63 protein-coding genes, 2 tRNA genes and 2 pseudogenes (1 of these 67 only partly in view) are annotated in these 54,048 nt (G+C 62.7%); 33 read left to right on the top strand and 34 right to left on the bottom strand.

Annotation, left to right across the window (positions count from 1 at the left end):
- The 5 genes from IVA96_RS12855 to IVA96_RS12835 all read left to right on the top strand — a co-directional run.
- Positions 1–65: the 3' portion of a tripartite tricarboxylate transporter TctB family protein gene (locus IVA96_RS12855; RefSeq protein WP_247417561.1), read on the top strand. It extends 418 nt beyond the left edge of the window; only the last 65 of its 483 coding nucleotides appear in the window; the start codon falls outside the window, past its left edge; the stop codon is at positions 63–65.
- Positions 66–77: 12 nt separating this feature from the next.
- Complete coding sequence (locus IVA96_RS12850; protein WP_247417559.1) at positions 78–1,616, top strand: tripartite tricarboxylate transporter permease; 1,539 nt, start codon at positions 78–80, stop codon at positions 1,614–1,616.
- Positions 1,613–2,617, top strand: coding sequence for a 4-hydroxythreonine-4-phosphate dehydrogenase PdxA (locus IVA96_RS12845; protein ID WP_247417557.1), 1,005 nt, complete (start codon positions 1,613–1,615; stop codon positions 2,615–2,617). The genes IVA96_RS12850 and IVA96_RS12845 overlap by 4 nt, the downstream gene beginning before the upstream one ends.
- A gap of 129 nt (positions 2,618–2,746) precedes the next feature.
- On the top strand, positions 2,747–2,962 hold the full coding sequence (locus IVA96_RS12840; protein WP_247280976.1) for a hypothetical protein: 216 nt from the start codon (positions 2,747–2,749) through the stop codon (positions 2,960–2,962).
- 125 nt (positions 2,963–3,087) lie between these two features.
- Complete coding sequence (locus tag IVA96_RS12835) at positions 3,088–4,119, top strand: glycosyltransferase family 4 protein (RefSeq protein WP_247417555.1); 1,032 nt, start codon at positions 3,088–3,090, stop codon at positions 4,117–4,119.
- Positions 4,120–4,178: 59 nt separating this feature from the next.
- Here IVA96_RS12835 and IVA96_RS12830 read toward each other — a convergent pair whose 3' ends face one another.
- The 5 genes from IVA96_RS12830 to IVA96_RS12810 form a co-directional block, all read right to left on the bottom strand.
- Entirely contained in the window at positions 4,179–4,595 is a 417-nt protein-coding gene (locus tag IVA96_RS12830; protein ID WP_247417552.1) for a cupin domain-containing protein, read from the bottom strand.
- A 48-nt stretch (positions 4,596–4,643) separates the two neighbouring features.
- Positions 4,644–5,387: an SDR family oxidoreductase gene (locus tag IVA96_RS12825; RefSeq protein WP_247280979.1), complete on the bottom strand. Its 744-nt coding sequence runs from the start codon at positions 5,385–5,387 to the stop codon at positions 4,644–4,646.
- A gap of 204 nt (positions 5,388–5,591) precedes the next feature.
- Positions 5,592–6,824, bottom strand: a complete 1,233-nt coding sequence (locus IVA96_RS12820; RefSeq protein ID WP_247280980.1) for a biotin/lipoyl-binding protein — start codon at positions 6,822–6,824, stop codon at positions 5,592–5,594.
- A complete protein-coding gene (locus IVA96_RS12815; RefSeq protein ID WP_247417550.1) occupies positions 6,817–7,254 on the bottom strand; it encodes a hypothetical protein in 438 nt (145 codons plus the stop codon). The genes IVA96_RS12820 and IVA96_RS12815 overlap by 8 nt, the downstream gene beginning before the upstream one ends.
- A 359-nt stretch (positions 7,255–7,613) precedes the next feature.
- Positions 7,614–8,693 (bottom strand): methyl-accepting chemotaxis protein, encoded by a 1,080-nt coding sequence (locus tag IVA96_RS12810; protein ID WP_247417547.1) that lies wholly within the window; start codon positions 8,691–8,693, stop codon positions 7,614–7,616.
- A 272-nt stretch (positions 8,694–8,965) separates the two neighbouring features.
- Here IVA96_RS12810 and recJ point away from each other — a divergent pair, with 272 nt between their 5' ends.
- From recJ to IVA96_RS12795, 3 genes and pseudogenes are all read left to right on the top strand, one after another.
- Positions 8,966–10,807: a single-stranded-DNA-specific exonuclease RecJ gene (gene recJ, locus IVA96_RS12805; protein ID WP_247417546.1), complete on the top strand. Its 1,842-nt coding sequence runs from the start codon at positions 8,966–8,968 to the stop codon at positions 10,805–10,807.
- 106 nt (positions 10,808–10,913) lie between these two features.
- The gene (locus tag IVA96_RS12800; protein ID WP_247417543.1) at positions 10,914–11,723 is read left to right on the top strand and encodes a glucose 1-dehydrogenase; all 810 of its coding nucleotides are present in this window, start codon (positions 10,914–10,916) and stop codon (positions 11,721–11,723) included.
- Positions 11,724–11,815: 92 nt separating this feature from the next.
- Positions 11,816–12,606: pseudogene (locus IVA96_RS12795) on the top strand (aldolase).
- Between the two features lie 5 nt (positions 12,607–12,611).
- On the opposite strand, the gene IVA96_RS12790 reads toward IVA96_RS12795, so the two are convergent.
- On the bottom strand, positions 12,612–13,841 hold the full coding sequence (locus IVA96_RS12790; RefSeq protein ID WP_247417541.1) for a lytic murein transglycosylase: 1,230 nt from the start codon (positions 13,839–13,841) through the stop codon (positions 12,612–12,614).
- 145 nt (positions 13,842–13,986) lie between these two features.
- Between IVA96_RS12790 and IVA96_RS12785 the strand changes: the two genes are divergently transcribed.
- Complete coding sequence (locus IVA96_RS12785; RefSeq protein WP_247417539.1) at positions 13,987–14,247, top strand: hypothetical protein; 261 nt, start codon at positions 13,987–13,989, stop codon at positions 14,245–14,247.
- 60 nt (positions 14,248–14,307) lie between these two features.
- Positions 14,308–14,559: a hypothetical protein gene (locus IVA96_RS12780; RefSeq protein ID WP_247280988.1), complete on the top strand. Its 252-nt coding sequence runs from the start codon at positions 14,308–14,310 to the stop codon at positions 14,557–14,559.
- On the opposite strand, the gene IVA96_RS12775 is transcribed toward IVA96_RS12780, so the two are convergent.
- Positions 14,556–15,080, bottom strand: coding sequence for a MarR family transcriptional regulator (locus tag IVA96_RS12775; protein WP_247280989.1), 525 nt, complete (start codon positions 15,078–15,080; stop codon positions 14,556–14,558). The two genes, IVA96_RS12780 and IVA96_RS12775, sit on opposite strands and share 4 nt — an antisense overlap.
- Before the next feature lie 54 nt (positions 15,081–15,134).
- On the opposite strand from IVA96_RS12775, the gene IVA96_RS12770 reads away from it, so the two are divergent.
- Positions 15,135–15,614, top strand: coding sequence for a carboxymuconolactone decarboxylase family protein (locus IVA96_RS12770; protein ID WP_247280990.1), 480 nt, complete (start codon positions 15,135–15,137; stop codon positions 15,612–15,614).
- 21 nt (positions 15,615–15,635) lie between these two features.
- Positions 15,636–16,139: a cupin domain-containing protein gene (locus tag IVA96_RS12765; protein ID WP_247417535.1), complete on the top strand. Its 504-nt coding sequence runs from the start codon at positions 15,636–15,638 to the stop codon at positions 16,137–16,139.
- A 30-nt stretch (positions 16,140–16,169) separates the two neighbouring features.
- On the opposite strand, the gene IVA96_RS12760 is transcribed toward IVA96_RS12765, so the two are convergent.
- From IVA96_RS12760 to efp, 3 genes are all read right to left on the bottom strand, one after another.
- On the bottom strand, positions 16,170–17,156 hold the full coding sequence (locus IVA96_RS12760) for a DUF808 domain-containing protein (protein ID WP_247417533.1): 987 nt from the start codon (positions 17,154–17,156) through the stop codon (positions 16,170–16,172).
- A gap of 83 nt (positions 17,157–17,239) precedes the next feature.
- Positions 17,240–18,862 carry a M23 family peptidase gene (locus IVA96_RS12755; RefSeq protein ID WP_247417531.1) on the bottom strand — a complete coding sequence of 541 codons (1,623 nt, stop codon included), beginning with the start codon at positions 18,860–18,862 and terminating at the stop codon, positions 17,240–17,242.
- A 24-nt stretch (positions 18,863–18,886) separates the two neighbouring features.
- A complete protein-coding gene (gene efp / locus IVA96_RS12750) occupies positions 18,887–19,453 on the bottom strand; it encodes an elongation factor P (protein ID WP_027572324.1) in 567 nt (188 codons plus the stop codon).
- 162 nt (positions 19,454–19,615) lie between these two features.
- Here efp and epmA point away from each other — a divergent pair, with 162 nt between their 5' ends.
- Genes epmA through IVA96_RS12735 form a run of 3 tightly spaced genes read left to right on the top strand, consistent with a single transcriptional unit; the run spans position 19,616 to position 22,057 of the window.
- Complete coding sequence (gene epmA / locus IVA96_RS12745; protein ID WP_247417529.1) at positions 19,616–20,668, top strand: EF-P lysine aminoacylase EpmA; 1,053 nt, start codon at positions 19,616–19,618, stop codon at positions 20,666–20,668.
- Complete coding sequence (locus tag IVA96_RS12740) at positions 20,665–21,759, top strand: lysine-2,3-aminomutase-like protein (RefSeq protein WP_247417527.1); 1,095 nt, start codon at positions 20,665–20,667, stop codon at positions 21,757–21,759. The genes epmA and IVA96_RS12740 overlap by 4 nt, the downstream gene beginning before the upstream one ends.
- 43 nt (positions 21,760–21,802) lie before the next feature.
- Positions 21,803–22,057 carry a hypothetical protein gene (locus tag IVA96_RS12735; protein WP_247280996.1) on the top strand — a complete coding sequence of 85 codons (255 nt, stop codon included), beginning with the start codon at positions 21,803–21,805 and terminating at the stop codon, positions 22,055–22,057.
- 71 nt (positions 22,058–22,128) lie between these two features.
- Here the strand turns inward: IVA96_RS12735 and IVA96_RS12730 are convergent, their stop codons facing one another.
- From IVA96_RS12730 to IVA96_RS12705, 6 genes are all read right to left on the bottom strand, one after another.
- Entirely contained in the window at positions 22,129–23,214 is a 1,086-nt protein-coding gene (locus IVA96_RS12730; RefSeq protein ID WP_346015470.1) for a 3-deoxy-7-phosphoheptulonate synthase, read from the bottom strand.
- Between the two features lie 233 nt (positions 23,215–23,447).
- A complete protein-coding gene (locus IVA96_RS12725; protein ID WP_247417525.1) occupies positions 23,448–24,026 on the bottom strand; it encodes an HdeD family acid-resistance protein in 579 nt (192 codons plus the stop codon).
- 71 nt (positions 24,027–24,097) lie between these two features.
- Positions 24,098–25,138 carry a PrsW family glutamic-type intramembrane protease gene (locus IVA96_RS12720; protein ID WP_247280998.1) on the bottom strand — a complete coding sequence of 347 codons (1,041 nt, stop codon included), beginning with the start codon at positions 25,136–25,138 and terminating at the stop codon, positions 24,098–24,100.
- Positions 25,139–25,376: 238 nt separating this feature from the next.
- The gene (locus IVA96_RS12715; protein ID WP_247280999.1) at positions 25,377–25,649 is read right to left on the bottom strand and encodes a hypothetical protein; all 273 of its coding nucleotides are present in this window, start codon (positions 25,647–25,649) and stop codon (positions 25,377–25,379) included.
- Positions 25,650–25,746: 97 nt separating this feature from the next.
- Positions 25,747–26,373, bottom strand: a complete 627-nt coding sequence (locus IVA96_RS12710; RefSeq protein WP_247281000.1) for a PilZ domain-containing protein — start codon at positions 26,371–26,373, stop codon at positions 25,747–25,749.
- A gap of 210 nt (positions 26,374–26,583) precedes the next feature.
- Positions 26,584–26,658, bottom strand: a tRNA-Glu gene (locus IVA96_RS12705).
- Between the two features lie 223 nt (positions 26,659–26,881).
- Here IVA96_RS12705 and IVA96_RS12700 point away from each other — a divergent pair.
- Genes IVA96_RS12700 through IVA96_RS12690 form a run of 3 tightly spaced genes read left to right on the top strand, consistent with a single transcriptional unit; the run spans position 26,882 to position 27,624 of the window.
- Positions 26,882–27,136, top strand: coding sequence for a PilZ domain-containing protein (locus IVA96_RS12700; RefSeq protein WP_247417522.1), 255 nt, complete (start codon positions 26,882–26,884; stop codon positions 27,134–27,136).
- Positions 27,137–27,192: 56 nt separating this feature from the next.
- Positions 27,193–27,450 (top strand): hypothetical protein, encoded by a 258-nt coding sequence (locus IVA96_RS12695; RefSeq protein WP_247281002.1) that lies wholly within the window; start codon positions 27,193–27,195, stop codon positions 27,448–27,450.
- A 6-nt stretch (positions 27,451–27,456) separates the two neighbouring features.
- Positions 27,457–27,624, top strand: a complete 168-nt coding sequence (locus IVA96_RS12690; RefSeq protein WP_247281003.1) for a hypothetical protein — start codon at positions 27,457–27,459, stop codon at positions 27,622–27,624.
- 125 nt (positions 27,625–27,749) lie between these two features.
- On the opposite strand, the gene IVA96_RS12685 is transcribed toward IVA96_RS12690, so the two are convergent.
- Positions 27,750–28,388 carry a glutathione S-transferase gene (locus tag IVA96_RS12685; protein ID WP_247417520.1) on the bottom strand — a complete coding sequence of 213 codons (639 nt, stop codon included), beginning with the start codon at positions 28,386–28,388 and terminating at the stop codon, positions 27,750–27,752.
- A gap of 287 nt (positions 28,389–28,675) precedes the next feature.
- Positions 28,676–29,128, bottom strand: a complete 453-nt coding sequence (locus IVA96_RS12680; RefSeq protein WP_247281005.1) for a VOC family protein — start codon at positions 29,126–29,128, stop codon at positions 28,676–28,678.
- 538 nt (positions 29,129–29,666) lie between these two features.
- Here IVA96_RS12680 and IVA96_RS35595 point away from each other — a divergent pair.
- Entirely contained in the window at positions 29,667–29,798 is a 132-nt protein-coding gene (locus IVA96_RS35595; protein ID WP_256464567.1) for a hypothetical protein, read from the top strand.
- Between the two features lie 51 nt (positions 29,799–29,849).
- On the opposite strand, the gene IVA96_RS12675 is transcribed toward IVA96_RS35595, so the two are convergent.
- The 3 genes from IVA96_RS12675 to IVA96_RS12665 all read right to left on the bottom strand — a co-directional run bounded on the left by IVA96_RS12675 (position 29,850) and on the right by IVA96_RS12665 (position 30,642).
- Positions 29,850–30,059 (bottom strand): hypothetical protein, encoded by a 210-nt coding sequence (locus tag IVA96_RS12675; RefSeq protein ID WP_247281007.1) that lies wholly within the window; start codon positions 30,057–30,059, stop codon positions 29,850–29,852.
- Positions 30,060–30,240: 181 nt separating this feature from the next.
- Positions 30,241–30,393 carry a hypothetical protein gene (locus tag IVA96_RS12670; protein ID WP_247417516.1) on the bottom strand — a complete coding sequence of 51 codons (153 nt, stop codon included), beginning with the start codon at positions 30,391–30,393 and terminating at the stop codon, positions 30,241–30,243.
- A gap of 57 nt (positions 30,394–30,450) precedes the next feature.
- A complete protein-coding gene (locus IVA96_RS12665; RefSeq protein WP_247417513.1) occupies positions 30,451–30,642 on the bottom strand; it encodes a DUF3072 domain-containing protein in 192 nt (63 codons plus the stop codon).
- A 317-nt stretch (positions 30,643–30,959) separates the two neighbouring features.
- Between IVA96_RS12665 and IVA96_RS12660 the strand changes: the two genes are divergently transcribed.
- Both IVA96_RS12660 and IVA96_RS12655 read left to right on the top strand, forming a co-directional pair.
- Positions 30,960–31,184: a hypothetical protein gene (locus tag IVA96_RS12660; protein ID WP_247281011.1), complete on the top strand. Its 225-nt coding sequence runs from the start codon at positions 30,960–30,962 to the stop codon at positions 31,182–31,184.
- Between the two features lie 250 nt (positions 31,185–31,434).
- Positions 31,435–31,704, top strand: coding sequence for a cupin domain-containing protein (locus tag IVA96_RS12655; RefSeq protein ID WP_247417510.1), 270 nt, complete (start codon positions 31,435–31,437; stop codon positions 31,702–31,704).
- 105 nt (positions 31,705–31,809) lie between these two features.
- On the opposite strand, the gene IVA96_RS12650 is transcribed toward IVA96_RS12655, so the two are convergent.
- The 3 genes from IVA96_RS12650 to IVA96_RS12640 form a co-directional block, all read right to left on the bottom strand.
- A complete protein-coding gene (locus tag IVA96_RS12650) occupies positions 31,810–31,995 on the bottom strand; it encodes a hypothetical protein (protein ID WP_247281013.1) in 186 nt (61 codons plus the stop codon).
- A 430-nt stretch (positions 31,996–32,425) separates the two neighbouring features.
- A complete protein-coding gene (locus tag IVA96_RS12645; RefSeq protein WP_247417507.1) occupies positions 32,426–32,728 on the bottom strand; it encodes a hypothetical protein in 303 nt (100 codons plus the stop codon).
- A gap of 210 nt (positions 32,729–32,938) precedes the next feature.
- A complete protein-coding gene (locus tag IVA96_RS12640; protein WP_247417505.1) occupies positions 32,939–33,430 on the bottom strand; it encodes a hypothetical protein in 492 nt (163 codons plus the stop codon).
- Between the two features lie 352 nt (positions 33,431–33,782).
- Here IVA96_RS12640 and IVA96_RS12635 point away from each other — a divergent pair, with 352 nt between their 5' ends.
- From IVA96_RS12635 to IVA96_RS12625, 3 genes are all read left to right on the top strand, one after another.
- The gene (locus tag IVA96_RS12635; protein ID WP_008558895.1) at positions 33,783–34,079 is read left to right on the top strand and encodes an HU family DNA-binding protein; all 297 of its coding nucleotides are present in this window, start codon (positions 33,783–33,785) and stop codon (positions 34,077–34,079) included.
- Between the two features lie 658 nt (positions 34,080–34,737).
- A complete protein-coding gene (locus IVA96_RS12630) occupies positions 34,738–34,875 on the top strand; it encodes a hypothetical protein (protein WP_247281017.1) in 138 nt (45 codons plus the stop codon).
- An 814-nt stretch (positions 34,876–35,689) separates the two neighbouring features.
- On the top strand, positions 35,690–35,887 hold the full coding sequence (locus IVA96_RS12625; RefSeq protein WP_247417501.1) for a hypothetical protein: 198 nt from the start codon (positions 35,690–35,692) through the stop codon (positions 35,885–35,887).
- On the opposite strand, the gene IVA96_RS35590 is transcribed toward IVA96_RS12625, so the two are convergent.
- Together IVA96_RS35590 and IVA96_RS12620 are read right to left on the bottom strand one after the other, a co-directional pair.
- Positions 35,884–36,009 (bottom strand): hypothetical protein, encoded by a 126-nt coding sequence (locus IVA96_RS35590; RefSeq protein WP_256465478.1) that lies wholly within the window; start codon positions 36,007–36,009, stop codon positions 35,884–35,886. The genes IVA96_RS12625 and IVA96_RS35590 overlap by 4 nt on opposite strands.
- Positions 36,010–36,086: 77 nt before the next feature.
- Positions 36,087–36,317 carry a hypothetical protein gene (locus tag IVA96_RS12620; RefSeq protein WP_247281019.1) on the bottom strand — a complete coding sequence of 77 codons (231 nt, stop codon included), beginning with the start codon at positions 36,315–36,317 and terminating at the stop codon, positions 36,087–36,089.
- A gap of 281 nt (positions 36,318–36,598) precedes the next feature.
- On the opposite strand from IVA96_RS12620, the pseudogene IVA96_RS12615 reads away from it, so the two are divergent.
- Positions 36,599–36,885, top strand: a pseudogene (locus IVA96_RS12615) (hypothetical protein).
- 65 nt (positions 36,886–36,950) lie between these two features.
- On the opposite strand, the gene IVA96_RS12610 reads toward IVA96_RS12615, so the two are convergent.
- Positions 36,951–37,115 (bottom strand): hypothetical protein, encoded by a 165-nt coding sequence (locus IVA96_RS12610; protein WP_247281021.1) that lies wholly within the window; start codon positions 37,113–37,115, stop codon positions 36,951–36,953.
- Positions 37,116–37,388: 273 nt separating this feature from the next.
- Between IVA96_RS12610 and IVA96_RS12605 the strand changes: the two genes are divergently transcribed.
- The 4 genes from IVA96_RS12605 (at position 37,389) to IVA96_RS12590 (ending at position 39,729) form a co-directional block, all read left to right on the top strand.
- A complete protein-coding gene (locus tag IVA96_RS12605; RefSeq protein ID WP_247417497.1) occupies positions 37,389–38,150 on the top strand; it encodes an NAD-dependent protein deacetylase in 762 nt (253 codons plus the stop codon).
- Positions 38,151–38,348: 198 nt separating this feature from the next.
- Positions 38,349–38,978, top strand: coding sequence for a cold-shock protein (locus IVA96_RS12600; protein WP_247281023.1), 630 nt, complete (start codon positions 38,349–38,351; stop codon positions 38,976–38,978).
- A gap of 114 nt (positions 38,979–39,092) precedes the next feature.
- Positions 39,093–39,578, top strand: a complete 486-nt coding sequence (locus tag IVA96_RS12595) for a DUF192 domain-containing protein (protein ID WP_247281024.1) — start codon at positions 39,093–39,095, stop codon at positions 39,576–39,578.
- Between the two features lie 74 nt (positions 39,579–39,652).
- Positions 39,653–39,729: transfer RNA gene (locus IVA96_RS12590), tRNA-Pro, on the top strand.
- A gap of 144 nt (positions 39,730–39,873) precedes the next feature.
- Here IVA96_RS12590 and IVA96_RS12585 read toward each other — a convergent pair.
- Both IVA96_RS12585 and IVA96_RS12580 read right to left on the bottom strand, forming a co-directional pair.
- Positions 39,874–40,164: a hypothetical protein gene (locus IVA96_RS12585; protein ID WP_247417494.1), complete on the bottom strand. Its 291-nt coding sequence runs from the start codon at positions 40,162–40,164 to the stop codon at positions 39,874–39,876.
- Positions 40,165–41,014: 850 nt separating this feature from the next.
- A complete protein-coding gene (locus IVA96_RS12580) occupies positions 41,015–42,304 on the bottom strand; it encodes an ATP-binding protein (protein ID WP_247417493.1) in 1,290 nt (429 codons plus the stop codon).
- Between the two features lie 196 nt (positions 42,305–42,500).
- Here IVA96_RS12580 and IVA96_RS35710 point away from each other — a divergent pair, with 196 nt between their 5' ends.
- A complete protein-coding gene (locus tag IVA96_RS35710; protein WP_275975207.1) occupies positions 42,501–44,063 on the top strand; it encodes a hypothetical protein in 1,563 nt (520 codons plus the stop codon).
- On the opposite strand, the gene IVA96_RS12570 is transcribed toward IVA96_RS35710, so the two are convergent.
- Positions 44,060–44,680 (bottom strand): hypothetical protein, encoded by a 621-nt coding sequence (locus IVA96_RS12570; RefSeq protein WP_247417491.1) that lies wholly within the window; start codon positions 44,678–44,680, stop codon positions 44,060–44,062. The two genes, IVA96_RS35710 and IVA96_RS12570, sit on opposite strands and share 4 nt — an antisense overlap.
- 78 nt (positions 44,681–44,758) lie before the next feature.
- On the opposite strand from IVA96_RS12570, the gene IVA96_RS12565 reads away from it, so the two are divergent.
- A complete protein-coding gene (locus tag IVA96_RS12565; protein WP_247417489.1) occupies positions 44,759–46,984 on the top strand; it encodes a hypothetical protein in 2,226 nt (741 codons plus the stop codon).
- Positions 46,985–46,993: 9 nt separating this feature from the next.
- Positions 46,994–47,455 (top strand): DUF1192 family protein, encoded by a 462-nt coding sequence (locus tag IVA96_RS35585; RefSeq protein ID WP_247417486.1) that lies wholly within the window; start codon positions 46,994–46,996, stop codon positions 47,453–47,455.
- Between the two features lie 2,197 nt (positions 47,456–49,652).
- Here IVA96_RS35585 and IVA96_RS12555 read toward each other — a convergent pair.
- Complete coding sequence (locus tag IVA96_RS12555; protein WP_247417485.1) at positions 49,653–49,919, bottom strand: hypothetical protein; 267 nt, start codon at positions 49,917–49,919, stop codon at positions 49,653–49,655.
- An 807-nt stretch (positions 49,920–50,726) separates the two neighbouring features.
- Here IVA96_RS12555 and IVA96_RS12550 point away from each other — a divergent pair.
- Positions 50,727–51,077 (top strand): hypothetical protein, encoded by a 351-nt coding sequence (locus IVA96_RS12550; RefSeq protein WP_247417484.1) that lies wholly within the window; start codon positions 50,727–50,729, stop codon positions 51,075–51,077.
- 60 nt (positions 51,078–51,137) lie between these two features.
- Here IVA96_RS12550 and IVA96_RS12545 read toward each other — a convergent pair whose 3' ends face one another.
- From IVA96_RS12545 to IVA96_RS12535, 3 genes are all read right to left on the bottom strand, one after another.
- On the bottom strand, positions 51,138–51,476 hold the full coding sequence (locus IVA96_RS12545) for a hypothetical protein (RefSeq protein WP_247417482.1): 339 nt from the start codon (positions 51,474–51,476) through the stop codon (positions 51,138–51,140).
- A gap of 1,150 nt (positions 51,477–52,626) precedes the next feature.
- Positions 52,627–52,854, bottom strand: a complete 228-nt coding sequence (locus IVA96_RS12540; protein WP_249816505.1) for a hypothetical protein — start codon at positions 52,852–52,854, stop codon at positions 52,627–52,629.
- 49 nt (positions 52,855–52,903) lie between these two features.
- Complete coding sequence (locus IVA96_RS12535) at positions 52,904–53,569, bottom strand: SOS response-associated peptidase family protein (protein ID WP_247417776.1); 666 nt, start codon at positions 53,567–53,569, stop codon at positions 52,904–52,906.
- Between the last annotated feature and the right edge of the window lie 479 nt (positions 53,570–54,048).

Here is a 54,048-nt window from a genome sequence, read left to right as displayed (position 1 = left end):
TGTTCGAGCGCATGTTCCAGGTCAGCCTGCCGCATGGCGCGCTCGCCGCCGCGTTCGGGTTCTGATGGAGAGGTCCGATGGATAATCTCGCAGAGCTCCTGCACGGCTTCACCATCGCGGTCACCGCGCCACATCTGCTGCTCATGGTAATCGGCGTGCTGCTCGGCATTCTCGTCGGCGTGCTGCCGGGGCTGGGCGCGCCAAACGGAGTATCGCTGCTTTTGCCGCTGACCTTCGGTATGCAGCCGGTCTCGGCCATCATCCTGCTCTCCAGCATGTATTGGGGGGCGCTGTTCGGCGGCTCCGTGACCTCGATCCTGTTCAACATTCCCGGCGAGCCGTCCTCGGTCGCGACCACGTTCGACGGCTACCCGATGGCGCGCGACGGCCGGCCAACGACGGCGCTCGCCACCGCCTTCGGTTCGGCGGCGTTCGGCGCGCTGATCGGCGTCATCCTGATCACCTTCCTTGCATCCTGGGTGGCCCAGGTTGCGCTCGCGTTCGGGCCGGCCGAGTATTTTGCGGTCTATTTCCTGGCCTTTGCCAGCTTCGTCGGCATGGGCGGTGCGGCGCCGATCAAGACCGTCGTGGCGCTGGCGATCGGCTTTGCGATCGCTGCCATCGGCATCGACACGGTGTCCGGCAGCGTGCGCCTCACCATGGGGGTCGATGAACTCGTCAAGGGCGTGAGCTTCGTCGTCGCCGTGATGGGTCTGTTCGGCATCGGCGAGCTCTTGGTTGCAGTCGAAGAGGAGTTTCACGCGCGCGCGGTCTCCTCGAAGATCGACTGGCGTGAGGTGTTCCGCGCGGTCGGCCGCCTGCCGCGGCATGGTATTGCCCTGTTGCGCAGCGCCGCGATCGGATGCTGGATGGGGATTACGCCGGGCGGCCCGACCGCGGCCTCCTTCATGAGCTACGGCATCGCGCGCCGCTTCTCGCGCCGCGGCCGATATTTCGGCACCGGCGAGGTCGAAGGCATCATCTCGCCGGAGACGGCCGACCATGCCGCCGGCACCAGCGCGCTGCTGCCGATGCTCTCGCTAGGCATTCCCGGCTCGGCGACCGCGGCGGTCATGATGGGCGGGCTGATGATCTGGGGCCTCAATCCCGGGCCGATGCTGTTCGTCGACAGTAAGGATTTCGTCTGGGGCCTGATCGCCTCGATGTATGTCGGCAACATCGTCGCCGTCGCGCTGGTGCTGCTCACCGTTCCGGTCTTCGCGGCCTTGATGCGGATTCCGTTTGTGGTGATCGCGCCCCTGATCGTGATCATCTGCGTCGTCGGCGCCTATTCGGTGTCGAACTCCTATCTCGACGTCGTCATGATGCTTGGCTTCGGGATCGTCGGCTATCTCTTCAAGAAGCTGTTCTATCCGCTGGCGCCGCTCGTGCTCGCGATCGTCATCGGCGACAAGGCGGAGGACGCGTTCCGGCAGTCGATGTTGATCTCCAAGGGATCGCTCGGGATATTCTTTGCAAACAAGCTGGTGACATGCCTGATCGTTGCCGGCATCGCATTGTTGCTGCTTCCGCTCGTGCTGCAGCTCACGCGGCTCTGGCGCAAACCCGCGCCGTCTACCGATCGGACGACAGCTGAGGAAAAGGTGATCATATGACCGCAAAGCCGCTCATTGCATTGGCAATGGGAGATCCCGCCGGCATCAGCCCGGAGCTGACGGCGAAGCTCGCGGTGCAGGATGACGTCCGCGCCCGCAGCCGGATCGTCGTCATCGGTGACCGCCGCATCTTCGACGAAGGCGCGCGCGTCGCCGGCGTCAAGCCGGAGCTGACCATGGTAGAGCAGGGCGCCGACCTTGGCGCGGCGCAGGGCGAGACGCTGTTTGTCGATCTCCGCCACCTCGACCCCAGGGAGGTCGAGCCGAAGACCGCGACGCTTGCCGGCGGAAAATTCGCGCTGACCAATTATCGGCACGCGCTCGAGCTCGGCCGTGACCACCGCGTCGATGCCGTCTGCTTTACCCCCTTCAACAAGCAGGCGATGCGCCTTGCCCGTACCGAATACGACGACGAGATCGCGTTCTCCGCCGAGGTGGTCGGGCTCAAGACCGCGGCAAGCGAGTTCAACGTGCTGGACCGGCTCTGGAATGCGCGGGTCACCTCCCATATCCCTCTCAAGGACGTCGCTGCAAAGCTGTCCAGCGAGCGCATCCATCGCGCGCTCAAGCTGACCGATTCCTGTATGCGCAATGCCGGTTTCGCGCGCCCCCGCATCGCAGTCGCAGGTCTCAATCCGCATGCCGGCGACGGCGGCAATTTTGGTCGCGAGGAGATCGATATCATCTCGCCGGTGGTCACGGCCGCCCAGCGCGAGGGTATCGCCGCGGAGGGACCGTTCCCCGCCGACACGGTGTTCCTGCGCGCCAAGGGCGGTGCTTTCGATGCGGTGCTGACGATGTATCACGACCAGGGTCAGATCGCGATGAAGCTGATGGGTTTTGATCGCGGTGTCACCTTGCTCGGTGGTTTCCCTTTCCCGATCTGCACGCCCGCGCACGGCACCGCCTATGATATCGCCGGGCAGGGCATCGCATCGGTTGGCGCTAGCCGCGCCGCTGTGCTGCTCGCAGCGGAGATGGCCGCGCGTCGCGCCGCCTGATGGCGCGCACCAGGGGAGCCCGCTCATGAAGTTCGTACGCGCAAAGCCTGCGAGTTTCGGGAAAAAGTGGAAACTTCCGGCGTGGTAACGAGTTGCGTCCCATGAACGTCTCCATCTGGGAGCTGGAACATGGTCGACTACGACCCGCTACGAACGGCCGTGGATACTGCTTGGTCCGTCTACCGCGCCCGGCATCGTCACGTCGATGCCGCGGATGGTCGTCGCTGTCTGCTCGAGCGTCATCTACAAGGGAGGCGGGAAGCGCGCGAGAGTGGCGGTGATGCCCAGGACCTTACGGCATCTGGCCTTGCCTATCTCGAGCGGCTTCACGATGACGAATGCTAGGGCTGGTGGAGGAACTGGCCTGCTGCCTGGCGGCCGCGACCGCAAGGCCGAATTGGACCTTGCTCGCGATTTCGAACCTTCTGGCGGCATTGATCGTGCTGATCGTGCGCTTGGCAGTTTAGCACATGCGTATCGCTCAGCTCGCTCCCCTGGCCGAAAGCGTTCCTCCGAAGCTCTACGGCGGCACCGAGCGGGTAGTAGCCTGGCTGGTGGATGAGCTGGTGCAGCTCGGCCACGACGTCACGCTGTTTGCGAGCGGCGATTCCCGGACGGCCGGCAGACTCTATCCGGTTTGGTCCCGTGCGTTGCGTCTCGGGCGGAAGGGCGCCGATCCGAGTGCAGCTTGCGCGATGCTGCTGGAAGCGATCGCGAAGCGAGCGAGGGATTTCGATGTGATCCACGCGCATATCGATTGGCTGCATCTGCCGTTGCTCAGTCGCCTGGGCGTGCCGTTCCTGACGACCATGCACGGCCGCCTCGACTTGCCTGGGTTGCCCGACGTGGTTCGGCAATTCCCCGAAGCAGCGCTCGTGTCGATTTCCGACCGTCAGCGCCTGCCGCTTCAAAATGCGAAATGGATTAGAACGATCCAGCACGGGATGCCGTCCGACCTGCTTCGCCCATGCTACGAGCAGGGATCCTACCTTGCATTTCTTGGCCGCCTGACGAAAGACAAAGGTCCGGAGGATGCCATCCGCATCGCGCATCAAACCCGTATGCCCCTGCGCATCGCCGCGAAGATCCCGCGCGCCGAGACCGCCTATTTCAAGAAACATGTCGAGCCCCATATTGACGACGAGAAGATCAAGCTTGTCGGCGAAGTCGATGATGACAGAAAACAGCAGTTCCTTGGTCGAGCCGCCGCTCTGTTGTTCCCGATCGATTGGCCGGAGCCCTTCGGGCTGGTCATGATCGAAGCAATGGCCTGCGGAACTCCCGTGATCGCCTACCGCTCAGGCGCCGTCCCTGAGGTCATCGAGCACGGCCTGACTGGTTTCATCGTCGAGAACGAGGAGCAAGCCGTTCAGGCGGTCGGCGAGGTGGGCAAGTTGGATCGAAGGCAGGTGCGCGCACGGTTCGAGGAGCGTTTCTCGGCGCGCCGAATGGCGCGAGAGTACGAAGGCGAGTACAGCAAGCTGGTTGCCGCCGCGGCTTGAGAATTCGATAGGCGCGACGGGCTCCGGTTGACGCGCGTCTCGCCTGCTGCCCCGGGGCGTTACTTCGCGATAGGCGTCACGAGCTCCTTGTCTGCTGTATCCACGACGAAGACGGCCAGCAGCTTCGCAGGCTCGGAATCGCTGGCATTCGCGCTTATGGCGTGGCGGTCGCCGGGTTTCTCGAAAAAATTCGCTCCCTTGCGATAGACCTTCGCGGGCTCGTCATTGACTTGACTGCGGATTGCTCCTTCCAGGATGGTCGCATAGATAAACGCGGAGCGCGGGTGCATGTGCGCCGGTGAGGAGCCTCCCGGACCATATTCGACCAGCACGCCCTTCATGCTCTTGCCGGGGACGTTGGGCAGGGCCTGGTCGAACACCACGGTTACTTTGGCCAATGGTGCTGCCGTCTCGGCTGCATGGGCCGTCAGGAAAGACGCGGCGTAAACCGCCGTTGCGATCAGCAATCTGCGCATGGGATTCCCTTCATTGTCATTTCCGTCGTGATTGAGGCTGACGGAGCTTCAGAGACTCGCGAGCCATGTTGCGAGCGGTGTTTTCCCGAGCCGCGCCTCGCCAAGCGGATTCAGCGATGTGTCGTCAATGAGAGCGCCGTAATAGGGCGCCTTTGGGTCTCCCACCACAGGTCGGACATCGCCGGACGCCTTCAGGCGCCGCGCGATGAATTCATTGAAGGGGGCCTTCTCGGGTCCAGCAATGTCGATCGTGCCGTTGAGCGGCCGGCCCGTTGCGATCTCCGCGAGACAATCGACCACATCGTCGGACGCGATCGGTTGAAACTGCGCCGATGGAACGACAATCCTGCCGCCCGTCACAGCCGTTTCGGCAATGGCGCCGAGGAATTCAAAGAACTGGGTGGCGCGCACGATCGAGTAGGGGACCGAAGAGGATTTGATGACGGTCTCCTGGGCGAGCTTGGCACGGAAATAGGCGTTGTCGGGCGACCGCTCGGTGCCGACGATGGAGAGCGCCACATGATGTTTCACGGCCGCTGCGGCTTCTGCCGCGACGAGATTCTTGCTCGAACGCTGGAAGAAATCGAGCACGGCGGTCGGCTCCCAGGACGGCGCGTTGGCGACGTCGACGACAACATCGGCGCCGGCCAGCACCGCAGCGAGACCTTCCCCGGTCACGGCGTTCACGCCTGATCTTGGCGAGGCTGCCACCGCCTCGTGGCCCTGCTGCTTGAGCTTCGCCACCAGTTTAGATCCGATCAATCCGGTCCCGCCGATCACGACGATCTTCATGGCACGTCTCCTCGGTGTTTCGGAGCGCGGGAAAAGGCCAATTCCTGCTCTCGCGCTTACGTGCATCACGATCCAACGCCTGTTCTATCGGGAGCAATCGGCAGGCCCTTGCCTGGAACGCGCCTGACTTGCCGAAAAATGCTCCAGAGAGATCGTTACGATACGACACAATTCGTCTGGGAGCATTCCCTTAAATCTCGGAGATCAGTGGCCGCTCAGCACCAGCGTCTTCACTGGCAACAGCAGCGCTTGAATGCGCAACAGAAGGGCATGTACAAGCCCCGTGGCATCGACGACATGCAGAGCAGATCCCTTGAGCGCGCCGGTCTTTGGGTCTGCAATCGCATCGTGGTTGCTCGTATAGGCATTGACGATGCAGGTCGAGCCTGGCGTGACGCCCTCGAGCCCGCCCTTATAGAGCGGTTCCAAAAATGCCAGGATCGTGCCCGGCTGCCGAAGATTTTGCGGATCGATGAGCTGTTCGCCCGAGCGGAATTGACCGGCGGCGATATAGTCCTGAACGCCCGTGATGACGAGCGGAATGATGACCCAGGGCTTCGAGATGCAAGTCGCTTCTGCGAGCATGCCGGGTCGTATGACCTGGGCTTCAATCTGGCCGAAGCCAGCCTGCAATACGCGCCGGCCCGCGCCCTCTGGGATCAAGAGGCCGGCGGGCCGCATCATCTGATTGACGACATCGCCAGTGCGCAGAAGGAATTGCTCCACTCGCCCATCGACCCCCGCCCGAATGGAAGTCTTGTCGAGGTCCACCTGCGCCTCTGCCATCGCGGCCTCTGCGCTCGCCTTCTCAGCCGGCAGAAGCGTTGAGATCCGCAGCGCCGAAGCCTCCCTGGCGGCACTGGCGGAATCGATGCCCGCCTGCCGCTGATCGACGGCGACCTGGAGTTTCTCGATGTCACGCTGCGGCACGATCCCAGGATTGCGCCGCTGCAATTCGCTCTTGGTGTCGAGCTCGTCCCTCGCTTGCTGCCAGGCCGCCCTCGCTTCTGCGATCTGGGCTTCCGCCTTGACCACATCGGCCCGCGCGCTGATCAGCGAGGCATCGATCTCGGCGACCTTTCGTTTTGTCGTCTCGAGCGCCGCCTGCTGCTTGGCGCTGTCCAGCCGGAAGAGGACGTCGCCCTTCTTCACAGGCGCGCTGTAATCGACGTTCACTTCGGCGACGCGGCCGGCCACTTCGGGCAGGATCGGCACGGTGCGGAAGTAGAGCGCCGCGGACGTGGTCGAGGGATGATAGTAGAAGATCATGGTGATCAGCGCGACGGTCAGCATCAGGCAGCCGGTAATGCCCCACCTCAGCTCAAACCAGACCGAGTAGAGGGTGATCTCCTTGCCGAACCGCTTACCTTGCCGATAGCGCCGATAGAGGTAGTCCGGAAGGATCGTCACGAGCGAGCAGAGCAGGAGCTCAAGCATGACCTTGGACTCCCTCGTTCGACGCACTCTTCGTGCCGGAATTGCCGGTCAGCTCGGTTTCGGATGCTGATTGCGACGTCTGCGGCGCTGCATCGGCGATCCGCTCCACCGAGCCGGCGATGGTGCGCAGCGGCGTCGAGAAGTCCGGCAGGTCGATCATCGCGAGCAGGAGGCCCGCGATCCAGAAGATGTGCATGTGCGTGAACAGCGAGATGAGGCCGAGAACGGCGACGATCTCGAATTGCAGCTTCTGCGATCGGTGCGCCATGCGCTCCGGAAGGCTGTGCAGCTTCCAATAGAGCGTGCCCACCCACAACACGACGACGATGAGGAAGATGGCCATGACGACCATCAGGGCGTCCGATCCATCAGGTCCAGGCACGAAGAATGGCAGATGATGAGGCGCTGCCGGATGCATTTGTTCGCTCAAGCTCGTCCCCCTGCCAGAAGAAGCCTGAGAGCCCAGAGCGAGGCTCGTACTTTGCCCAGCATTGTTTCCCAAGACGGGAACTGGAGCAAGGATCGTGTCGAGACTGCCGTTGCGTTCGGTGTGTACTAGATCGCCGCGTCCAACGAAATGTTCCTGAGACGGCCGCTGTCGGACAAGGACAAATGTGCCGTGTTGGCACCCTTGGCGATCGTCACAGATTGCTCCTGTTTTGCCCGACGTGTCAAAGAGTTTTGGCGAGTGCAAAAACTATTAGGGAAGACAACCCTTTGGCTACTGTGCATGGGGTTGTTTTCGCGAGTTTTGATAAAAGGGGCTATTCGCCGCCTTTGCGGGGCGCCTCACGCCCCGCAGATGATCACGCCGTGCCAGCCGAGCCCACGATAGGTCTCATAGCCCGGGGTGGCATGGAAGGCGACCAGCGCGCCGGTGCGGTCGTGGTAGAAGCCGGAGCGCTGGCCGTTCAGCGCGATCGAGATGCGCTCGCTGAGGATGCCCTGGCCGTCGGAGGCGGCAATCACGCGAAGGTTCGAATCGACCAGCAGTACGCGGGCCTTGTCGCTGTCGCCGACGCGCACGCCCTGGACGATGGCGCGGGCCTGCGCCTCCCAGTCGAAATGAATGGCGAGCACGCCGATCGGCACCCCGTTGGCCTGGCCGCCGCTGCGGACGCTGGCGCAATAGGTCGCGACCTGGGCGTTGCCGAGCAGCGGCTGGTTCTCGACGTCACCGGCAACATAGTCGTCGCCGGAGCGCAAGGATTGCGCCTCGCGAAACCATTTGGTGTGGGCGACGTTCTGGCCGACGACGCGAAAGCGGTCGGCGCGGCCATTGGCGATGACGTTGCCGTCGAGATCGCAAAGCCAGAGGTCGAGGTAGACGGTGTAGGCCCCGAGGATCACGCCGAGGCGCTGCGAGGCGTGGTTTACAGCCGCCGCGGCCGGCGAGGCCGCGCAATCGACCACGGCGGAGTCGGTCGCCCACCAACGCACGTCGCAGGTGCGCTCATAGAGGTTGCGGTCGATCAGCTCGATAGCGTTGAGCGACAGATCGACCATGCGCTCGCCGCGCGAGCGCTGGCTCATGCGGTCGATCGAGGCGACGAGGTCGCCGGTTCGTTTGGTCAGCTGTGTCTCGAGCTCGCGGGCGATGGTCTCGACCTGCTGGCCGACGCCACGTACCTCCTGCGCCACGACCGCAAAGCCCGCGCCCTGCGCGCCGGCGCGCGAGCTCTCGATCAGGGCGTTCAGCGCGAGCATCTTCATCTGATTGGTGATCTGCTGGATCGCCTTGGTCTTGTCGACCGCGATCTGGTTGACCTCCGCGGTCAGGCGGTTGATCAGCGCGGAGATGTCGGAATCATCATCAGCGGGTTCGGTGGCGGTGATCGGCTTGGCTTTCAGACCCAGCGCAGCAGACATCGGGGAGCTTCCCTTGGCAATGAGGTCTGACCTGCAATGAACCCGGAACAAAGATACAGATCGAACGGAAAGCTTTTTCGAGGATTCCACCTAACGCCCGCTTAATTTGCGGTTCCGTGGAATGCCCAAATGATAGTCAGTTCCGCGCCGCTAAAAGGCAATCCACCGCTTTGTGCGGCGCAGGCATTGCATATCTAGGGCGATTCCGGGCCAATCGTCCCTGCCGACAAATCTGCTGCCACCCGTCCGGGCTCCTCAATCAATCAACATTCATGACCCCGCCCGCAACTGCCTTGCCTGTCGAAGCGCCCCAGGCGTTCCTGGGGGTGACGCGCTCGCTCACCGACAAGCTCTGGCGTGACCGGCTCGACGCGCGCGGCGCGGCCAAGGCGCTTGCGATCGTGCAACGTCACCAATTGCCGGAATTGCTGGCGCGGGTGCTGGCCGGCCGCGGCGTCGATATCGACACCGTGCCGGACTTCCTCGATCCGACCATCCGAAAACTGCTGCCGGACCCGTTCACGGTGACGGAGATGGAAGCTGCCGCGCAGCGGATCGCGGATGCCGCGGGGAAGGGCGAAAGGGTCGCGATCTTCGGCGATTACGACGTCGACGGCGCCACTTCGGCGGCGCTGCTGGCCTGGCATCTGCGCCATTGCGGGCTCGATCCGCTGATCCACATTCCGGACCGGATCTTTGAGGGGTACGGCCCCAACATCGAAGCGGTGCGCGCGCTGGCGGCAAAGGGCGCCACGCTGCTCGTCACCGTCGATTGTGGCACCACCAGTATCGAGCCCTTGGCCGAGGCGAAGCGCCTCGGCATGTCCGTTGTCGTGATCGACCACCACCAATGCGGCCTCGATCTCCCCGAGGTCGATGCGCTGGTCAATCCGAACCGCCCCGACGATCTCTCGGGCCTCGGACATCTCGCCGCCGTCGGCCTCGTGCTGGTGACGCTGGTTGCCGTCAATCGCGAGCTGCGCCAGCGCGGTTTCTGGGGCGCCGAGATGCCCGAGCCCGATCTGCTCGGCATGCTGCATCACGTCGCACTCGGCACCGTCGCCGACGTTGCGCCGCTGATCGGCCTCAACCGCGCCTTCGTTGCAAAAGGGCTGATCGCGATGCGGCGGCGCGACCATGTCGGTCATACCGCGCTGATGGACGTGGCGCGGCTTAACGGCCCGCCGGAGGCCTGGCATCTCGGCTTCATGCTGGGGCCGCGCGTCAATGCCGGCGGTCGGATCGGTCGGGCCGATCTCGGCGTGCGCCTTTTGCTCGAAGGTGACAGCGTCGAGGCCGCACGCATCGCCGCCGAGCTCGACCGCCTCAACAGTGAGCGCCGCGTCATCGAGCAGGCGGCCGAAGCGCAGGCGGAAGCCGAGGCGCTTGCCTCGATCGGCCTGGAAGACAAGCTCGGCGTCATCGTCACGGCCTCCGAAGGCTGGCATCCCGGCGTCGTCGGCCTCGTCGCCTCACGCCTGAAGGAGAAGTTTTCCCGGCCTGCTTTTGCCATCGCGCTCGAGCCCGGCGGCATCGGCACCGGCTCGGGCCGCTCGATCGCCGGCGTCGATCTCGGCAAGGCGGTGCGGCAAGCGGTTACTGACGGCATTCTGCTCAAGGGCGGCGGCCACGCGATGGCTGCGGGTGTCACGCTGCGCAAGGAGAAGCTCGCCGAATTCCGTGCCTATCTGGAGAGCGCGCTGGCGCGCGACGTCGCGGAGGCGCGGCACGTCAACGAGCTCTATGTCGACGGCGCAGTCTCCGCGCGCGCAGTGACGCCGGAGCTTGCGACGACTCTCAATCGCGCCGGCCCGTTCGGCAGCGGCAATCCGGAAGTCGTGCTGGCCCTGCCGGCGCATCAGCTCGTCTATGCCGATGAGGTCGGCCAGGCGCACTTGAGGCTGCGCTTCAAGTCCGGTGACGGCGCCATCGTCAACGGCATCGCGTTCCGTTCGGTCGGCCAGAAGCTCGGCAATGCGCTGCTCGCCAACCGTGGTCAGCAATTGCATGTCGCGGGATCTTTGTCGGTCGATCGCTACCAGGGCGTCGAGCGTGTGCAATTCCGCGTCGTCGACGTCGCGCTACCGGACCAGGGGCCATCCGTGATTAGATAGCGCGCGAGCCGGACCCGAAGGGCCTCGTGAGCGCACAGTGCGACGCGGTTTTCGGCAAGATCATGCGAAAAAATAGATCGCTCAAACAACAAAAAAGGGAGTGAACATGGCAGGGCAGGTTGAGGGCAAGGTCGCGCTGGTGACGGGCGGCGCCTCCGGCATTGGCGAGGCCATCGTCGAGCTGTTCGCGCGCGAGGGCGCCACCGTCATTGCGACAGACATCGACGAGCTGCGCGGCCCAGAGCTTGCCAACCGGATTACAAGGGCCGGCGGCAAGGCGATCTTCCTGGCGCAGGATGTCACCAGCGAGGAACGCTGGATCGAGGTCGTCGCCGAGGTCGCAAAGCGCTACGGCCGGCTGGACATCATGGTCTCCAATGCCGGCATCGGCATCTCCGTGCCCTCGATCGTCGACATGACGCTGGCCGACTGGCGCAAGCAGAACGCCATCAACCTCGATGGCGTGTTCCTCTCTGTTAAGCGTTGCCTGCCCTTGATGCGCAAGACCGGCGGCGGCTCGATCGTGATGATGTCGTCACTGGCGGGCCTGCGCGGTGCCCCCGGGCTGTCGGCCTATTCGGCCACCAAGGGCGGAGTGCGGCTGTTTGCGAAATCAATCGCGATGGAATGCGCGGCCGCTGGCGACGGCATCCGCGTCAACTCGGTGCATCCCGGCATCATCGACACGCCGATCTGGGGCAAGATCCCGACCGGCGCGACCGGTGCCGGCCAGAACGCGCCGATCGATCCAGAAGAGCGCGCCAAGGTCGTCACGCCGCTCGGCCGTGCCGGCCAGGCTGCGGAGATCGCTTCTGGCGTGCTGTATCTGGCCTCCGATGCCTCGCGCTACGTCACCGGCAGCGAACTCGTCATCGACGGCGGCATGAATGCCGGCGGCGTGCCGCGGCGCGCATGAGCCGCGCAGGGCAGGGCGGCGCCGGCAGGGGCTGACGCGCAGGCGCAGCCCCTGTACAACGCGCCAGCTCCGACCGACATAGGTGTCCTTCCATGGCGCATAGTCTTCACGCTTCCTCTCCCGCGCCCCATCGTTCGAACCGGCCGGACCTCGCCACCGAGGCGATCCGCACCGCGCGCGAGGATCTTGCCGCCTGCTTCCGCATGGCCGCGCGCAACGGTTTTGAGGAAGGCATCTGCAATCATTTCTCGGCCGTGGTGCCGGGACATGACGATCTCTTCCTGGTCAATCCGTACGGCTACGCCTTCCGCGAGCTGACCGCGTCAAAGCTGCTATCTGCGACTTCCACGGTAACGTGCTCGACGGCGAGGGCGTGCCCGAGGCGACGGCCTTCTACATCCATGCCGAGATGCACAAGCGCCTGCCGCGCGCCAAGGTCGCTTTCCACACCCACATGCCCTATGCGACGGCGCTCTCTATGACCGAGGGCGAGCCCCTGATCTGGGCCGGCCAGACTGCGTTGAAATTCTACGGCCGCACCGCGGTGGACCGCGACTATAACGGCCTTGCCCTCGACAACCGCGAGGGCGCGCGCATCGCCTCCGCCGTCGGCGATGCGGATATCGTCTTCATGAAGCACCACGGCGTGATGGTACTGGCCCCGACCATCGCCGAGGCCTGGGACGATCTCTATTACCTCGAACGCGCAGCCGAGGTGCAGGTGCTGGCGATGTCGACCGGACGAAAGGTGCTGCCGGTCGATCCGGCTGTTGCCGCCGAAACCTACAGGCAGATGCGCGAAGGCGATTCCGAATCCGCGCGGCTGCATCTCGCCGCGATCCGTCGCCAGCTCGACGCGGAAGAACCGCAGTATAGGCACTGAGCCGCTTACAATCCCTGCCGCAGTCTCGCCAGCACCTTCAGCCCGCCATAGCCGTCCGCCGGCGTGATCCCTGCGCGCTGCTGAAAATCCTTGACCGCCTTCATCGTGTCGTTGCCGACGCGGCCGTCGGTGCCGCCGGTATCGAAGCCGGCCTTGGTCAGGCGCGTCTGCATCTCCTGCACCTCGGCAAGCGTCAGCGCGCGCTCGGAGCCGGGGAAGGGCTGGATGAAGGGGGGCGCGCCCAGGCAGCGGTCGCCGAGGTGGCAGATCGCCAGCGCATAGTTCATGGAAGGGTTGTAGCTCTTCACCGAGTAGAAATTCGGTCCGAGCAGGAAGCTCGGCCCGCCCGTAACGGGCGTCCACAGCTGCGCCGACGCATTCGGTTGCGGGAATGGCTGGCCGTCGGCGCGGGTGACACCGGCCGCTTGCCAAGCCGCATAGGTGCGGCTGCCGCTGATGTTGCCGGGCGCGCGCACTTCGTAGCCCCAATGCTCGCCGCGATGCCACTTGCCGCGATTGACGAGATATTTTGCGGTCGAGCCCAGCGCGTCATCGGGCTTGCCGAAGGGCGAGACCTTGCCGTCGCCGTCATAGTCGATGCCGACATTGAGCCAGACTTCCGGCATCCATTGCGAATGGCCCATCGCACCGGCCCAGGATCCCTGCATCTGCTCCGGCGTGCTCCAGCCCTTGTCGACGATGCGCAGTGCGTTGATCAGCTCGGTCTCCCAATAGGCCTTGCGCCGCGGTTCGTTCCAGGCGAGCGCGGCGAGTGAGGGAAACACCGGGGTCATATGGTTCTGCTGCACCAGGGGATCGCCATAGGCGGACTCGACGCCCCACAGCGCCAGCAGCGTGCCGCGCTCGACGCCGAAATCGCGCTCGATGCGCGCGAACAGCGCTTCGTTGTTTTTCAGCGCGATCTTTCCGTTGATGATGCGCCAGTCCGAGACGCGGCGGTTGATGTATTGCCAGACCTGCTCGTGGAATTCCGGCTGGTTGCGCATCTGCTTGAACACGCTCATGTCCGGCTCGAGCCGCGCCATCGCGCGCTGCCAGGTCGCTGCCGAAATGCCCTTGGCCAATGCGCGCGCGCGAAAGGCTTCGCGCCATTCATCGAAGCCTGGGGGCGCGGCGAGGGCGCGTTTTGGGAATGCAAGCAACGCCGCTGCACCGAACGTCGATTGCAGCAGGGCGCGGCGAGTTGGATAGGATGAGGAATCAGCGTGCGTCATGGGCACATTCTAGCCTGAAACATGGCGTGCGTGAGTCGGTTCCGGGAACAGATGCTGCGGCTGATCTTGCGCGGCAGGATCAATCGTTCCGTCGGAACAAATCGTCGCAGCCTCGCATTCCCCTTGCGACAACGAGGAGGAGAAGATGAGGAAATATCTGTTTGCCGCCGCCATGGCCACCGCCATCGCGGCGCCCGCATTCGCGGACGAGGTCGGCGTTCACGTCGGGCCGGCCGGCGCCGGCGTGACGGTTGGTCAGTCCCCTGAATATCGCGAGCGCGACCGAGATCGCGACCGCACCACGGTCATCAAAGAGCGTGAGCCCGCCGACCGCACCACGGTGATCAAGAAGGAAGATGAATTCGGCAATCGCGAGAAGACTGTCATTCATCACGACAACGATTGACGGAGCATGGGCCTCGGCCTGCGGCCGGGGCCCGCACTCGGCGAATAGAATCGGGGTGGAATGAAGATACACGCACACGCGGAAAGCCATGTCGTCGAACTCGACGACGGATCGCAATGGCAGATCTTTCCCGGCGATCTTGCGACTACGCTGAGCTGGAAGCCCGAAACCGATCTGCACCTGGAGCCGAGCCGCGACCGGGTGAGTTCGCATGTGCTGGTCAATGCCGCGGACCGAACCCGCGTGCGGGTGATTGCCGCAGGCGAGACTTGGCCCGACGGCGAGGTCAAGAACGCGTTGAAGGGCGGCTAATCCTCCTGCAGCTCGGCCGCGACCCCGGCGAGCCAGCGCCGGATCGTCGTTTCCGTCTTGCTGTCCAAACCCAGAGCGAGGCGCTTCTCCAATTCGAGCACACGTTGCCGGCACGCCTTTAGCAGCGTCGCGCCCCGCGGCGTCAGCGTCCATTGCTGAATGCGGCCATGGACCGGATGCGGCGTCATTGCGATGGCGCCGTCGCGTTCGAGGTTGCGGATGATGACGCCGACCGTCTGGGGGGTCAGAAAGGTGAGGCGGGCGACGTCGGCGCCGGACAGGCCGGGATAGGCGTTGAGCATGGTCAGCACCGCGAATTGCGGCGAGGTCACGCCGAGATCGGCGAGGGTGCGCTCCATTTTCAGCCGCACCGCGGCGTGGGCCTGGCGCAGCAGATAGCCGAGATAGCCTTGCTCGCCGCGCTTGCCTTCGCCGGGAGCGGGTACACGCACGGCGACGTCGCCGGCGGGCGCCGTGCGCGCGGTTTTCGATCTTGTGATGGCAGCGGTCTTGTGTGACATATAAGAGCTCTTATAAGATATAAGCACGCTTACAATAATACGAGGTGAACGGCAATGTCACAGGCCCGCAGCGAATACGAGGATTTCAAGCGCCTCGCGCCCGATGTCTATGATCTGGTGCTGGCGCTGGGTCAGCTTGCAACCAAGGCCGGTCTCGACAAGCAGCTCATCGAACTCGTCAAGCTGCGCGCCTCGCAGATCAACGGCTGTGCCTTCTGCGTGCAGCATCACGTCCTTCTGTCGGAACGGATCGGGGTTTCCACCGACAAGCTCCATCTGGTCGCGGTCTGGCGCGAGGCGCCGATCTTTTCCGCGCGCGAGCGCGCGGCGCTGGCCTGGACGGAGGCCTTGACGATGCTTCCCGGTGGCGTCAGCGAGGAGGTCTATTCGGAGGCAAAGCGCGAGTTCTCCGAAACCGAGCTGACCTACCTGACCTCGGCGGTTGCCTCGATCAACGTCTGGAATCGGTTTGGTGCGGCGTATCGCTGGACGCCGGCCAAGCGGCCTGTGGCCACGAATGCCGCGGCATCCTGATCGCAGCGCGGGGAGGTCAGCATGACAGCAATGAGTTTGGCCGCTGCGCAGCGCCCGATAGCATCTCGTTCAATGGCGATCGCCGCCCTCGGCGGGCTCGCCTGCGCAGTCGCAATCGGCAAGGCGCTGCCGGTGACGATCGACACTGTGGCAGGCGCACTGGCGCCGCTCTGCGCCACGGCTGCGGACGGTTCGCCGCTCGACAAGGTCGAGCCGATCGGGTCCTACGCGCTGCCGAACGTCCCGGGCAAGCGCGTCACCATCGTGCGTGTGTCCTACGGTCCGGGCGGGTTTTCGCGGCCGCATCGTCACGCGGGCTCTGTGACGGCCTACATCACCAAGGGCGAGATCCGCTCGCAACTCGGCGGCGGCCCGATCGAGACGTTCGGCGTCGGCGAGTCCTTCTTCGAGCCGCCGGGCTCGACACATCTCGTCTCCGCCAATGCCAGTACAACCGAGCCGGCGGAATTGATCGCGGTGTTCGTGGCGGATGAGGGCGCGCAGTTGACGACGTTCTTGGAGTAGCTGGCACTCCTAGCCCGCGACCGCATTTGTTCAGGTTGGCTGCGATCGCCTCAACCGTTTCCACGCGGGTGAGAGACCGTATTCGACTGCCGGAATCGCAAGTGCGCCGACAAGCAGTCCGAGTACGCCTGAGATGGCTGCTTCGACCGACCATTCGATGATGCCGGCAACGGATGGAGGGACATGTGCGGCAGCCTCGGTTGCGGCATGGACCGTGCGGCCGACCTCGGGTGGGCCATATTTCTCAATGCCGTGCAGGATGATGCCGCCGCCGACCCAGATCATGGCGGCGGTGCCGATGGTGCTTAGCACCGCCAGGAAGGTGGGCATACCGCGGACGAGCGCGCGTCCAAGTGAGCGGATGGCGCCGCCAGTGACGGAGGCGCTGTCATAGCGGGCAAGGGCCATGCCGACATCGTCCGCCTTCACGATCAGGGCTACCACACCGTAGACCCCGGCAGTGATACAGACGCCAACCAGCGCAAGCACCAGCGCCTGTGTCCAGATGCTCCCCGCCGGGAGGGCTGCCAGCGTGATCGCCATGATCTCCGCCGACAGGATGAAATCTGTCTTGATGGCGCTCGCGACCTTCTCGTCCTCGACCGACCGGGCATTCAGCGCAATCGGCTGGAGCTGAGCCTCGTGGTGGCGCGCATGATGCGGCATCATGGCCTCGAGCACCTTCTCGGCGCCCTCGTAGCAGAGAAAGGCTCCGCCCAGCATGAGCAGCGGCGTGACCGCGGCAGGAAGGAAATAGCCAAGCAGCAGGGCAAGGGGAAGCAGAAGCAGCAACTTATTGCGTAGCGATCCGACCGCAATCTTAGCGACGATCGGCAGTTCGCGTTTCGAGGCAAAACCGATGACGTAGTTAGGCGTGACCGCCGCGTCATCGATGACCACGCCAGCCGCCTTTGTGCCCGCTTTGGCAGCCTGACTCGCCACATCGTCGAGCGAGGCTGCTGCCGCCTTTGCAATCGCCGCGATATCGTCGAGAAGACCGATCAGTCCGACACTCATAAACCCTTTCCCTTCTTCGTTCGAGCCGGCGGTGTGCGCGACGACACGCTCTTGCTCCGCCTGGCCTTGGAACGAGCAAGTCCTCAATTCTCCTCGCCGCTCGAGCCCTCGCGCAGGTCCTGCTTGATCACATCTTCCGGCAGCGCGTGTGCCACGGGCTGCGGAGTGCCTGCGACCTCCGGGCCGATCTCGCGGCCGCGGGCGCGGATCAGGCGCTCATAGGCCGAGACCAGCGTGACGTAGGGACTGACCCAGATCCAGCCGTCGCGGGTGAACACCTGCACGTCGAAATGCAAATGCATCGAGGTGCCGGCGGGATGGTCGAGATAGTTCGAGATCACCCCGATCTTCTCGCCTTCGGTGACGATGCGGCCATTGAGCACGCCATCGGCGTTCAGCGCCTGCGGGTTCATGTGCATGTAGCGGAAGCGGATGTGCTCGGTGCGGCTGTTGACTTGCAGCGTCACGGCCTGGTCCTTGGCAGAGCGGATCACGATCGCGTCGCGGACGGCGACGACACCGCGCCGCTTGGGATCGCAGGGCTCGCGGCCGTCGCCGGGCGGCGGGCAATCGGCGGCGCGAATATCCTCGCCCTGGTGACCATATCCGCCGGCGCACTGCCAGACCTCGAAACTGCGGGACTCGCAGAAATTGTCGCGCCAGGGATAGGCGGTCGGGCTGTCGCTCCTGTCACGCCTGCCATGGGATTGCGAGCGCACGAAGGCCGGCGCCTTTTCGAGCGGAAAGCGGATCTGTGCATAGGCCATCACGTCGGGATGGCCGCCTTGCTTGCGATAGCCCGTATTCGGGATGATATCGCCGCTCGGTCGATAGCTGAAATCTGCCGAGCGTCCGGCCGGACGATCGAGGACGTTAGAGGCAACGTCCATCAGAGGCCGCATCCGTTGCCCGCCCACGATCCGGAGCGCCTTCAGGAAGCGTTCTGCGACCGGATAGGCTTCCTTGCAGGCGAGCCGCCGCGGCTTGGCGATGCTGTCAAGGCACTGGATCGACACCACATAGGCAACGCCGAAACGGGTGAAGGCATAGCGCAGATAGCCTTCCCGGATGAACCTGCGCAGGTCTGGATAGGTTGCTGCGAGGGGTTTGACCGGCTCGCCCTTGCCGCCAGAGGGATCGGCGATGTCATAGACGAGCGCCGAGCCCGTGATCTGCACCTCAACCGGCCTTGCGTACACCCGGCTCGGCATGCCGTCGCCGGCGCCAGGCTCGAACGAGAACGTCGCGCTGTAGCCGGCGGGGCCGGCGTCGAACATGTCGACGGGATTGAATTCAGCCTGGTAGCGCGACAGCGCGAGCATAGCCGGCGCGCCGTTGCGCTGCGCCTCGAGATACGCGGCGGCGTCGAACGGTAGCAGCACCGGCACGGGGCTGCGGGCGATGCCAGTGAAGAATTGCGAGGAGACCGCGTTGAGCTGAACCAACGCGGGTATTGCGCGCGGATCATGGCGCGGCACCGAACGGCGGGGTGCGAAAATGAAATCGTCCGCGACCCGCGGACGACTATTGATCTCGGCGCGGAACTGGTCGAGCGCTGCGCGCCAATCGACGCGCAGGGCCGTGAGCGAGGGGCTGCGAAATTCTTCCGCAGCAAGCCGGGTGGCAATGAGGAGCGAAAGCGACGCCAGGAGTTGCGAGACGAAGCGGAAACCTTTCCCAACCACTGTCTCGCCCCCCGGCGGCACCTGTTGCGATCGCTCTGTTCCCCGTTAGTCCTTGGCGCGTTCGGCGTAGGAGCCGTCTTCGGTCATCACCACGACGCGGGTGCCGACGGTGATGTGCGGCGGCACGGTGGTGCGCACGCCGTTGGAGAGCACCGCGGGCTTGTAGGAGGAGGAGGCAGTCTGGCCCTTGGTCACCGGCTCGGTCTCGACCACTTCCAGCGTCACGCGCTGCGGCAGCGCGATCGAGACCGGGTTGGTGTCGTGCATGGACAGCTTGACCGTCATGCTCTCCTGAAGATAGGCAGCAGCGTCGCCGACGACATCCTTGGAGACCTGGACCTGGTCGTAAGTCTCCGGGTTCATGAAATGGTAGCCGTCACCGTCCTCATAGAGGTAGGTGTAGTTGCGCTCTTCGATCGTTGCCTTTTCGACCTGGTCGGTCGTCTTGTAGCGTTCGGAGATCTTTACCCCGTCCGAGATTCGGCGCATTTCGATCTGGCTGACCGGGGTGCCCTTGCCGGGATGGATGTTCTCGGCGCTCACGACGACATAAAGCTTGCCGTCTTGCTCGATCACGTTGCCCTTGCGAATAGAACTGGCGATGACTCTCAAAGCTGTATTTCCTGCTTGCTTGGCCCGGCACCGGCCAGGACGTGGTCGAATGGATGGGGGACTTGGGGCCTCAAATCGGACCTCGGCGCCCGTTTCGGGCCGCAACATACTGATTTTGCCGTTGGATGCCAGCATTTTGCTGTTCCGAGGGGCAATCGGCTAATGGCTGGGGACAAGCCGATTTCGCCGTTCTGGTCGCCCGGGCGGCACCGCGACCGGCAGCCTTTCCTCCAGGCCAGGGGGGCCATTACCGCGGCTCTCCGGGGATTTTTCGCCGAGCAGGGCTTCGTCGAGGTCGAAACCTCCGTCCTCCAGATCTCGCCCGGCAATGAGACCCATCTGCACGCGCCCCGGACCGAGATCATGCGGCCGGACGGCAGCCGCGCGAGCCGTTACCTGCGAACCTCGCCGGAATTCGCCTGCAAGAAGCTGCTGGCGGCGGGCGAGACGCGGATTTTCGAGTTTGCCCGTGTGTTCCGAGACCGCGAGCGCGGCGACCTGCACCTGCCCGAATTCACCATGCTGGAATGGTACCGCTCAGGCGCCCCCTATGACGCCATCATGGCGGACACCGTCGTCGTCATTGCCCGTGCGGCGCGGGCGACCGGCATCGGAACCTTCTCGTTCCGAGGCCGGACCGCCGATCCCTTCGCCGAGCCAGAGGTTGTGACGGTCGCGGGGGCGTTCGAGCGGTTCGCCGGCATCGACCTGCTGTCGACAATCTCGGGCGGCGAGGGTAACCGTGCCGCGCTCGCCGAGGCGGCCGGTGCCAAGGTCCGTGTGGCCGAGGACGACACCTGGTCGGACATCTTCAGCAAGGTTCTGGTTGAACATGTCGAGCCGCATCTGGGGCAGGGCCGTTTGACGATTCTGTTCGAATACCCATCTCCAGAGGCGGCGCTGGCGCGGGTGAAGATTGATGATCCGCGGCTTGCGGAACGGTTCGAGGTCTATGCCTGCGGCGTCGAGCTTGCCAACGGCTTTGGCGAACTCACCGACGCCGAGGAGCAGCGCAAGCGCTTCGCGGAATCGATGACGGAGAAGCAGCGCCGCTACGGAGAGGCCTATCCGCTGGATGAGGACTTTCTGACCGCGGTCGCTGCGATGCCGGAGGCGAGCGGCGTCGCGCTCGGCTTCGACCGGCTGGTCATGCTGGCGAGCGGCGCATCGCGAATTGATCAGGTGGTGTGGACACCGCCTGCGGGTGAGGCATGACGAAGACCAATCTTGCACGCACTTTGCGCGAGCCGGCTGAGCTCGTCGCCGAAGGCCTGGCGCCCGCAGCGACGCTGCCGGCGCTGGAGCGCGTTGCCGCGCGCTATGCGGTGGCGATTACGCCGGCGCTGGTCGAGCTGATTGACACCGCCGATCCCGCCGATCCCATCGCACGGCAGTTCGTTCCGACCGCGGCCGAACTGGACGCACAGCCGGGCGAGAGCGCCGATCCGATCGGCGATCATCCGCACTCGCCGGTTCCCGGAATCGTGCACCGCTATCCGGATCGCGTGCTGTTCAAGTTGGTTCACGTCTGTGCGGTCTATTGCCGCTTCTGCTTCCGCCGGGAGATGGTCGGGCCAGGTAAGGAAAACGCACTCTCGGACAGCGCCTATCGCGCAGCGATCGACTACATCCGCGCGCATGGCGAGATCTGGGAAGTCATCCTCACCGGCGGCGATCCGCTGATGCTGTCGCCACGTCGCATGAGCGAGATCATGGCCGATCTGGCGGGAATCGATCACGTCAGGATCATCCGTCTTCACACCCGCGTGCCCGTGGCCGATCCCGCGCGCATCAGCGAGGAGATGGTCGCCGCGCTCAAGGTCGAGGGAGCGACCACCTGGGTCGCGTTGCACGCCAACCATGCGCGGGAACTGACCGGAACGGCGCGCGCCGCCTGCGCGCGGCTCGTCGATGCCGGCATTCCCATGGTGAGCCAGTCCGTGCTTTTGCGCGGCGTCAACGACGACGTCGCTGCTCTATCGGATTTGATGCGAGCTTTCGTCGAATGCCGGATCAAACCCTATTACCTGCATCATGGCGATCTCGCGCCGGGCACTGCGCATCTGCGAACCACGCTGGCGCAGGGGCAGGAGTTGATGCGGCAGTTGCGTGGGCGGGTGTCAGGGCTGTGTCAGCCTGATTATGTCGTCGATATTCCCGGCGGCGCCGGCAAGTCGCCGGTCGGGCCGAATTATGTGGTGGTGGCACAAAATACCGCAGGCGATGCGGGTGAAGCGGGAGCCGAAACGCGCTATCGTATCATGGACTATTGCGGCGACGTTCATCTCTATCCGCCGGAAACATGAGCGGTGCTGGAGCGTGCGTCGGTTTGAGAATGGAGAAGCGGACATGAAAAAGATCATGGTGGCAGCATCGCTCGTGGTCTTGCTCGGTGGCGCGGCGGTTGCACAGACCGGCGGCTCCAAGGGCTCGACATCGGGCGGCGCCACCTCTGGAACGGTGTTGCCGGCACCCGTCGGTCACCGCCAGCCGCGCGCGGCTGACGTGCCGAGCGAAAAAAATCTGAGCGACGCCAATGATCCTTTGAGCAAGGAAAACCAGGCGCTCGACAAGAAGATCAAGAGCATCTGCCGGGGCTGCTAGGAACCGCACCTCTCCCCGGCGGGGAGAGGTGAAGAATTGAGCCCCCGACTGACACTTCGCCTCGTCACGTCCTAAGCTGATCGCTCGTGCAGACCAGCGCGCTGGGTGTTGCGGCGGATCTCGACTGCATCGGCGAGCTGCTCAAGCACGGCGGCCGTGGTCGTCCAGTCAATGCAGCCGTCGGTGATGCTCTGTCCATAGGTAAGCGGCTTGCCGGGCACCACATCCTGACGGCCGGCGACCAGATTGCTCTCGATCATCACGCCCATGATGCGGTTCTCGCCGCTTGAGATCTGGCCGGCAATATCGGTCATCACCAGCGGCTGGTTCTCCGGCTTTTTGCTCGAATTGGCGTGGCTTGCATCGATCATCACGAGCGGCGCAACGCCGGACTTGGTCAGCTCGTTGCAGGTGGCCGCGACGCTTGCCGCGTCATAGTTCGGCTTGCTGCCGCCGCGCAGGATGATGTGGCAGTCCTCGTTGCCCGCGGTCGAGGCGATCGCCGAGCGGCCGAGCTTGGTCACCGCCATGAAATGATGCGGATGCGAGGCCGACTTCACCGCGTCCGCGGCGATCCGCACGTTGCCGTCGGTGCCGTTCTTGAAGCCGACTGGGCAGGACAGCCCCGACGCCAGTTCGCGATGGATCTGGCTCTCGGTCGTACGCGCGCCGATCGCAGCCCATGACACCAGGTCGGCGATGTATTGCGGCGTCGTCATGTCCAGGAATTCGGTGCCGGCGGGCAGGCCGAGATTGTTCACCGCCGACAGCACGTTGCGCGCCAGACGCAGGCCCTTGTTGATGTCGAAGCTGCCGTCGAGATCGGGATCGTTGATCAGGCCCTTCCAGCCGACCGTGGTGCGCGGCTTCTCGAAATAGACCCGCATCACAATCTCGAGCTGGTCGGCGAGGTCTTCGCGTACGCGTACGAGGCGCTCGGCGTAGTCGAGCGCGGCCCTGGGATCATGCACTGAGCACGGGCCAACCACGACCAGCAGGCGGTCGTCCTGGCCGTTGAGGATCGCATGGATGGCATTGCGCGCTGCCATCACCACGCGCGTCGCGGTGAGCGTGCGCGGGACCTCCCGCATCACCTCTTCCGGCGTGTTCAGCTCTTTCAGTTCGCGGATACGAAGATCGTCGGTCGTGCTCAGCACGGCGGGCTCCTGTCTGTTAAGAACCTGCCGGCCAATAAAAAAGCCGCCAGGTCTGGCGGCTTGTTCGGACGTTTGCTGCAATGTGTCAGATTGAGCGCGATCCTCCCGCCGCCAGCGAGCTGTCGTAGCTAAAGTACCAAAAATAGCCGGTGGCGACGGTGATCATGGCAGGCCATATAGCGCGGCGCTGGCGGGTTGTCACCCCTAAAACAGAACACGGCGCAACGAGCGTGTCAGGTGTTGCTCTTGCGTGCCGCCAGGGCCATGCCGATCAGGGTGGCGCCGCCGAACAGCAGGTTGATACCGACCAGGACGCCGATCGCCCATTCCGCCGAGCTTGGCAGTCCGGCGATCACCATAAAGGAGATCGCGATGTCGACGAGGCCCGAGATCAGGAGCCATGACCAGCGGCTGCTTAGCTCGCGACGGTGCTCCAGTGCGTACATGATGGTGGTGACGCCTTCGGCGAGAAAATAGGCACCGAGCACGATGGTCAGCGTCAGCACCGCTTGGATCGGCCGCGCCAGCAGAATTCCGCCGGCGAGCACCGCCAGCGCGGCCGAGATCAGCGACCACCAGAACCCCGGCGTGCTGCGCGCCCAGTAGGTCGCGATCAATCCGCCGATGCCGCTGATCAGGAACATCCAGCCGAGGAAGATCGCGGTCGCAAGGCTCGCGAGGGGCGGCAGGATCAGCGCGGCAATGCCGAGAACGGCGAGGAGGATGCCTTCGAACAGAAAGGCCTTCCAATGCGCCTTCACCGTTTGGCTCATCGCCGATTGCATCCGTGAAAACTCCTCGGGCGATGTCATCGGCAGGCTCCGGGACGAGAGGGCTGGGCTCAATCTACTAGGTGCATGTCGCGCTGGCCATCCCGCGAGGGTTATCCCCCGCCGGGCGCCGAGGAAAAACCTTCGGCGCTGGTGCGGATGCGGTTGCGGCCGAGAATGTAGATCGCGGTCGTGACAATCAGAAGTGCAAGACCGAGCAGGATCGAGGTGAGGCCGATCGGGATCAGCGCCAGCGTCAGATTGCGCTCGGGATTGATCAGCCAGTGATGGAGCGAGGTCAGCACGAAGGCGAGGCCCAGGAAGCCGACGCCGCCGCCGGCAAGCAGCAGCGCCCACATCCGGCGCAGCTGGCTGAGCCGCTCGCGGGCGACGTCGGTCCGGGGCGCGTGATGGCGCGCGACCCGCCGGACCAGGCGGATGGCGAACGCGATCGAGCTGAAGCCGATCAACAGGCTCGCCGCGCCCAGCCACATCCGCAGCGTCGGGTCCAGATCCGGCATGCGCTGGAGAGTCAGCAGCGGAAAATCGAACGCCGAATGCAGCGCGAGTGGGCCGGCGAAGATCAGCAGGCGGCTGGACAGGCGGGCCCAGTCGCGATGGTGGCGGTTGGCTCCGAGCGCTGTGCCGGCGCGGGCAATGGTGAGGTAGGCGCCCGCGATGATGCCAAGCGCGCCGTGGAACGGCACCGTCAGCACGCTGCGCAGGGCGGCCAGCGAGCGCCACATCTCGGCATGCTGCACGAGATACGCAAGGTTCTCGTAAGCGGCAAAGCCGAGGCCGACTGCGGCACCATAGACCACGGTGTCCATCGGATTGGCGAAGGTCCGCCGCTTGGTCGAGGAGACCAGCACGATGGCGATCACCTTGACGGCTTCCTCCGGCAGCGCGACACCGAAGACCGAATGCATGGCGAGCGCCGCCCAGGGATCGTCGGGCGCTGCGACCATCCTGGCGAAGGGCGCGCGGGCGAGGCCCAGCAGCGAGATGCTGGCCGCCCCGAGCAGGAAGGCGGTCCAGACCTGGGCGGGCGGGCCCGGGCGCTCCTCGGCGGCGATGACAAGCCACAGCATCAGCAGCGCAGGCGCGACGGCGGCAGTTCCGATGACAGTGGGTAGCGCTTCAATCAGGTACATCGGCGCCGAAAATAGGTTCCCTTGATGAGCTTATCTACATTCACCGGTGCGACCATGTGTCATGCGCTCGCTGTCGGCTCGCTTAACGAGCGCGACAGCCAGCGTTCATCAGGGCGCCCAACGCCAAATGTGAGCATCATCGATTGCATGGCAAAGCCAGCTCGTCACCTGTCGCAGCGCGCCCCGTCGTCGGATCTGATTGATAAATCAGATCAAGCGAATGGGTGGGTTTGTTCGCTCAATGGGTGGTGAACGGCGATGGCCCGCTGGGGGCGATATCGAAGGCTCCGAGATGGAATTCCGCGCCAACGGAATCGTCCGGCTCGGCTGGTTGCGCCAGCAGCGTGAAGGCGGCCTGCGGGTATTGCTTCCAGATTTCGAGATCGCCGGCGGTGATGGTGAGCCAGCCGAAGGTATACATGTAGCGTCCGGGCTCGGTGACCCGGCCAACCCTGTCCCAAGTGATCTTATCAACTGTGACTTTATCAATCGTGATCTTGTCGACTGCCATTCGGTCCCCCGATCGCAAGTCTGCAAATGTGACATCCGGATCCGCAAAAACTGATCCCGCAATGGGGCCGCGATAGGGCAGCGATCTGCCCGGCTTCTCAGGCCGACTGGAGCATGGGCGTGCGGACAATCAGCCGGACGAGGTCGTCCCGGGACTGCTTCTCGGCGAACTTGACCGCAAAGCCGTGGTGGAATTTGCGGATCACGCGCCCGACGCAGGCGCCGACCGCAAGCGGGGTTCCAATCGGCGGGTCGTATTCGCAGGAGATCGCGACGCCTGCGGTGGAGACGTCGATGATGAAGCACGAATGGGTGCTGCCGTTGGCAAGCGTCAGGAACGTGTGCGGGACTTGCGGAACGAAACGCGCGTCTTGCCGCAGCTCCTGGACGCTGGCGTCCTTCTGTTTTTTCTCGAGCCAGGTTAGCTTTTCGGACATCCAGGCGCGCCGCGCCCGCGTCATCTCGAGCTCCATCAGGAAGCCCGACTTCAGCGTCGCGCTGATCGTGCACTGGAATTCGCCGAAATCCTGGAAGTAGGAGGTCAAGCGCTCGCCGACTTTTCCGACCACCGGTACGTCGACGATCATGCGGAAGGGCGAGACGCGCTTAGTGCGGCAGGCGAAGCTGCGCAGCTTGCCTTCGCAATCATACCAGCGCGGCAGCGAGTAGCTGCCGTTCAAGGTGACTTCCACTGCACGCTGCCTCAGGAACTCTGCAACAGACATGAACGCCAACCGGGGTTTCAGGGTGATTTCCGTAGTTCGACGGTAGTGGCCAAATTCTAAGCAAACGATACCGTCGCGCAGGAGCAGGGGTAAATTTCCGGTAAATGCGCGGATCGGTCGGACATTGGGCTGATGACGTGCAGGCGGCGTGCCATCAGGCGCGCCTTGCCCCGAAATGGCAGGCTGAAGAGGCGGGAGCTCGATAGAGCGTGGCGCTCCCTAGCGGAATCGAACCGCTCTCTCCACCGTGAAAGGGTGGCGTCCTAACCGATAGACGAAGGGAGCAAACGCAGGGCCCCGCCGCTTTCCGCGGCACGGCCGCTGGCCGGCCGAACAGTGCCCGGCGGCTTGCAGCGCGCGAACGTATAGTGGCCTTTGCGCTCCCGGGCAAGCCGTTCGGGAACGCTCTTTTGCTCCCGGTGGATAGCGCCGAGCCGGGATGATCAGGGGGCGAATTCAACGGTTTCTTAGGGTTCCCTGAGTAGCGCTGGAGTGGGAGATTTTTCCGATGCCACCGCCCAAGAAGCGCTCAGAGCGCAAGCTGCTGTCGCGGCACGCCTGGATCACGCTCGACGGCGGATTCGCGGCGCGGCATTGCCTGGTCCAGGACATCTCGGATACGGGCGCGAAGATCACGATGGACGAGGATGCGAGCCAGCTTCCCGGGGTGATCCGGATGGCCTTCGCGCGCGATGCGCGGACCGGGCGAAGCTGCCAGGTGGTCTGGCGCCGCGGCAAGTCGGCCGGCATCAAATTCCTCTGACATCGCTGCGCGCCGATCCGGTGGCGCGCACGGCCCGTCCGGGCTACAAGGCGGCCATGCGCATGCCGCTCCTCATCCTGATCTCGTTTGCTGCCGTATCCGCGAACGCAGCGGAGAGCCTGCGCCTGCCTCCCGCCGAGCGGCCGCAGGCGGGCAAGGAGACCGGCAAGATCCTGCCGCTGAAGGGCACGGACGGTGCAGGAAAGGCCGGCTCCTGCGCCTCCTATGGCCCGCGCTTCGTCATGGTCGAGGGCACCGGGACCTGCGTGAAGGTCGGCGGCTCGGTCAGCGTCGACACCAGCATCCGGCGCTAAAGGCCCATGTCGGCGGACCTGTTGCGGCTCGATATCCTCGTCCCCGTGCTGATGTACTGCGCGCTGCTGTGGTGGGTCGGCCGTGGCCTCAGCTGGACCGCACGGCTCGCCACCGCGGCGGTGACGCTGATGCTGATCATCTGCGTGCTGCTGGTCGAGCGCGGCTGGCTCTAGGGCCCAACAAAATATGCGAAAACAACCCCATGCACAGTAGCCATCAAGTGCTGCCGTGACGCCTGGCGCTTGCGCCGCGACGACGATTCCTCGCGCGATCATCGCAACTTACGCCGCGTCAGCGGTCACGACATCGGCGGTGCGACGAATTGCGCGAATCCGGGCCGCTTGCCGAGCTCGGCGAGCCAGCGCGTGAGGTGCGGCTGGGCCGGACGGCTGATGCCTTCGACTCCGAGCCACCGCCGCGCATAGGACCCGATCGCGATGTCGGCGAGCGTGAACGCATCACCCTCGATGAAACGGCGCGAGGCGAGCAGGCCGTCGGCGATGGCCCAAACCTCGGCAGCGGCATCGGCATCGCGCTGCACCTGGAGCACGTCGCGCTCGGCGGGCGCGGTGCGAACGATGCCCCAGAACACCGGGCGATCGACCGGCTGCACCGTCGACAGCGTCCAGTCGAGCCAACGGTCGACCGAGGCGCGCAGCTTCGGCGGCTCCGGGTAGATCGGCGTGCTGCGCCCATGCGCGAGGCAGAGATAGCGCATGATCGAATTGGACTCCCACAGCGCGAAATCGCCCTCGACCAGCGTCGGAATCCGCGCATTGGGATTCATCGCCAGATACCCGGCCTCGCGGGTCTTGCCGTATTGCATGCCGGCATCGATGCGCTCGTAGGGCAGGCCGAGCTCGGTGAGGCACCACAGCACCTTCTGCACGTTGACCGAGTTGGCGCGGCCCCAAATCGTCAGTTTGGTGTCAGGCATGAGGCGTCTCCCGCGGCGTTGTCGTTTGCGCGCGTGATAGCGGAATTCGCCTCATCGAGCGATGCGCGATTGCGCCGAGCCCATCATGCAAAAAGCTCCGCCCGGGGCGGAGCCTTCATTGCAAATTCAACGCGACGCTCAGCGGCCGAAGAACAGCCACAACAGAATGATCACCGGAATCGGCACGCCAAGCATCCACAGCAACAGCCCTCTCGCCATCGCATCCTCCTCCAATCGGCTTCGTTGGGAAGAGAACGACGGGCGAGAGGGCTTGTTCCTGCTGGGTCTTACCAATGACCGGTATTCGGCATCGATGCCCAAGGCTCCTGCGGCGGCTTCGGTTCGCCCTTCTGCAACAGCTCGATCGAGTGCAGGTCGGGCGAGCGGACGAAGGCCATGTTGCCGTCGCGCGGCGGCCGGTTGATGGTGACGCCGGCCTTCATCAGGTTCTCGCAGGTGGCGTAGATGTCGTCGACCTCATAAGCGAGATGGCCGAAGAAGCGATCCTCGCCGTACTTCTCCTCGTCCCAATTCCAGGTGAGCTCGACCAGCGGCGCGCCGCGCGTTTGCGGCTGCTTCTTCAGGCCTTCAAGATCGTCCGCCGAGCACAGGAACACCAGCGTGAAGCGCCCCTTGTCGTTCTCGATCCGCCGCACCTCCTTCAAGCCAAGCGCATCCTGGTAAAACTTGAGCGCGACATCGAGATTGCGCACGCGCAGCATGGTGTGGAGGTATCGCATGGTTGTTGCTCCCTGGACGTATGGAGGGTCTTGCTATGGGCCGGGACGGCGGGGCTAGGAGATAGCAGGAAAAGGGGAGGAGGGGCAGGGGGCGGGCGCACGTGTGCGTGAGCGGAATACAGCTGGTGAACTACACCAACCAACGTGAACCGAAGGGGGCGATCGGGATCGCTTGTTGTAGTTCGCCTTCGATCTCCTGTAGCCCGCTGGCCAAGACCTTCGGACACGCCCGTCAGAGTCGAGCCGAAGTTCTACGCTGACGTGGAGTATCGCGACATCACATCCGAAGGGTTGTTGCGCGCCAGCTCATTCGAGGGGCTGAGCAAAGGAACGCGCCGTTCCTATCTGCGTTTTAGCTTCCACAGTGTAAGTAGAGTACCGGCCGTGAAACCGGATCGCGTGAGGGTAGCCGTCAAACAGGCCCAGGTTATTCTGGCAAGTTATGTCGAGCCGGGGTCGTGCGACGGCAATAAGACAATTAATGATCTGCTGGATGTTCTCGACGACCAAGTGCTGATCGAGGCCATGGAGAGGGAAGATGCGCAAGGCACTGGCAGAACTAAGTGAGGACGAACGTGACGTGTTGCTTTATCTCGCCGACCTCGGCACTGCAGCATGTCTCTCTGGCCTGATCGTCAGCATCATCAAGTTCATAGGCGATCAGTTTTGACAAGCCCGACTGCCCGTCTGCTTCGGCATGGAGCCACCACGGGAAAGTCCACTAGCGAACTACGCCTGCCGCATCGTCCTCGTTCGGCAAGAGCCAATCAATCGCAAGTAGGCCGGCCTCAACTACAACGAAGGCGGCAATGCCGCCGAGCAGTCCGAAGAACACAATCGAGAAGGTCGCGAGCAAAATCGCGCAGAACACGTCGGCCAGCACCTTGCAAATGCGTTGCGCCTGGTCCTGCTTGGATGTGAAGTACGGCATCTTGGCTCCTCCAGAATTTGGATCAGCCTAGCCAAAGCGAGCAGCGGTCGTCCATTCCCCATGGACGGCAGGGCCGCCGCGCACTCGCACGCTTGCATCCGTTCTGGGCAGGGGCGACCCAACAAGTGCGGCGCAGGCGGAGGAGCACCTCCGCCAGGGCGCGCAATGCGACACCAGTTGCTCAGGCGGCCTTCTCGGCCGCTTTCGCGATGATCTCGACTTCGAAGTAGCCGACGTCACGGAGCTCGGCGGCCTTCTTCTCGGCCGCTTCCCTGGTGTCCCTGTTCAATATGATCTGCCCGACACCGTCGCGGGCGCAAACGAAATAAGGCATTTCGATTCCCGATTTCGCTTGCATACACACGACCCCGGGTTCCCACAATCATGGGGGTCACTCCTCCAGCCCGGCCTTTTGCCGCATCTTGTCGATCAGCTCGGAGGCCTCGGCCTTGGTCAGCTCTTCCTCAGGCAGGTTCTGATGGGCCTGCTCGGCGAGCGTCTTGAGGTAGGATTCCTGGGCTCCTGTCATCGGGTCATCCCCGGAAACCCAGTCTTTCGGGTCCTTCTGGGTGTTGTCGGCCATCACACGTCTCCTTTTTCGTCCAACGTCTGACTCGACTCTTCGTTCCGTTTTTGTTCTCATGAGCCATATTCAAATTGCGGGGTTGAACATGCCGGACCTGGACGCTGTCAGGCGGGAGATCGAACGGATGCGCATCCAGACGGGGAGGCAGAGGAAGGAAATCCTCCAGCTACAGCGGGCTGGTCTCGGGACGGCATCGGCCGAAGCCCTGCTGTCGCGGATGGAGGCGAAGGTTGAAAGTCTCTGTGCCCAGCGGGACGCGCTGAAGAGTGCGCAGCCGCGCCAACCAAGGGCAGGGTGCTTGGCGGGAGAACGTGGTGAGCAGGCGTTGGTTCGACGACGAGCAAGGGCTCTCGCCCTTCCTGACCGCGCTCGAGGATGTTCGCCGAAAGGCGACGCGGGAGGGGTGGTGCTATCCGCACGTCCAGGCCATCATCGTGGCCATCGACCAGTATGCGGAAGCAGCGACAGGTAACCGCGAGTATTTCCTGAACAAGCCGGTTTCAATTGGCGAGAGCCGGAAGGCCAAGGACAGTCCGTGAGCAACTCAGGAAATGGGCGACGACTTACGAGGACAGTGCACTCAGTTGGCGGCGCCGGGCCGAGACCGTGTCTTTGCGCCATGGACGCGCATGATGCAGGATGCCAATTTTCACAGCTATATTGCGAGGGAGGTTTGCAATGCGACTGGCCCTTTCCATACTTGCTACCGCTTGCTTGATCGGCTCTGCGAGTTCTCAAACGTCGATTTCCAGAACGGAATTGAAGAGAGGTGATCTCACCGGAAAGGACATGGACGTCGTCGTGGTGGTCGTCGAAGTGCCTCCCGGTGAGTCGCTGGCCAAGCACATCCATCCCGGTGAGGAAATCGTCTACGTGCTGCAAGGCGCTACGCTCGATTTGCCGGATGGAAGTCATCGCGAGTTGCCCACAGGGGCTGCGATCATAAACGCGCGCGATGTGCCTCACGCCGGATTCAAGATCGGCGGTGACAGGCCGTTGAAGATGCTGAACGTCTTTGTCGTCGACAAGGGCAAGCCGATGACGGAGTTCATCAAGTAGCAACGCGTTCCTAGGTGCTGCTATGAACCGAAGGCGGGTCGTTGCAGCCTTGGAGGACCAAGGCCGCCCGCGTGAAGCCGAGGGCGATGCGATCGAGCTAGTGCGTCACTTGGCGTAACCCTGAGAGCGGAGCCAGGCGATCTTGCGGTCGCCGTTGATCCAGTCGTCGGCATCCGCCTTGCTGGTGAATCCGCTGATTTCGCGCTGTTCGCTGTTGGGGTAGTCTGCCAGTATCTTCCAGTCGTTCTCTGAGATCCGGACGGTTTTGAAAGTAACTTTTATTTTTGCCATGCAGCATTATGCAGGAAATGCTTCCAAAAGAGAACCCCATCTTGCAGCTCTCATGCTGGCTTCCTCCTAAGCTTGCTGCAAGGTGCTTCAACGGTGACGGTGCGCGCTGCTGAAGAACCATGCGGCTCGTAGCGAAATCGGCTTCGCTCGCTCGTTCGAGGGTTCACCTCTCCCCAGCGGGCAAGGCCTATTGCAGGTCAAGAAACGTAGCGATAACTCGCCCGGAGCCCGTCCTTCGAGACGCCCGCTTCCGGCGGGCCTCAGGTCGCTTTGTGGCGAGATATCAGACCGTCATGGTGAGGACGCCGCTGGCGCGGGCGGCTCCGGAGAATGCTTTGCATCGCCGGGCAAACATGCCGGCCGAACACCTTCGGCAACTACGGGAGAGGTGAACCTCGGCTCATACCGATTCAACCACGACCGTCCTACTTCAGGCTGCGATCCGTTGCTCGACGGAGACCGTCAGGTATTTGAGCACTTCTGCGTGCTCGAGATCAGGAACCGCGATGGCCGTGTGGTTGTACATCGCATGGCTCCGCGAGTTTGCGATCTTGTCCAGGATCTCTTTGCCTTTGACGACGTGGAGGCCCATGCCGTCTCCAGAGGGGAAGATCGCCAGCACGACGTCATAGGCTGCGATGACGGCTCGCAGCGCTTCGGCCTTGTCCTCGGCGACATCGACGAAAATACGCACGTCAGCTGCGAGTTCACGCAGCTCGTTAAAATCCAGCACTGTGGGATACTCCAACGCAACGATACTGATGCGAGATTGGAGGCGTTAGGTTACCGAAGTCTCAACAAGGTGTGCCGAGTCACAAGTTTCACGATGAGGTGACCCGCAGTGCTCTCTAAAGTGCGCGATGAATCAGGATGAACGTCATCGCGCTTTAGGTTATTGTTTGAGCATGATCTTTTCGGAAAACCGCTGCACACTTTTCCGGATCTAGCGCTTGGCTTCGTCTTTGCGAAGCCGGGCCTCCGCGCTCTCGTCGACGAGCTTCAAGGCGAGGCCGTCATAGCTCAGCTTGAGGCCACGGCCGACGATCCATATCCAGCCCTCGCGGTCCTTGGCTGGCTGGGCGTTGAACTGGTCGGAGATCGATTTGACGGCGACGTCCTGCGGCCGCGGATTAGTCAACTCCGCATGGACACGCCAGACCGGACGCCTGACGTGGGCCTCGTCGCTATGGACCGTGACCTTGGCGCCATTGATGTCGCATTCGAGGGTATACGAACCGCGGATCTGGCGGCACAGATAGCGACGTTGACTGACGAGCTTGCTTGTCTCGTCGAATGTCATCCCGGGCGAGAAGCCGAAGATGTCGGATTTTTTCACGAGGGCCAATGACGCAGGCTTCAAAAAGCTCGGCTGGATGGCTACGAGGGCGGCGATTGCAACAATGATCAAGCCGGCGATGACGATAGCGATCTTCATGAGCCCCCCACCAGAAACCTCTCGACCATATAGCAGCCGCGGCGTCCTAACAGGCACCCAACAGCGAAAACCCCGCCTGGGGGAAGCGGGGCTTTCTGGTGGGGTGAAGCTTAGGGACTTCAAGAGTAAGACGCGCCAGGGGGCAAATGGTTCAACAAGTACCGGCACATGCCGTGACACCGTTCACCGGACGTCGGGAACCCCAGAGAGCCCCTGCTTGCGTTTTGAGCCTCGATAGGCTCTAAGCCCGTCACTTCATGACCTCTGGCATGAATCAGAAGCGCGCCTCCGCGGGTCCGGCCGCGTCCACAGCAGAGTTATTCGCGCGCACCCCTTTAAAGGAATTCAGAACATGGCGAAGATGACGAAGACCCAATTGATCGATGCAATTGCGGAAGGCACGCAGCTGTCAAAGAACGACGTGAAGTCGGTGATCGAATACATGGCGACGGTCGGCTACAAGGAGCTCAACGAGTCCGGCGAGTTCGTCATTCCCGGCTTCGTCAAGATGTCGGTGGTGAACAAGCCGGCGACCGAAGCCAGGATGGGCATCAATCCCTTCACCAAGGAGCCGATGCAGTTTGCGGCAAAGCCGGCGAGCAAGTCGGTCAAGGCCTCGCCGCTGAAGGTGGCCAAGGACGCCGTCTAAGACCGGAGATGGTTCGCGAAGAATCACGACGGGTCAACCGCTGAAGAAAAAGTGGTGCTCGGCGACGGCAACGCCGAACATCACCACGACGATCAGGAGAAGCCCCAGGGAGCGCCGACTGTTTTGTCCCGGCGCGCCCTGCGGTTTGCCGCAAGCGGGCACACCGAAAGACCGATCGGGATTTCGCTCTCACAGAACTGGCAGATCATCGGCGCCTCGCGCAAGTCCCGCACGTGGCGCGGGAACTCCGGGACCTAGCGCCGCGTCGCACCAGGGCGCCGGCGCCATCGAATTCGGCCGGACAATGCGACAGAGGAAAACTCGTCCTCACGGCGGTGGCCTGCCGCCCAGCCGCGGCTGAAAAGAAAAGCCCCGCGCGTTCGCACGGGGCTCTCTTGGCTGACGGCGTTGGGATTTCAGCGCCTGGCCGCTTGCGCTTGTAACGTAAGGTTGAAAATCCAAATAGCAACCGCGCCGCGAGGACGGGATATGTTCGTCAGGCGGCGCTGCCGTATGACAAGGCGCTGAAATCCAGAGCCTCCTTGGTCTGCACAGCGCGGAGCAGGTTCAAGCCGCCACGCCCTGTGGAATTTCGGGGAGGACTGGACTTTCTGTTCTCATTTTGTTCTAGTTGGTCATCTTCTCTTGGAGGTGATTCATGACCGTCGAGAAACAGCGCGAAGTGATCAGGCTCTGGAACGAGCTCAGAAAGCTCGATGGCCCGGCCGCAGAAGAGCTCCGCATCCAAATCCTCGAATGCTTTTCGGAGAAGGGCAAGGCGAAGCGGGCGGCGTGATTGGATCAGCGAACGCCATCGCTGATTGCCCTTGGAAGCCAACGTGACGGAACGAACCTGTGACGTCAGCGTTCCCGCAGCATGACATGCCCGCAATGCGCCAAGCCGATGACGGCGAACTCACCCAACAGCTTTCGATGCGAGCCGTGCCGTGAGATCGTCATCGTGTTCGCCGTCGTCTCGAAATTCTTACCGCCGAAAATTCTCCCGCCAAGGGCTCGTGCGCCGAAGACGTGACGGCGCACGCTTTCACGGATCGTTAGGATTCGCGCCCCGCTGATTTTCCGATTCTGATTCGTTCTTTGCGAACGAAATGGAGTCGGATGCAGAACAAGCCACGCCTTCTGTGTCGATGCGGGACACGTCCGTCACGGCGGGGCTGCGCAGCGGTCGTCCGGTGCGTCCGCCACTCGCAGCCACGCCAAGGCAAGCTATCGGTGCCGCAGCGACCGACCTTACGTGATCGGACGTTCGCCGCGCGCCTCCTCACCGCCCATTAACGGTTGCTCCGCGCCGATTTCCCGGATTCCGATTCGTTCTTTGCGAACGAAAAGGAGTCGAAGCTGGAACAAAGGAGGTCGGGAGTAGCGGGCCGTGACAGCGCGGACCTTCCGCGCGATGCAGAAGCGGCGCACCAAGATCGCGGCGCAGCGCCTAACGAAAGCTTGGGGGAAAGCAAATAACCCTATTCGGTTAGGTTAAAAGCCCAATCGCGTTGCACTCGCCGCTACTTGGGATAGGTGTCTGGCAACGACAATCAAGAAACGACCTTGCGAGTTTGCAAGAAACGCCTTTGTCCAGAAGCCATTTTGTCATGACACCATTTTCGGAGCCGTTCTTTCATCAAGGCGACCGCCACACCTACCGGCGCGTCGCCATCGTCGGCACGCTCTTCTGTCTCGCTTTCGTGGCCATCAGCTTTTCGCTGCGGCCGCAGGTCGAGGACACGCGTGTCGCGGTCAAGGCGGATCGGCTGATGCGCACGGCAGGGCAGGCGCCGCACGCGAACTAGCGCTTCTCGCCGTAAATCCGATCGTCCGCGGACGTATCCCGGAACATGCCGCCGCGCGTTGCAAGCGCGACGAAACCGGCATAGCCGGACAGGTTGAGCAAGACTTCGAGCCACACGGGCATGTCGGGCCTCATCTGCCTGAAGACGACTCAACGTGTGCGCGAAAATGTTGTTCCGTGCACACAGGAAGTTACGCCGTTCAGAGGCCGGACGAGGGATCGAGCCTTCGGCCGAGGGCCGCAACGGACTCGCTCGACGGCCGTTCCTTGAGGAACTCGGCGATGGCCTGCGCCAGTTCGCGGTCGCTCATTGGCTTCGCCGGCGGGCGCAGCGTGCCGACCCCGAAGCTGCGGACGATCTCCTCGTAGTGCTGATCGTCGGATTTGGGCACGAGCCGGCGGATACGGGCCAGCAAAGCGGATATGGGCATCTCTCCTCCTCGATCGTCCGCCCCGCTGGCAGAAGCTCACCTCTGCTGCCATCTCTCCCGTGAAACTAAAAACCCCGCCAGCATCGCGGAGGATGCTGGCGGGGTCTTCGTGCTGTCGCCTCAACCGGATGGTGGAGGCTTCCGCACTTGCAGAGTTAATCCGCGCAGGCAGCGTTCGTTCCTGCTGGCTCGCTATTTTTTGGACGGCTTGCGGTTCCGCATTGCCGCAACCATCGCAGGCCCTCGCCGTTATCTCCGCGAGACGCGCGAAGGAGGAGATTATGAGGAAGACATTGGCAGTTCTGGCCACCGTCGCAGCCGTCGGCGTAACCGCGGTCGCGGCGCCTGCGCCTGCCGAGGCGCGTGGCCGCGGTATCGGGCCGGGCCTCGCATTCGGCCTTGCCGCCGGCGCAATCACGGCGGGCGCTGTCGCGGCATCGCATCCGTACGGCTATTACGGTCCGGGTTACGGCTATTACGACGGCCGGGCTACTATTACGGACCGGGTCCTTACGCCTATTACGGCGGCGGACCGTACTATCGGCACCACCACTGGCGCCACTGGTAGCGACTGACAAGCGAAAAGCCCGGAGCAAGGCTCCGGGCTTTTTTTCGTTCGCCTGATGTCACGCTCTACGGCCAGAGCGAGGGACGCTCCGCCTTGCGGGCATTATCGAGCGTCGACACGAAATATTCCTCGCGCTCGCGCTTGAACTTCTCCTGGGTGGCGCGGAAGGCGGCAACACGGGCGGCGATCTCATCGCGTTCGCGGGCTTTGCGTTCTTCATCTTCGGTCATGTCCATCCCCTCTGTTCGCACCTGAACCTGTGTTTTCGACTGACCTCGAGCGCTGCCGCCGCATTGCGTCGTGAGTCGGATTCAACACATCCATTGGGGCTCTCGAATGGGGCGTCAATTGGGAGGAGGCATTGCAGGATTGTGATATGCGAGGGGCGGCAGGAGTTGCCTACTCTGTTTCTCTTCGCTCTTTTTCATCATGTTGGACAAGAGCGTCAACAATCTTGCCGCTTGTGCGCCTTGCAGCTAGCGCAAACACATCGGGAGCAGCGATTGATTGCATTGGATCTTCGCAGCGGCGTCGAACGGCTCGGCGAGATGATCGCCGAAGCGAAGCGAATCGTGCCGTTCACCGGCGCCGGCATCTCGACCGAATGCGGCATCCCCGACTTCCGCTCGCCGGGCGGACTGTGGATGCGCAACCGTCCGATCCCGTTCGACGAGTTCGTGGCGAGCCAAGAGGCGCGCGACGAATCCTGGCGTCGCCGCTTTGCGATGGAGCAGGTCTTCGCAGCTGCAAAGCCGGGCCGCGGCCACCGAGCGCTGGCCTCGCTCTATCGCGCCGGCAAGGTTCCCGCGATCATCACCCAGAATATCGACAATCTGCACCAGGCCTCGGGGGTGGCGGCCGAGCACGTGATTGAACTTCACGGAAATACTACTTATGCGCGCTGCCTCGGGTGCGGCAAGGTCTACCAGCTCGACTGGGTGAAGCGCCGATTCGACGCGGAGGGCGCTGCGCCCAACTGCACCACGTGCGACGAGCCGGTGAAGACCGCCACGATCTCGTTCGGCCAGATGATGCCCGAGGACGAAATGCAGCGGGCAACCGCGCTGTCGCAGGCCTGCGACCTCTTCATCGCAATCGGTTCCTCGCTGGTGGTGTGGCCAGCGGCAGGCTTTCCGATGTTGGCCAAGGACGCCGGCGCACGTCTGGTGATCATCAACCGCGAGCCGACCGAGCAGGACGACATCGCCGACCTCGTGATCCATCACGACATCGGCGAAACGCTCGGGCCCTTTGCCGGGAATTGAGGCATCAATTTGATTCGCGGCTGTGCAAGCTGTTCATAGGTCCCGGCGAATCTCTTTTTTGTCTATGCCTCGCAACCGGGAGTGTTATCTTTTGAGTCGAAAGATTCGCGTCGCGTCGAATTGAGAACATTCTCTTAAGACGCGTGATTCGAGCGCCGCCAATGTGGCGGGTTGCATGGCAGTGTGGGGTCCGGGGTTATGGGGTCGTCGGACGGATTTGAGTCCAAGAAGGTTGGAGTTCCCGTGGGCGAGCACGGTGGCGGTCGCGACAGCGCGCTCAGCCCCTTCACCGGACTGGGTGAGGGCAGCGGCAATCTGGTCGAGGTTCACGGCGTCATCAAATGGTTCGACGCCTCAAAGGGCTATGGCTTCATCGTTCCCGACAATGGTTGGCCCGACGTGCTCCTGCACGTCACCGTGCTGAGGCGCGACGGCTTTCAGACCGCTTACGAGGGCGCCCGCATCGTCGTCGAGTGCATCCAGCGCGCCAAGGGCTATCAGGCATTCCGCGTGGTCTCGATGGACGAATCCACCGCGATCCATCCGGCGCAGATGCTGCCGCCGCGCACCCACGTCACGGTCACCCCGACCAGCGGCCTGGAGCGGGCTCAGGTCAAATGGTTCAACCGGCTGCGCGGCTTCGGCTTCCTCACCTGCGGCGAGGGCACGCCCGACATCTTCGTGCACATGGAGACGCTGCGCCGATTCGGCATGACTGAACTGCGCCCCGGCCAATATGTGCTGGTTCGGTTCGGGCCCGGCTCCAAGGGCATGATGGCGGCCGAAATCCATCCCGAGACCGGCTCGCCGGGCTTGCAGTCGCACTAAAGGCACCAATTCCCGCAATCGTGAGCAGAGGCGCACCGGCCGACCGGCGCGCCTCTGGCTTTTCCGGCGACCGTTGCGTAAGGACTGTTCCAGTCCCACGCCTCGAGTACTCCCATGAATTCTGATCGAAAGGCCGTCTGGTCCGTTGTGAAGGGCTGGCTTGCCGTCATCCTCGTCGTTGCCGGCATGGTCGCCGCAATCGGATCCGTCCGCGCCGCGAGTTTCCAGCCGCTCGAGATCGTCACCAGAAGCGGCGTGCAGGTGTTCTCGGTCGAGATGGCGACGACCGAGCAGGAGAAGCAGACCGGCCTGATGTATCGCAAGGAACTGGCCGACGGCAAAGGCATGCTGTTCGACTTCAATCCCGAGCAGGAAGTTTCGATGTGGATGAAGAACACCTACGTCTCGCTCGACATGATCTTCATCCGCGCCGACGGCCGCATCCTGCGCATCGCCGAGAACACCGAGCCGCTCTCGACCAAGATCATCTCGTCTCAGGGCCCCGCCCGGGCGGTGCTGGAGGTGGTGGCGGGAACGGCGCAGAAATACGGCATCCGTCCTGGCGACCGGGTCGCCCACCCGCTGTTCGGCAGCAAATAGGCGCCCCGGATCGGCGTCATTGGCGCCTTGCTGGCGAGCCGGGAAGCGTGTATCGACGGGGCGCGCCGGATATTCGGGGTATAGCGCAGCCTGGTAGCGCGGCAGTTTTGGGTACTGCAGGTCGTTGGTTCGAATCCAGCTGCCCCGACCAACTAACCCGCTGAAACTGCGGCGACATTCTTCTCTCCTTTCCAAGCTGATTGCGCCCGCGCGACCCTCGGGGAAGCACCGGGGAAGCACGAGCGCGGATCTTGGACCAGTCGGGCGGCATTGTCACCGCCCGCCAACGTCGTTTTCAATGCAGCGTGTTCTCCATTGCTGCCTTAGCTTCCATCATTCGCAGCGCCATCGGCAAGGTCACCGCAGCATCGATCTCAACCAGGTTGCAAGGCAAGTCACGGAATTGACCGGCGGCCTTGCCTTTGAGGAGCGCTAGCATCGCTGCAGCGATCGCGGAGCTCACATGACACCGGACCAGCGCGTTTCCGTCCTCAATGGCCAGAATTAGATTGGTCCCGCGGCGAGCGAGGAGGGCGCCAAGATCAGTCGAGGGGCGCGAGGTGCGGAGGGCGGTCGAGTTGCGCATGATGTTTTGCCTTTCGAGCAAGACGGCAGTCCAGGGGCGAAATGACCGACATCAGACGGCCCCGCGCACCTTTGGGCGTGCGCCCTGGACATACGCGCGCGGCCCCTGGACAAGATTTGTGATCGCCGCTGACCGGATTGGCTATCGGCTGATGTTTGGGCTTTCGACCCGCGATCAGGATGCGCTCGTTTAAAAATTCAGCAACGAATATTTTGTCTGGAAAAGTCTAACACGTAAAAGCCGACACGTTAGCGTTTGAACGCGCTCGATTTTCATTCCGGAAAAACCGTTCTTTTGTCGACTTAATACCGCGTATCACCATACAAAAAACCACTGTGCTGCAAGGCTTTTGCGACTCGAACATTTGAGCGGCGCCAGCAACTTAGCTAGACTCAGTCTGTCGCAAAGGAGGCATTCGCGTGAAAAAGAAAGCCACGCCGGCAAGAGACCCCGCGGTGATCGCGCTCAACCGAGTCATGGCCGCTCGCACTGATGCAGATTACGACGCCGCGGTAGTTGAGCTCGAGACATGCCCCCCACTTACAGCGCAAGGCGTCCGCGCAAAGCGCAACCTCGAGCGATCCCGCCAAGCCGCGCTAGAGCAGGGCGACCGCTTGACGGCGGAAGGCCGCATCATGATGCGGCGACTGGCTGATACGATCGATGAGGGACTAGCGCTGTTGACACGGGAGAGCGGGCGTCGTCGTCGGCAGATGCGGCCACCCACCACCGCCGGGCCCGACTCCCACCCCTCGGGGGGAGCCCCCGGCCTCGCGCCCAAAGTTCGCAAAGCCGCTCCGCTAATTTTGTGATTCTTGAGAAGCCGAGGGTATCGAGCGGTAAGCCTAAGTTACGGAGGCCAATTGACACCGAGCTCCCACGCTGGATGTTGGCCGCCGAGATTCCACACGTCTTTGTCGACTGTCAGAATCAATTCATCGAGGTCCTGCGCTTCTCCGACTTCATATCGTGGGAACAGGACGGTACCTGCAGGTATCGTGGCGCTAGGAGCGTTCGTATACCCGTGAACGTGAAGGGGATCTGAGTTCATCAGCTCGATTTCGAGAGCAAATTGCTGCGTCGGACGAGCAGTTGCTTTGCGGATTACCTGAGCAGCGTGGATTACGCACGCAACGTTCCAAAGCAACTCAGTGATATCAAGGAAATCTACACGCGGCTTGGGGCTCTCGATCCGTTTCTGCCAGATAAAGCGTTCAATAAGCCCTTCGCTCGTCACGCGGTCCTTCCCAAAACAATTGGTGCCCTCCAGATCGCGTTCGACCGCCCTAAGCCGAGGCGCCCAGGCGCGGATTGTTTTGAGATTTCGCCACATGAGCTGCCTAATCTGACCGTTACCAACAAACGCGCTTGCGCCTATCTGGGTTAGCCAGGGCTGTTTCAAGAGGTCTGCGAGCAAGAACGGCGCGAGCGGACGAGCGGTGACGCGCAAGGCCCAAATGCTAATCCACGCGCGGCTATCTCCTCCCGCTTGATATACTCCCTGCAATCCGTTGTAAGGATGAACGCGCTGGTGCTCGTTGGGTAGCCACGAGAAGAATCGATCAGCGCTATCTTTGAACGCTTGGCCTGCGTCTGCGGCAGAGCGCGCCTTCTGCCGCGTCATCTCCTGGATTTCAAGCATGCTCATGGGTTCGGCACGGTCGTTCCGCCGAACATAGCAGTGATTGTTTTGCGAGTGTCGGTGCGGAGCGAGGTATGATTCGAGCGTCCGCATAATGATGATGCCGCTCGTGCCGTCCGTCTCGGTCACGACCCCTTCGCACTCGAAGACGGGGAGCTTTGGCTCTATCCGATCGCTGATCGCTTGATGCAATCGGGCCGCGGCTTCTTTGCAGCGCGGAATGGGAAACAGCGGCGGCTTCGCGCGTTTTGTTGCGGTGTCCTCGTCGACGCCGACGATAAGGGTGCCGCCGACGGTGTTCGCAAAGGCGATGATTTCCGCGGTCAGTTCGTCTTTCGCCTCGTCACCAAGTTTCCCGCCAATCATCCAAGGATCGGCACCGCCTTTCTTGGTGGGAAGCGCGCGCTTGAGTTCAAAATCCAGCGTCTCGGCCGCTTCGTTCTGAATGACCGCGAGCACTTCAGACGCGGAGACTTCTGCCAAACGAGTGGGAAACATTTGCTCACCAATGAATTTGCGGGGTCGGTAGTTCGTAGTGCTGCTCGACCCGCAATGCAACGCTCGCGCGGCGTGACAACCTTTCACTTTTCAAAAAGAGTTTCTGAGTTACACTTCATCCCACGGACGCAACGCCGCTTCGCCGACGGCACCCACCCGCGCAATCCCGCGCACTTCCTCTCACCCCGTCGGCGACATGAGCTACCCCACAAAGTACGCGCGCCAATACGATTACGTTTCGTACCAGAATGGCAATCCCAACCGTCCTTTGCCGGCCGACAGGGTCCACGCGGACCTCAACGCTGTCTTGGATTCGGTAGGCGAGATCGTCGACTTCCTGAAGGTCTCAGTTCGCGCGGACGGCGCCATCATGAACGGGGCCGTTGGCTACGATCAGCTCTCCCCGGCGTTGCAGAGCGCTGGGATCGCTCCGGCAGATGCGTGGGTGGCGTCGAAGGCATATATCGCCGGCAACAGCGTCATCTCCGGCGCAAGTCTGTACCGTTGCCTCATGACGCACACTTCAGGAGTTTTTAACACCGATTTGGCCGCGGGTTATTGGCAGTTTGTGGCCAACATCGCATCAGGCCCAGCCGGGCCGCAAGGCCCGCAGGGCGTTCGAGGGCCTCCAGGGCCGACAGGCCCACAGGGGCCGGTTGGCCCGCAAGGGCCAACCGGACCTTCATCTTTCACTGCGCCGAAGGTTGTCACCTCCGACTACGCAATCAACGTGAACGACTGGGGGGCCACAATTCAAGCCGGCACCGGCTCGACGGGACTTTTTACGCTGACGCTGCCAGCAGCATCGACACTGCCCGAAGGATTTTCCGTCGGGATCAAAAACGGCGATGCTAACCGAGGCAAACGGCTATCCGGCTTTCCGAGTGGCTTCGGCACCGGGAGCGGAATTTTGTGGCCGCTGCAGTACGGTTCGCTCCAAGTTGTATCTGGCGCTTGGATCACAACGGTCGACCCCGGCGTGTGGACACCTGGCACGTTTGTAACGTTCAACTTCGATCACACCAATGGTTCGGACACGAACAACGACGGTCTCGGGACCGGCGCAGGCGCGTTCAAGACAATTCAGAATGCGGTCGATACCGCGCTCAGAAATGTCTACTCGCCCAAGCGCAATATCATGCTCAAGGGGCCGGCGGCCGGTGAGACGTTTACTGAGAATGTAGTCATCACCAGCACGGTGGGGGCGACTGCCGGCATCTATTTGCAAGGGACACCCTCAAACCCGGCGTTGACCAATTGGGTGACTGACGGGGGAGGCGGCGCGCTGGTGGTCCATGATAACGGTTTCGTCCTGGTCGACGGTTTCAAGCTTCTTGCGAACGGCTCTAACAGGGTTGGCTTGGTCGCAGGGAAGTTTGGATTTATTGAAGCGTTCAACATGGAATACGGGGGATTTTTTCCGGGCGGCACGCACATCAGCGTCGTCCAAGGTGGCTACTTCAATTACGGGAGCGGCTCCTACACGGTGTCCGGCTCCGGCGCGTATCACATCACCATGCAAGGCGGAGAGCTGAATCTGTTTGGCGCCGCGGTCAACATTTCCGTAGCTGCGACTTTCACCGCGTGGCTCTACGCTGAACTCGGCGGCAAGATGCTCACGACTTCGACCTACACGGGGTCGGCCGTTACAGCGAAGAAGTACGACCTGAACGGAAATGCTGTCCTGAAACTGAACGGGACGACACTTCCAGGATCAACCGCAGGAACGACGTCGACCGGTGGCCAGGTGCAACCCTAGCGAGGTAGGCGAGGAGCAAAATGGCCCAGGTCATCGAGTTCGAAGGCCAACAGCACGAATTCCCCGACGACTTCACGCCGGCGGACATTCAGCGCGCGCTCGCCACCGTGCCGCCTCCGGCTGTCGCGGCGCCTGCGCCCACTCCCGGCGTCGGTGCGGCCAACGCCGCGCAGCAAGGTCGGCTCTACGTCACTCCCGAAGCGCCAAAGCCGATCGAACGCCCCGCGTCGGTGCTGCCGAGCAGCGTCGGCGGCGCCGTGCGCGACTTCCAGGTTGGTGCCCAAGGCGTCGGCAAGGGGCTCACTGACATCGTCACGGGTCCGTTTGACCTCGTGGCCGGCGCGCAGAACGCCGCTGTCGGCGGCATCAACAAGCTGTTCGGCACAAACATCCCGATGGCCACGCCGGCGTCCAAGCTGGTCGAGAAGGCCGTCGACGCGGTTGGCCTGCCGACTATCGATCCCGCCACGATGTCGCGCAGCGAGAAGCTCGCCTACGACGTCAACCGGTTCGGCACTCAAGCCGTCGGTGTCGGCTCCATGCTGGCCGCTCGAGCTCCGAGCGTCGCTGCTGCGACAACGCGGGCTGATACAACTGTCGGACGTGTGCTGGATCATCTATCGCGGCCATACACCGAAGCGCCGGGGCGGACGCTTGTTGGCGACACGATCGGGGGCATGGGATCCGGCGTAGCGGTGAACGCCGCAGACGATTACGTGCCAGAGCACGCCGTGGTTGGGGACACAATACCGAAGCAGGTGGCGAACATTGTCGCGCCGCTGGTCGGGGCCGTTGGAGCGAACTCCATTCAGGGCACCGCCGAAGGCATTGCCGGCGCAATCAGGAATATTGCGGCGAGATCTTTCAGCTCTGCTCCCGCGCCGATCCCGCTCAATCCGAACACGCGAGCGCCGTACAGCGTCGCCGATGTCGATCGCGCGGCTGCGAAGATCCAGGCCGCCGCGTCCGGTGCGCCGCGCGCGCTGGCGCAAGACATCCGCGAGAACGCGGCGGCATTGGCGCGGCCGGCGGAGGAAGGCGCCTCGCCGTTGCAGACCTCGGCCATGCCGACGTCCGGCTTGTTGTCGGGCGATCCTGGTCTGATTGCCGCAGAGCAGGGAGCGCGTCTCAAGTCCGCGCCGGACTTCATCCAGCGCGACCAGAACGTAAAAGCCGCAGCAGCTGAGCGTGTCGAAGCCATGCGTGACCCGGAGGCCGACCTCGGCTCAGTCATGCGCCGCGCCGCGCGGGCTCGACATGAGCGAATTGGTGCGGCGGAGAACGAGATCCTCCAGAGGGAAGACGCGAACAGATCTGTTGATAGAATCCGTGTGGATCAGGGGCAGCCGTTCGGGGCGCTCGGCAACAGTGAGGTCAAGGCGAATGCCTCCCGTCGTCTGGACGAGGCCCTCGTCGACAGGACGTACATCCCCGCGCGCACCGAGAAGAACCGGCTATTCGACAACGCTCCCGGCCGGGCGCATGAACTCCCGGCCGACGACGTCTTCGGCGCGATCGATCGCATCCGCGGCCAGGCCAACGATCTCGCGCCCGGTACGCTGCCGGAAGATTTCATGCGGCGCCTCGACGCGCTGCGGCCGCGCATCGACCCCGAGACCGGCGAGAACCTCGGCGGTCCCGGTACGGCGCTCGGCGGCGATCTGGCCGATCTACGCAAGTTCATCGGTCCCGCTATCGAACGCGCGCAGCGCTCCGGCAACTTCGATCTGGCCGACAACCTGTCCGCGCTCCGGCGCGCCGTCAATCGTACGATCGAAGACGCCCCCGGTTACTCCGAGGCAAACGCCAACTACCAGCAGTTCGCCGAGCGATTCCGCCCCGAGCGAAACGACGAAACCGCGCGCTTCACCCGCGAGCTCGACCGCGGCGGCCAGAACGCCGACGGCGAGCTCAATCGCGGTGCTACGCCGCCCAGCGCGACCGCCGACCGCTTCATGGCTACGCCAGAGAAGGCGGCTAGCTTGGCCCGAGCGGTGGAGAACTCGCCGGCGGCGCCGGACGCTCACGCCGCGCTTCGGGACTACTTGCGCTCCGACTTCGCCAAGTCGGCGCTCAATGCCGATGGTACGGTGAACTCGATCCGTGCCAACGCGTGGGCGCGAAATTATTCGGATATCCTAGCGCAATTCCCCGCGGCGCGGGGCGAGTTCGACGACATTGTCGTGACTGCGCGCCGCGGAGAGCAGCTGTCGGCACAAACCAAGGCGGACCTTGAGGCGGCACGCGCGAACCGCAAGGCCACCGAAGCCGAGATTGATCGCTCAGCCGTCGGCACTTTGCTGCGAGAGGACCCACGCGACGTCGCGAAGAAGCTTCTCGGCAGCAAATACGGCGCCGACGCAAAATTGAAAGAAATCCAGGACGTCATCGGCAAGGACGAGCAGGCGGCCCGCGGCTGGAAGGCTGCTGTGTCCGAAGTTCTGGCGGACAAGGTCCAAGGCACCCGCCAAGTAGGCGATACGCTCGAGGTGCACTTCGCGCGGTTGGCGCGGGAGTTCAAGGATAATGAGCAAATTCTCGCGAAGGTCTATTCGCCCGAAGAGATGAACAATCTCAGGCAGGCTCATAAGATCCTGTCGTACTTCAAGGAAGTCGAGAAGCGAGCGACTGTTGGCAGCGACACCGCCGAGAAGATGGGAATCCCCGGTTGGGCGCAATTGGCTGTGCGCCACTTTAAGGGCGACCTCGCCGGCGGCGGGCTCATCAAGCGGTTCAAGTTGATGCTCGAGCTGCTTCCGAATAGCCGAGAAAGCGCCGACCAGATCGTGCAGGCGGCCTGGTTCAATCCGGACATCGCGGCGTATCTCCTGGAGCGGCCGCTCAAGAATCAGAACGCCGCTTTCAACAGCGTCCCGCTGCGTCGGCTGATAGCGGCCGCCAATGCCGCCCGTGAAAATTAAGAGGATAAGGTGCCTTCAATAGCCGCCTATGATCTATCTGAGCAACAGCGCACATTGGTGCGTCTTATCGTCAATGAAGGAAGGCGCCCCGAGGAGGCCGCTGAACTCGCCGGATACCATCCCAAGTCGGTATACAAGACAATGCGACTGCCGGCGGTCGCCGCTGCAATTTCAGAATCCATCCAGCTCGATCTTGCAGTAGTTGGCGCACCACTAGCTTATCGGGTCGCGAAGTCACTGCTCCAGGATGCGAGCGTGAGTGCCCGTGTCCGAGCTGACCTTTCGATCAAGGTATTGGACCGGGCAGGGCACATCGCGCCCGCGCGCAAGGAGACGCAGTCTTCCCAGAAATCGCTGTCGGAGATGTCACGCGATGAACTTGCTGCCTTCATCGCGGGAAACCAAGCCGAGATCGACAAGATCGAAGCCGAGCTGGCCTCGCGCGCGAAGGACGTGTCGTATTTGGGCTAGATCGCCGAGGCCTGGCTAGCTCGTATCAGCGCGCGTTGGATTAGCAAGGAATGCTGGCGGAGCCGCCCGGCTCCCGCTGCACTCAACTGGCGTTTGCGCTTTGGGTAGTTCATCTGGTTCACGGGCCGCGTCGAGTATCGATAATGTCCACGCCTTTTTGCTCATTCGCTCTGCTATCGGAGTAGAGGAGCTTGTTTTCGCTGCCGCCCGAGCAGTGTGCAACAAGAGCGCATGGTTGTCGCTGTGCTTCGGCGGCTACGGTCCACATCAAGCGTCCACCCGACTCACTCTCGAGATGCTTTACTTAAACACCTCCGAGTGATCGAGGATGGACTGGAGCAGCTCGATCTGGGCAGTAACGAGCGGCCCGCCGGTCTACGCAGCCGAGCCTTTGTTTCGTTTTTCGGAATGTCTTTTAGGGCTTTCGGGCACTGGCCTGTTTACGACCTCAGCGGCTTAGATTGATTTTAGCAATGGGCTACTTTCCGTTCCCGGTATATTTATGGCGGCTCAGCCGGCGCAAGCATCACCATTCCAGACGTCACTCAGATCAAGTATCGACGGTGCGCCGCTGGTCCAAAACGTGCAAAAGTTCCTGAATACCCAAACTGGCGGCACGGTACGCATTTTTCGATGCGAGTGTGGCGAGCAGACCTGGACCGAGGACGAGGAGTAAGGCGTCCCCTCATCATGCCCCGATACTTCTTCGATACCCGCGACAACGAGACCTTCATTCCGGACGATGTCGGAGTGGAGATCGCCACGTTGGACGAGGTGAAGCTTGAGGCGTCCAGATCAATGGCGGACCTCGCCAAGGACGTTTCTGCCGGGTTCCGTGATCCGCACGCTCTCAATAGAGGTGCGGGACGATTTGGGACCAGTACTCCGGCTGGTGCTTCGCTTTGAGATCGAGCACGTCCGCGTGCACTAAAGCTGCCCCAGTTGGCGGCTACCAAACCACACGGGAGTACAGAGGAACGACTCTCTGACCCCGAGGATTAAGATTTTGGTCTGTGGCGCGATACACCAAGGGTCGCGACATCCACCCGGGACGGCCCATCGTTCGAACGCGCGTTTGGCGATGGGTCGGTTCTCGCAAGGCCGCCGCGGCCTCTTCCCTGAACTACCCATCATGTCATGGATGGGTGAGGCACGGCGCGCCGGTTCACGCTGGCGGGCCCTTGTTCTGATTTCGTGGATGTTCTGCGATGACACAAACCTATGGCATGAGCATTGCCTACCTTCAGAGCTCAGTTAGAAAATAGAGCGCTGTCGGGACAAATATTTCGAGCCTGGCAGCGCTTTTTTGTGCTTCTGCTTTTGTGCTTCTGCGCCGTCATTAATCCGTAATCCCGCGACAGCGAACCTTTCGCAGCCCAAGCCTTCCGGCTAGGGCAAAGTGGCGGGGTGGACTATGATGGAACGAACTCAACTAGTCCCCGGACGGGCGCGCATAATGGATGCAGCTCAAAAGGAGCTTGCGGAGTTCGAGGCCGCGAGAATGAGTTCCGCAAAGAGGACCGTGAGGAGCGCGCGGCCGAGCTGCGTCTAACCTTGGACAAAACGGGAGCTTTTGAGGCCGCCTGAGTTGGCGGCTTTGTGCCGAATGAGCGGAGAGACAGCCCCGGCTTCACGGGGGCTCTTGAGGGCCGGCCGGGGCCTCTCCGCCAGCTTCAGTGGAAGCTAGCAAGACTCCAATTGGCGTCAGGGCTCTCAGTTCCTGTCATAGCTCCCCTTCGATGGCTGGATGTGTCCGGTTCTTCACCTTGATCCAGTGCTTCTGCCGGCCGCCACGGTACGGTCGATCGCGATGCTTGGAAACCAGGCCCCGAGGCCCATGCGGCAGGCCGCCAGAAACATTCGGGGCCGATCTCGCGAAGCTAGTCGCCGAGGTGAAGGATTCGGCTCATCTCTTCTTTGCGCCCGTGCGCGAAATCGTGAATGAGTTTAGCCGGGCGGTGCACCAGCCCCCCGGCATCGCGAGATTCTGGCTCGGAAAGCCAGCCAAGCGACAAACATATCGCGCGGGCTGGCTAAGCCTTCGCGCCGCCGAGTTGCGAGTTACCCGAACCGGCTTGTTCGGCTCCAGCGGCAGCACAGCGTCAATCAAATCCCCCATCGTCCAGACGCGCTCTGCACCGCCCAGCGCGTCCGCTGGCCCGCAACGCCTCATGTACGCGGCAACCCGCAAGCACCGTTAGACGTCAGACGCCGTCCAGCGCTGGAGCAGGCGTAAAGCCATGCTGGCGAGCAAAATCCCGAGCAACCCGCCAACGACCTTTTCGGACTCATCCAGCAATCTGGCATGGCGATCTGGCGTCAGCTTTTGCAACAATTCCAGCACCACTGCGCTACCAAGAACGACGCTGCACACCAGCGTCATCCGGTCCCGGTACGCGGCACAAAATGCGAAACCTAGGAACGCAAAGGCCGCGATGTGTTCGATGTTGGCCGAACTGCTCATTTGAGGCCTTTCGTGCAATGGAGACAAACTTACGTAGGTGATGAAGGCTAGAGAAGCCCACGCCACGGCAACCGAAATTCTATACAGCATGCTAGCGACTGACCCCGAGTTGTTGGCGCAATATACTTCAGCGCCAACCGGATCGAGCGGCTCGGCATCGCGGCCCGCGAACGTAACTTTTTGTGATTGAAATAATTAACAGGTTTTAATTTATTTAATCTAATTTAATTTAAACAGGTCGCAGTTGAGCCCCAGGGGATTTGATGCCTCACAATAGAGGAAGACGAAGACCGACGGGAGTTCTTGAAGATGTGTGGCAGGTTTGCTGCCGTAACCCGGCCAGCGATGACTCTGCCCTTATCGAGGTCGTTGTGTCGCGCATGCCGGAGAGGAAGGCTCCCGATCTGGAGGTGGCGGCGGTAACAACGCTTCCTCGGACTTTGGCGGGCAGGGGTGGAGATGACAAGAAGAAAAGGAATGAGCGCGATTGAAAAGGACACGTCGAGCGCCGCTTAGCTGTCTGGTGCGGGGAACATGCGCCATCTCAAAGTGTCAATCCTGGTTTTTGCGTATGCGGTGATATCGCCCGCGTCTGCGCAAACCTGTTGCCCCGCTGGCTGCGCGCCAGACGCCAATCAGTGCGTGAGCAGCGGTCCGCTGTGGACCAGATGCATTCCTATCGCCTGCGGCGAAAATTCTCGAGGGCCGTCACCTCGGTCCGCCGTGCGCAAGCACCGAGCCGCCGTGCTCGCCCGCCGGCCAGCGCGTACTTACGTGGCCCCAGCTCAGATTCCCCCGGAGTGCCCATTGGTGAAGCCGACCAAGGCGCAGGTCGACGACGCGACCGCTCAATGCGTGAACGTGTTGACCGGAAACGCGCAGTCGCGGGATTGCTTTTTTGAAGACGACCTCGGGAGGGCCGAAGACAAAAGAACCGGCCTGAACTGCCTCGATCGCCAAGCTGCGCTGGCGAGGCAGTGTCTAAAGCGCTGCGTCAACTATGCATCCGATACGACACATTTGGTGTGCGCCGGAAGCTATCCGAACACACTCTGGCGTGTGTCTTTTGGAGATATCTCGGGCTACGCGCTCGGTTCCGAGCATGTCGACCTCTGCGGCGCTCGGCTAAGAACGCTTCGGCAAGCGCCAACGCGCTGAGCCAGCGTACCTCAGACAAAGGCCGCCAAGTGAAGGCGGCGGCCCTCCTAGGAGCAGTCCTCAGAGCGGCAGGGGAATCTGTACGCCGATCCGGCGGCCGAGCTGAGCCTCAATGAAATCTCGTAGCGCCTCGGAGATCTCGCGGTCTTCCAAGGCGATACGTTGCTCTAGCTCCTGCGCAATGTCCTCGCTGGCGTCCCGCGACCAGCCCTCGGCCGGATTGAACGCAACAACCCTCAGCACCTGGTCGTACTGGCCGGAGAGCAGGTCGTTGATGAGGATGGCGTGGTCGATGCCCTCGTCGGTCTCCCGGAAGGCGGCGCCGCCCCGGAAGTTTTCCAGGACGAGGTAAAAATCCTTGTCCAGCCGATCGTTCGGAACGATCGAAGACGACGCCAAACGCCGCTCTGCTATCCAGGGATACCGTGTCGCCCAAGTCGGTGCCGTTGCGCGAGAGGAAGCGCACGCGTTCGTTTTCCCGGATGACTAGCATCCGATAGACGTCGTGCTTCACTTCATGGATCCAGTCCGGCCCTGAGGGGACCTGCTTGCCCTCGCTAGACAGAGCTCGTAGGCCATCGCATGAGCCGAAATAGGGATGCCGCAGCATTTGCGAATCCAGAGCCCCGCGCGCTCGAAAGTGGAACTGCCGAGCGGCACGGGACCTTGGATCCCGCCTGCTGGCCCACGACGCGCTAAGGACTGCCCTCGACAGAAGCGCGCCGGAGCGGGGGGTGCCTACCGCCGCATCTGGTCTTCTTCACTCGTTCCTGTTCCAGGCGTCCCTATGGGCTGACCATTTGCTGCATGGCCGACGCCTACATTTCTGTCGGCTTGTGCAGCGGCCGGACTTTTGTTGGCGGTCGGTGGCTGAACATTCGGATTGTTGAGTTGAGTGTTGGTATTCCGGTTTGCGCCCGTAGTCGTGTCTTGCGTACCTGTGCCAGACGGGGCAGACGGACCGGCGGTGGCGCTGCTTGAAGAGGTGCCGGTCCCGGCTCCCGAACTCGCGGCGGATGATCCGGCGGCACCAGCGGCGCCACCCGCCCCACCGCCCCCGCCTTGGGCGAGGATAGGAGTTGAACAGGCCAGCGTCATGGCAAGAGCAATTGAAACTTTGCGGTTCATGAACTTTCTCCCTTGATTGGAAGGGAAATCCTGCCTCTTCGGGATGGTTCCTGCGCTCCCGTTCTGACCCTTCTGATCAACTTCCGATCAATAAGATGGCAGCCGCGTACGCTTCACGATCTACAGCGGCTAGCGCTCGTTTGCATAACGGGCTGTTCTCCGTGACCAGAAGCAGAGACGGATCCGATTTCGGCACGGCTCTGGGGTCAACGGCGAATTTCGTCAGGACCGCCGTACAGATCCCCGCGATCAGAGCGATTGAGGACAATGCTCCCGCTACAATCCAACGCTCCCTCTGCATGTCAGCTTCCCTGAGCAGAGTGCCGATGGCGAGGCCAATGCGAGTCCTCGACGAGCCGTTCCTATTGTAGATGCGGGGGCTCGGCGGCCGGGCTCGCCGAACATGCCAGCAAGGGCTGCCTCAATTGGCGGACTCTTTTTGCACGAGCAGATCCTTACGGTCGGTCTTAAGCCGCACATAAGTCCCGCTTTCGTGCAGCTCTAACCAGCGTTGCTGGACAGCATGCTTGATGCCGGCGCCAAACTCAGCGGCGCTGCCCTTCAGCGTGAAAAGGAACGGCGCGTTGATCTTCTCGATATGGATCCGGCCGTCCTGAACCGGCTCAGTACTCGCGGCGAGCTGGACCAACTGGCGGCCGGCCGCTTCCGGACCGGCGTAGGGACGAATCTCGACGTGCTCATGCCGCGGCCTGATCTTCCTTCGACTCGCCACGGGCTACTATCTTGAGGGCGTTATCGGGCAAGGGCCGCTGCAGCGCCTTCGCCTCGTCCCACGGCGCGCGGATCCAGATGTCGCGCTCCTCCTCGGTGGTCAGGATGACCGGCATCGCCTTTGGGTGGATCGGCTCGACGACGGCATTTGGCGTCATAGTCAGGAAGCCGTAGACCTGATGCGGTCCTGGGATCGGCTTCGACTTCGTTCCGCGGTCGCCGTTGAAGGTAGTCCAGACGCCCGCGAAGGCAAACAGAGGTCGCTCGTCGGCGAGAGCGAACCAGACGACGTCCTTCTTGCCCGTAGCCGGATTTGGCTCTGGTGCATATTCTGAGAAACTGTTCGCAGGAACCAAACAGCGGTGCTCCGGCCTGAGCCAAGCGCGCCAGTGCGGCGATGAGGTGTTGCGAATGTTCGTCACCGGCGGACCTCCAACACGTGGTGGTGGCGGCATGCCCCAGCGCATCATCGCGAGCTCGCGTCCGCTGTTTTCCGATCTGCGGACAACTGGCGCCGGGTAGTCGGGAAAGACAGACGGCATTGCCGGCAGGTTGCCGATGTATCGATTCACGACGCGGAAGAGCGCCATGATGGCGGCCTGGTTCGTAGTGATTGAGTACAGATTGCAGATGTGGACGGCCCCCCACTTGTCAGGATTGTAGCAGACTTTTGGCCAGATCGCTTGCTATCAGATGTCCGGCCTGTTTGCGCGGACAAAGCCCGCTGGCCGAGATGGTGTTCTCTACGCGCGCTCCAAGCACATGGGCGACATTCTTGTTGCCAGTGTAATCTTCGGAAGCTCGCGCGTATCGACCGATCGGTCCTTCCATCTACTGCGTCCTGCAAGTTCGTGGGAAATCCGCCGAGCAACCTGCTCGCGGGCCGATTTCAGATCAAGTCGGCATGAGGGCTACCGGCTGCTTGTACACGCCGCCCGATATCATCAAGCGCCAAGCTAGGCGGGCAAACTTGTTGGCCAAGGCTGTCATTCGGCCTGCAATATTGACCCCCCGTATTGCCGCATCAGCAAATGTTACCCTGATGGCACGGATGCGAAGTCGACTGGTCGGCCGCGCCATGTAGCTTTCCCGGCTTGCTCGACGAGAGGGG

The sequence above is a fragment of the Bradyrhizobium sp. 159 genome (assembly GCF_023073795.1).
Taxonomy (GTDB): domain Bacteria; phylum Pseudomonadota; class Alphaproteobacteria; order Rhizobiales; family Xanthobacteraceae; genus Bradyrhizobium.
This window is presented reverse-complemented; position numbering and strand designations above follow the sequence as displayed.

Bases quoted from the DNA above. Each gene is read 5' to 3' on its own strand.
- IVA96_RS35595 (WP_256464567.1), top strand. From the start codon at position 29,667: ATGCGCAAGGCACTGGCAGAACTAAGTGAGGACGAACGTGACGTGTTG.
- IVA96_RS12715 (WP_247280999.1), bottom strand. From the start codon at position 25,649: ATGGCAGTCGACAAGATCACGATTGATAAAGTCACAGTTGATAAGATC.
- IVA96_RS12825 (WP_247280979.1), bottom strand. From the start codon at position 5,387: ATGAAGATCGTCGTGATCGGCGGGACCGGATTGATCGGATCTAAACTG.
- IVA96_RS12840 (WP_247280976.1), top strand. From the start codon at position 2,747: ATGGTCGACTACGACCCGCTACGAACGGCCGTGGATACTGCTTGGTCC.
- IVA96_RS12800 (WP_247417543.1), top strand. From the start codon at position 10,914: ATGGCAGGGCAGGTTGAGGGCAAGGTCGCGCTGGTGACGGGCGGCGCC.
- IVA96_RS12850 (WP_247417559.1), top strand. From the start codon at position 78: ATGGATAATCTCGCAGAGCTCCTGCACGGCTTCACCATCGCGGTCACC.
- IVA96_RS12770 (WP_247280990.1), top strand. From the start codon at position 15,135: ATGTCACAGGCCCGCAGCGAATACGAGGATTTCAAGCGCCTCGCGCCC.
- IVA96_RS12635 (WP_008558895.1), top strand. From the start codon at position 33,783: ATGGCGAAGATGACGAAGACCCAATTGATCGATGCAATTGCGGAAGGC.
- recJ (WP_247417546.1), top strand. From the start codon at position 8,966: ATGACCCCGCCCGCAACTGCCTTGCCTGTCGAAGCGCCCCAGGCGTTC.
- IVA96_RS12675 (WP_247281007.1), bottom strand. From the start codon at position 30,059: ATGCCGTACTTCACATCCAAGCAGGACCAGGCGCAACGCATTTGCAAG.
- IVA96_RS12780 (WP_247280988.1), top strand. From the start codon at position 14,308: ATGAAGATACACGCACACGCGGAAAGCCATGTCGTCGAACTCGACGAC.
- IVA96_RS12680 (WP_247281005.1), bottom strand. From the start codon at position 29,128: ATGCGATACCTCCACACCATGCTGCGCGTGCGCAATCTCGATGTCGCG.
- epmA (WP_247417529.1), top strand. From the start codon at position 19,616: ATGGCTGGGGACAAGCCGATTTCGCCGTTCTGGTCGCCCGGGCGGCAC.
- IVA96_RS12580 (WP_247417493.1), bottom strand. From the start codon at position 42,304: ATGTTTCCCACTCGTTTGGCAGAAGTCTCCGCGTCTGAAGTGCTCGCG.
- IVA96_RS12830 (WP_247417552.1), bottom strand. From the start codon at position 4,595: ATGCGCAGATTGCTGATCGCAACGGCGGTTTACGCCGCGTCTTTCCTG.
- IVA96_RS12820 (WP_247280980.1), bottom strand. From the start codon at position 6,824: ATGCTTGAGCTCCTGCTCTGCTCGCTCGTGACGATCCTTCCGGACTAC.
- IVA96_RS12655 (WP_247417510.1), top strand. From the start codon at position 31,435: ATGGACGTCGTCGTGGTGGTCGTCGAAGTGCCTCCCGGTGAGTCGCTG.
- IVA96_RS12835 (WP_247417555.1), top strand. From the start codon at position 3,088: ATGCGTATCGCTCAGCTCGCTCCCCTGGCCGAAAGCGTTCCTCCGAAG.
- IVA96_RS12710 (WP_247281000.1), bottom strand. From the start codon at position 26,373: ATGTCTGTTGCAGAGTTCCTGAGGCAGCGTGCAGTGGAAGTCACCTTG.
- IVA96_RS12790 (WP_247417541.1), bottom strand. From the start codon at position 13,841: ATGACGCACGCTGATTCCTCATCCTATCCAACTCGCCGCGCCCTGCTG.
- IVA96_RS12670 (WP_247417516.1), bottom strand. From the start codon at position 30,393: ATGCCTTATTTCGTTTGCGCCCGCGACGGTGTCGGGCAGATCATATTG.
- IVA96_RS12765 (WP_247417535.1), top strand. From the start codon at position 15,636: ATGACAGCAATGAGTTTGGCCGCTGCGCAGCGCCCGATAGCATCTCGT.
- IVA96_RS12625 (WP_247417501.1), top strand. From the start codon at position 35,690: ATGACACCATTTTCGGAGCCGTTCTTTCATCAAGGCGACCGCCACACC.
- IVA96_RS12700 (WP_247417522.1), top strand. From the start codon at position 26,882: ATGCCACCGCCCAAGAAGCGCTCAGAGCGCAAGCTGCTGTCGCGGCAC.
- IVA96_RS12650 (WP_247281013.1), bottom strand. From the start codon at position 31,995: ATGGCAAAAATAAAAGTTACTTTCAAAACCGTCCGGATCTCAGAGAAC.
- IVA96_RS12695 (WP_247281002.1), top strand. From the start codon at position 27,193: ATGCGCATGCCGCTCCTCATCCTGATCTCGTTTGCTGCCGTATCCGCG.
- IVA96_RS12555 (WP_247417485.1), bottom strand. From the start codon at position 49,919: ATGAGCAGTTCGGCCAACATCGAACACATCGCGGCCTTTGCGTTCCTA.
- IVA96_RS12665 (WP_247417513.1), bottom strand. From the start codon at position 30,642: ATGGCCGACAACACCCAGAAGGACCCGAAAGACTGGGTTTCCGGGGAT.
- IVA96_RS12735 (WP_247280996.1), top strand. From the start codon at position 21,803: ATGAAAAAGATCATGGTGGCAGCATCGCTCGTGGTCTTGCTCGGTGGC.
- IVA96_RS12610 (WP_247281021.1), bottom strand. From the start codon at position 37,115: ATGACCGAAGATGAAGAACGCAAAGCCCGCGAACGCGATGAGATCGCC.
- IVA96_RS12640 (WP_247417505.1), bottom strand. From the start codon at position 33,430: ATGAAGATCGCTATCGTCATCGCCGGCTTGATCATTGTTGCAATCGCC.
- IVA96_RS12720 (WP_247280998.1), bottom strand. From the start codon at position 25,138: ATGTACCTGATTGAAGCGCTACCCACTGTCATCGGAACTGCCGCCGTC.
- IVA96_RS12595 (WP_247281024.1), top strand. From the start codon at position 39,093: ATGAATTCTGATCGAAAGGCCGTCTGGTCCGTTGTGAAGGGCTGGCTT.
- IVA96_RS35710 (WP_275975207.1), top strand. From the start codon at position 42,501: ATGAGCTACCCCACAAAGTACGCGCGCCAATACGATTACGTTTCGTAC.
- IVA96_RS12775 (WP_247280989.1), bottom strand. From the start codon at position 15,080: ATGTCACACAAGACCGCTGCCATCACAAGATCGAAAACCGCGCGCACG.
- IVA96_RS12810 (WP_247417547.1), bottom strand. From the start codon at position 8,693: ATGTCTGCTGCGCTGGGTCTGAAAGCCAAGCCGATCACCGCCACCGAA.
- IVA96_RS12845 (WP_247417557.1), top strand. From the start codon at position 1,613: ATGACCGCAAAGCCGCTCATTGCATTGGCAATGGGAGATCCCGCCGGC.
- IVA96_RS12785 (WP_247417539.1), top strand. From the start codon at position 13,987: ATGAGGAAATATCTGTTTGCCGCCGCCATGGCCACCGCCATCGCGGCG.
- IVA96_RS12685 (WP_247417520.1), bottom strand. From the start codon at position 28,388: ATGCCTGACACCAAACTGACGATTTGGGGCCGCGCCAACTCGGTCAAC.
- IVA96_RS12760 (WP_247417533.1), bottom strand. From the start codon at position 17,156: ATGAGTGTCGGACTGATCGGTCTTCTCGACGATATCGCGGCGATTGCA.
- IVA96_RS12740 (WP_247417527.1), top strand. From the start codon at position 20,665: ATGACGAAGACCAATCTTGCACGCACTTTGCGCGAGCCGGCTGAGCTC.
- IVA96_RS12570 (WP_247417491.1), bottom strand. From the start codon at position 44,680: ATGATCCAGCACACGTCCGACAGTTGTATCAGCCCGCGTTGTCGCAGC.
- IVA96_RS35590 (WP_256465478.1), bottom strand. From the start codon at position 36,009: ATGCCCGTGTGGCTCGAAGTCTTGCTCAACCTGTCCGGCTATGCCGGT.
- IVA96_RS12690 (WP_247281003.1), top strand. From the start codon at position 27,457: ATGTCGGCGGACCTGTTGCGGCTCGATATCCTCGTCCCCGTGCTGATG.
- IVA96_RS12725 (WP_247417525.1), bottom strand. From the start codon at position 24,026: ATGACATCGCCCGAGGAGTTTTCACGGATGCAATCGGCGATGAGCCAA.
- IVA96_RS12585 (WP_247417494.1), bottom strand. From the start codon at position 40,164: ATGCGCAACTCGACCGCCCTCCGCACCTCGCGCCCCTCGACTGATCTT.
- IVA96_RS12620 (WP_247281019.1), bottom strand. From the start codon at position 36,317: ATGCCCATATCCGCTTTGCTGGCCCGTATCCGCCGGCTCGTGCCCAAA.
- IVA96_RS12600 (WP_247281023.1), top strand. From the start codon at position 38,349: ATGGGGTCGTCGGACGGATTTGAGTCCAAGAAGGTTGGAGTTCCCGTG.
- IVA96_RS12630 (WP_247281017.1), top strand. From the start codon at position 34,738: ATGACCGTCGAGAAACAGCGCGAAGTGATCAGGCTCTGGAACGAGCTC.